Genomic DNA, 56,000 nt, shown 5'->3' on the forward strand with positions numbered 1-56,000 from the left:
GCCTCCGGAAAGCTCCGGCGCCGTTTCACGCCTTCCGACATCGTCACCTCCAGGCTCTTCAGCCTATCTGAGGTGTCCACTCAAACGGGGTAGGCCCAATGTGAATACCTGCTGCGGGCAGACCTGCCGACGCCGCGCGACCTCCGCCACGACCGTGCCAGGCTCCAGCGTCTCCGCCACGATCCGCGCCTTGTCGTCGTCCGACCATTTCCGTCGTCGGCCGGGTCCCGTGAGAACCTCTACCCGGCGATAGCTGCCGCCCTTCGCGTCGTCATTAACGTCGACCATAACGTCGGCTCGAAGCTCCCAACCCCAAGCCGACCAAGCATACTCACCGCCCGCGCCGGAAGGCGGGCCTCGTCGCCGCGCTTACAGTCAGACAAACCTTTGCAAATGAAAGGCAGAAGGCTGGCATGTCGGAGTTCCGATTGGGATCCCTCTCACGCAGGAATTCGGCATCGTTTCCAGAGTGGCAGAGACAATAGCGGTGGGATCCCGCTTGGGCGTCTGCCCACAGGAGGCTCGCCTGGGGCGCTTGCGCGGGACCTCGTCGACGGGGCTCGCACCGTCAGAAAGGACCGCTTTCCGCCCTTCCCTGACAATGCGGCCTCATCCCGAGACAGCCTCTAAGTTTTGGGAAGGGCTACAATCCTAATGCGCCTAACCAGGGCCTTGGCGAAGCCACCGAAGCGTACAGCCGGTGCGGTCATGTCGTCGCCGGGGTGCACGCACCCAGGAAAACAGGGCGACGCGCGCGAATGTTTACGCCTGGGGTACCGCTACTCAGAAGCCAACTTCTAAAGTATCGCTGGCAGCACAAAGTCGCCTCAACCCCTTGTGGAGCAACGAACCCCAGGCACGTTGTTTACAAACTTAGTTTACCACAACCTAGAACGGGATGTCGTCGTCGAGGTCGGACTTGGCCGGCGCCCGCCCCCCGCCGGAAGAGCGGCCGGCACCGCCGCCGCCAGCGCCGCGGTCCCAGCCGCCGCCGCCGCGCTCACTCGAAGCCGAGGACCGCCCGCCGCCATAGCCGCCCCCAGTCTCGGGAGGCTCCCCCATCTCCCCACCGCCCCCGCTGGCGCGGCCGCCGACCAGGGCAAGCTCACCGCGGAACTGCCGCAGCACGATCTCGGTGGAGTAGCGGTCCTGCCCCGACTGGTCCTGCCACTTCCGGGTCTCCAACTGGCCCTCGACATAGACCTCGCTACCCTTGCGCAGGTATTTCTCGGCGATCTCGCCCAGCTTTTCGTTGAAGATCGCCACCGAATGCCACTCGGTGCGCTCCTGCATGTTGCCTTCGCGGTCCTTGTAGCGTTCCGAGGTGGCGAGGCGCAGGTTCACCACCCGGCCGCCATTCTGGAAGTTCCGCACCTCCGGGTCGCGGCCCAGCCGCCCCAGCAGGATCACCTTGTTCACTCCGGCCATCGGTCGGAATCCCTCGTCTTCAGGCCGGGAAACTAGCCCGGCCCGGGGTTGCAGGCCAGCCATGCGGGCGCAACCGCACCACCCCTGGCGAAACCTCTTCCAAGCCCATCTATATGGGCCTAGAACCCCCGGAACACAATGCGAACGTGCGGACCTGCCGGCCCGTGCGCCGCCCCCTCGGATCTGATGACCCCAATGGGACCAGCATGAGCGGCATGATCCGCATCCGCGGCGCGCGGGAGCACAACCTCAAGAACCTCGACCTCGACATCCCGCGCGACACGCTCACCGTCGTCACCGGGCTCTCCGGTTCGGGCAAGTCCTCGCTCGCCTTCGACACGATCTATGCCGAGGGGCAGCGGCGCTACGTGGAATCGCTCAGCGCCTATGCGCGGCAGTTCCTGCAGCTGATGCAGAAGCCCGACGTCGATTCGATCGAGGGCCTGTCGCCCGCCATCTCCATCGAGCAGAAGACCACCAGCCACAATCCGCGCTCCACCGTCGGCACGGTGACGGAGATCCACGACTACATGCGCCTGCTCTGGGCGCGTGTCGGCGTGCCCTATTCGCCGGCGACCGGCCTGCCGATCGAGGCGCAGACGGTCAGCCAGATGGTGGACCGCATCATGGCCATGGTGGAGGGCACGCGGCTGCTGCTGCTCGCCCCGGTCGCCAAGGGGAAGAAGGGCGAGTTCAAGAAGGAGCTCGCCGAATACCAGCGGCGCGGCTTCGAGCGCGTGAAGGTGGACGGCACGCTCTACCAGATCGCCGAGGCGCCGAACCTCAGCAAGAAGCTCAAGCACGACATCGAAGTGGTGGTGGACCGCATCGTCGTGCGCGATGGCGCGCAGTCCCGCATCGCCGACAGCCTGGAGACCGCGCTCGGCCTGGCGGAAGGCGTCGCCTATGCCGAGAATGCGGACACGCAGGAACGCACGGTGTTCAGCCAGAAATTCGCCTGCCCGGTCTCCGGCTTCAGCATCGAGGAGATCGAGCCGCGGCTGTTCAGCTTCAACAGTCCGCAGGGCGCCTGCCCCGTCTGCGACGGCCTCGGCATCCAGGCCTTCTTCGACCCGATGCTGGTGGTCCCCGACGAGACGAAGAGCCTGAAGGACGGCGCCGTGCAGCCCTGGGCCGGCGCCTCCTCGCCCTACTACACCCAGACGCTGGAGAGCCTGGCACGGCACTACAAGCTGTCCATGACGCTGCCCTGGCAGGACCTGCCCAGGCCCTTCCGGCAGGTGGTGCTGAACGGCACCGGGTCCGAGGTGGTGACGCTGCGCTACAAGGATGGCTTGCGCGCCTATGACGTGAAGAAGCCGTTCGAGGGCGTGATCCCCAACCTCGAACGTCGCTTCCGCGAGACCGACAACCCGTGGACCCGCGAGGAGCTCACCCGCTACCAGGCCGAGCGCCCCTGCCCCGCCTGCAACGGCCATCGCCTGAAGCCGGAATCACTCAGCGTGAAGGTCGCCGGCTGCCATATCGGCGAGGTCAATGCGCTCTCCATCCGCAAGGCGCGCGACTGGTTCGGCGCCGTGATGCCCACGCTGACGCCGCAACGCGCCGAGATCGCGCGGCGCATCCTGCGCGAGATCGAGGAGCGGCTGCAGTTCCTCAATGATGTGGGGCTGGACTATCTCTCGCTCGGCCGCGCCTCCGCGACACTATCGGGTGGCGAATCGCAGCGGATCCGGTTGGCCTCGCAGATCGGCAGCGGGCTGACCGGCGTGCTCTACGTGCTGGACGAGCCCTCCATCGGCCTGCACCAGCGCGACAACGAACGGCTGCTGGCGACGCTGCGGCGGCTGCGCGACCTCGGCAACACGGTGCTGGTGGTCGAGCATGACGAGGACGCGATCCGCAGCGCCGACCACCTGGTGGATATCGGCCCCGCGGCCGGCAAGGCTGGCGGCCGCATCATCGCCCAGGGCACGCCGGCCGAGGTCGAGGCCAACCCCGCCAGCATCACCGGCCAGTACCTCTCCGGCGCGCGGCGCATCCCGATGCCGGAGACGCGCCGGAAGCTCGACCCGAAGCGCCTGGTGCGCATCGTCGGCGCGCGCGGCAACAACCTGAAGGACGTGAGCGCCGAGATCCCGCTCGGGACCTTCACCTGCATCGCCGGCGTCTCCGGCGGCGGCAAGTCCACGCTGGTGATCGAGACGCTGTTCAAGGCCGCCTCCCGCCGCCTGATGGGCAGCGGCGAGGTGCCGGCGCCGCATGACCGCATCGAGGGCCTCGAACACCTCGACAAGATCATCGACATCGACCAGTCGCCGATCGGCCGCACGCCGCGATCGAACCCCGCGACCTATACCGGCCTGTTCGCCCCGATCCGCGACTGGTTCTCGGAACTGCCCGAGGCGCGCGCGCGCGGCTACGCGCCGGGCCGCTTCAGCTTCAACGTCAAGGGCGGCCGCTGCGAGGCCTGCCAGGGCGACGGCGTGCTGAAGATCGAGATGCACTTCCTGCCCGACGTCTACGTCACCTGCGACACCTGCAAGGGCAAGCGCTACAACCGCGAGACGCTGGAGGTGAAGTTCCGCGGCAAGTCCATCGCCGACGTCCTCGACATGACGGTGGATGAAGGCGTGGAGTTCTTCTCCGCGGTGCCCGCCATTCGCGAGAAGCTGGTGGTCCTGCGCGATGTCGGCCTCGGCTACATCCATCTCGGCCAGCAGGCGACCACGCTTTCGGGCGGCGAGGCGCAGCGCATCAAGCTGTCCAAGGAGTTGTCGCGCCGCGCCACCGGCCGCACGCTCTACATCCTGGACGAGCCCACCACCGGCCTGCATTTCGAGGATGTGCGCAAGCTGCTGGAGGTGCTGCACCAGCTGGTGAAGGCCGGCAACACGGTGGTGGTGATCGAGCACAACCTCGAGGTCATCAAGACCGCCGACTGGATCCTCGACCTGGGCCCCGAGGGCGGCGAGGGCGGCGGGCGCATCGTCGCCGCCGGCACGCCGGAGGACGTGGCGACGGTGGCCGAGAGCCACACCGGCCGCTTCCTCGCGCCGATCCTCGCCCGCGACGGCGCGGTGGCGGCGCCGGAGCCGGTGCGGAAGCGCAAGCGAGCATAGACAGCCTCGGCCATCGGCGCCGGCGCGCCGATGCAAAATGCGCGGGCGGAGGGCAAGATCGCTTCCGGCGCCGCGCTGCGGCTCCGCCATGGCCGTCTTCATGGCGCAGCAGAACCGGCTGGCGCAGCGCCTCGGCGGTACGTGGGTGGTCTACGCGCCCTCCGTCGGGCTGGTGGTGTTCGACGCGGCAAGGCTGACGCAGCGGGGCTGGAACGGCAGCGCCCGGGCGGTCGTCACGCCGTGGGCGAAGGCGTCACGACCACCCTGCCCGTTCCCGGCGCCGCGCTTGGAGACTTCGCCCGCGCGAGCTTCTCGCCGGACCTGCAGAGGATCAAGCTGGCAGCGCGGGTGCCGGCGGCGGATCCCGTCAGCGTCCACTTCCAGAATGGCGCGGCGGGCGCCGTCGATCCGGTGAATTGGCGCTGTGGGTCCGGGTCGAGACGGCGGAGGGCGCGGCGAGATCGCGGCAGAACGGTCCCCTGAAGCACAGCATCGTGTGCGCTGCTGGTTGGTGCAGGCCGGACGCACCACGACGTGATGCCGGATTGTTGCGGTTACGTGGTCCCGTAAGCGAGATGAACGCTTATGATCGTCAGCTGCGCGAGGAGAGTCTCGCGGCGCAGCACGACGTGCAGAAGGTGATGCATGCTGCCTGACTTCGAGAGAGCCGTGGAGGCGTTCGCACAGGCCACGGTCCGCGAGCGATCCGCGCCGCGATCCGACGAGCGTGATCCGTCCACGAGCGTCGGCCGGTTCCTGCTCGATGTGCATGCGCGGATGCCAGACTACCTCCGCCTGCCGTTCCGGTTGCTGACGCTCGCCTTCGACGCATGGTCGCTGCCTCGCCACGGCAAGCCGTTCCATCGCCTGCCGCACGAGCTTCGGATCAAGCATGTGCAGGCCTGGAAGACATCGCGCCTCGAGCCACGAAGACGGCTGATCGAGTTCTACGAGACGCTTGCAGTCTTCAGCCTCTACTCGGACCTCTACGGACAGGATTATGGCTATGCTTCAGAGCAGCGGGACCTTGACGCAGGCGGCGGCGCTGGCGGCACCGCTCGCGCCTGAGATCCTCGTCATCGGCTCCGGCCCAGGCGGCTCCACGACGGCGACGATGCTCGCCGAGGCGGGCTGCGACGTGCTCCTCATCGAGGAGGGGCCGTACCTGCCGCTGGAATCTGCGCCGCACTTCTCCCGTGAGGAGATCGTTCAGAAATACCGCAACGCCGGTATCAACATCGCCTTCGGACGCGCGAAGATCGCCTTCGTCGAGGGCAATTGCGTCGGCGGCGGCAGCGAGATCAATCGCGGCCTCTATCACCGCACGCCGGAAGGCGTGCTGGAGCGGTGGCGGCGGGAATACCGGGTGGACGCGCTCGAGGAGGACCGTCTCCGCAGCCATTTCGAAGCCTGCGAGGCGATCGCGCGCGTGCAGTATCTTCCAGGCCCCGCGCCCGCCATCTCAAGCCGCCTGCAGCAGGGAGCAACCAGTCTGGGCTGGGCATCGATGGAGGTGCCGCGCCTCTTCGTCTATGGCCGTGACTGGAACGCCGGCAGCCCGGGTCGCAAGCAATCGATGACCGAGACCTTCGTGCCGCGCTTCCTCGCAGCCGGCGGGCGGCTGCTGGCCGATGCGCGCGCGATGAAGCTCGCCCGCCACGGCGGGCGGTGGCGCGCAAGCGTGGAACATCGGCCTTCGGATGGGCCGCGCCGCGTCATCGAGATCTCGGCCGCCACGGTATTCGTCGCCGCCGGCGCGACGGGAACGCCGGCACTGCTCCGCCGCTCCGGGATCAAGCGCAATGTCGGCGACCAGCTGCGCTTTCACCCGATGGTGAAAGCCGTCGCCAGGTTCCCGGATGAAGTCAATCTCCCCGGCGAGCTGGAGCCGGTGCACCAGGTGAAGCAGTTCGACCCGCGCTTCAGCATGGGCTGCTCGATGAGCAAGCGGCCGGCCCTCGCCCTCGCCATGGCACCGCATCCGGACCGCCTCGGCGAGGTGGATGCGGACTGGCGGCGGATGGCGATCTACTACGCCCAGAACACCGGCGGCATCGGTACGGTACGACCGATCCCCGGCTTCCGCGACCCGCTCGTGCGCGTGCGGCAGACACCGCAGGACCTGGCCGAGCTTGCGGAGGGGCTGAGGCGGCTCTGCGAGTGCCTGCTCGCCGCCGGGGCCGAGGCGGTCTATCCGAGCCTGCCTGGCTTCGCGCCGGTGCGTTCCATGGCCGACGTGGCGCGGATGCCGGACACTCTCCCGCCGGACCGCGCCAGTACGACGGCGCTGCACCTGTTCTCCTCCTGTCCGATGGGGGAGGACACGTCCCGCTGCGCGGCTGACAGCTTCGGGCGCGTGCATGGCGTGGACGGGCTGCACATCGCCGACTGCTCGCTGCTACCGACGCCGACGGTCGTGAACCCGCAGGGCTCGGTCATGGCGATTGCGCATCGCAATGTCATGCACTTCCTCGAACGAGCGGCGCGGCCCGGTGCGGCACGCGCCATCCCCGAACACGCCGCAGCCATCACGGCCTGACAGGACGCCAGCGACAATGCGACATCTGATCACGGGCGGCTCCGGCTTCGTCGGGAACCTGGTGGCACGCCGGCTACGCGAACGTGGCGAGGAGGTGCGCATCCTCGACATCTGGGAAGACCCATCGCGGCCGCGCGACATCGAGTACGTCAATTGCAGCGTCACCAACCGCGAAGCCGTGGCGAGCGCGATGCGCGGCGTGGACGTCGTGCATCACCATGCGGCGCTGGTGGCGCAGACGAATGCCGGCAAGGGCTACTGGGACGTGAACGTCGAAGGTTCGCGGATCGTGGCCGAGGAAGCGGCGAAGGTGGGCGTGCGCGCCTTCATCCATACCAGTACCACGGCCGTCTTCGGTATTCCGCCCGACGGCCCCATCACCAACGCGACGCCGACGCGCCCGGTGGAGCCCTATGGCAGGTCGAAGCTGGCCGGCGAGCATGTGGTGGACGAGATCTGCGCACGGCACGACATCCCGCTGATCACGATCCGCCCGCGCGCCACGCTCGGTGGCGGCCGGCTCGGCATCTTCCAGGTGCTCTTCGAGTGGATCCACGAGAACCGGAACGTCTATGTCATCGGCAGCGGCAACATCCGCTTCCAGTTCATCCATGCGATCGACCTGATGGATTTCTACATGCTCGCGCTCGATTCCGGGCGCGCCGGCACCTACAACGTCGGCACCGACGAGTTCGGGACCCTGCGCGGCGACCTCGAGGCGCTGGTGCGGTACGCCCGCAGCACCTCCAAGGTGAAGAGCCTGCCGGAAGGCCTGGCGATCAACGCACTCCGGATGCTGTACTGGATGCGCGTCTCGCCCCTCGTGCCCTGGCATTACCTGACCTACCACAAGGCCTGCTACTTCGACGTGCAACCCCTGCTCGCGATGGGCTGGAAGCCGCGCTACTCCAACATGGACATGCTGGAGGAGAGCTACGACTGGTTCTGCGAAAACGAGGAACGGACCAAGCGTCTCGGCACCTCGGCCTCGCCACACCGCGCGCCGCTGAAACAGGGCGTGCTCTGGGTGGTCAAGCGCCTCTCCTGACCGCAGGCGATCCCGCCGGCGTTCTCACCTGTGGGCCGGCGGCCAGTCGGCCGTTGCCGCCCTTCGCTGCGGATCCGGCTCGAGCCGCGCGGCCAGGCGTCGGCCGAGCGCGATCGTCGGACGCTCCACCAGCCGGTGCATCCAGGTTGCGATCAGCAGGGAAAGCGGGATCACGCCCGCCAGCACGAGTGCGGGCGGCACCGCGGGCGGCGCGAGGTGCAAGGCCCCCAGGATCAGCGGCACATGCACGAGATAGAGGCTGAACGAGATCTCGCCGAGCCAGACGAGGGCACGGCGTGAAAGCGCCGCCTGCGCGGCGGCGGAACTCATGACCAGCGCGATCAGCAGCGCGGCGCCGAAGCCATTGGCGAGGTCGCAGAGCGCGCCGGGCAACGGCACCAGCCAGCGGACGCGCAGGAGCAGGAAGCACAGCAGCCAGAGGCCGATGCGCCGGCCGCCTCCGAGCGCTGCGAGCCGCTGCACGATGGCAGCCCGGTGCCGGGCGAGGAGGATGCCGAGCAGGAAGTGCGGCAGGAAGACGAGGGCGGCGAGGGCGCCAGTCCCGACCAGCCGCGTCGTCACCACGCCGGCCGCGAATGCCGCCAAGCCGATGGCAGCCACGATCGGCAGCCGGAGGCCCGCAACCACCACCAGAAGCGGGAAGACGAGCGATGCGCGCAGCTCGTAGTCGAGGGTCCAGAGCACGTTGTTGAGCGGATAGTAGTCGTGGACCAGGACCAGATGCTGCAGCACCAGCGGCACCGTCACCGGCTCGGTCCAGGAGAGCGCGAACCACCTGCTGAGGTCCGGCCGGCTCTCCGTGGGAACATGCGGCAGCGCCAGGGCGACGAGCAGCACTACGACGCCGGAGGGGGCCAGCAGCCGGATGATCCGCTTCGTGGCGAAGGGCAGGTAGCGGGGCTTGCGGCCCGACACGAAGGGCAGCGCCAGGACGAGACCACTCAGGACGAAGAACAGCATGACGGGCTCGCGGCCCGACCACAGCAGGCCCAAGGGTGTCAGCGTCAGCAGCGCCGCGGACCAGCTGCGCGTCTCGGTGATCGGCAGGCCCCGGTCGAACAGCAGCGGCTCGAGCGAGGGGAAGACGAGCAGGCAGTGATGAATGACGACGCAGAGCGCGGCGATGCCGCGAAGGGAGTCCAGGGGTAGCAGACGCATGCGCAAGGTGTCCCGGTCTAGGCCGCACCATGCATGGCGTGGCCGGGGCGCTCTGGTCCCGCAGCGGCGAAGCCGCCCGGGACACCTTGCCTCACGGTGGGGTCATGCGTTGCCAGACCTCCGCCAGCCCTGCCGGCGACGAGCGGCCGGTCCGCTGGAACGCGTCCCCCAGATCGCGCAGGAAGGCGGCGAGATGCGGGTGACCGGCGCGTGCCTCGGCCGGGTCGAGGCCGCCGGTCCAGACCACGATGGTCTCGATCTCGCGGCCGGCCGCCTGCCGGAGGCTCGACTGGAACGCTTCCAAGCCCTCCGGCAGGTCGCCATCCTCGATCATCACCGAGAACTCGGTGAGGTCGGAGATCCGCGCACGCACGTCCCGGCGGAGCTGCACCCGGAACAGGCCCCAGATCGGCATCACCTGGTAGTTGGAGAGGTCCACCACATCCCGCCCGGCGATGCCGCGTCCGAGATGCGTCGCCGGGTCGAAGCGCAGCGGCATGCCACCGAGCATCAGCGCCGGCCCCTTCACGTCTAGGATCGCCGCGAGGTGCACCAACGCCACGACGCGGCCGGAGGGGATCTGCGCCTCGGCCCAGGAGAGCTCGGCAAGCAGGCGCCGTTCCAGCACCGCATGCCCGATGCTGCGCGAGGCGGTCAGCAGCAACCCGGCCGCGACGGCGGTGGCCAGCGCGGCGCGGCGCCAGCGCGGCGGCAGCGGGGTCGCGACGAACCACAGGAAAAGCAGGAGGTGGGCGAAGGGTGCCAGGCGCTGGGGGATCTGCGGCACCGCCGCGGTGTCGCGCGGCAGCACCATCACCGCGCCGGCAACGGCCACGGCGCCGAACAGCAGCCAATGGCGCTGATGCTGCGCCGCTTCCTCCGCGGGCTCGGCGGTTGGCCGGTCGCGCAGCAGCCAGGCCAGCGCTGCGAGGCCGAGCGTGGCGGTGGCGAGAGCGAGCGCGACGGGGTCGGCAATCGAGAACCAGACGACGTCGCCGCGCAGCGCAAGGGTCGCTGCCTGGATCAGCGGATCCCATCGGATCGCCCATGCCGAATGCTCCGGCGACTTCCCCGCAGCATAGGCGACCGCCGCCGCCGCGACCGGAAGCGATGCCAGGGCGAGGACCAGGAACTGTCGCGGCACGACGAAGCCGCCGCCCCGGAGCCAGCGCCAGCCCACCGCGCCGACCGCGCCGCCCGACACCGCCGCAAGCAGCGCCGGCGCGACCTGGATCTGCAGCGCGCAGCCGAGCAGGCCGAGCGCGGCGAAAGCCGCCGCGTCCCCCATCCCGCCGCCGCGCACCAGGCGCGCGGCGAAGACCAGCGCCAGGAAGGCGGGCGCCATCGCCAGCACCAGCGCGAAGGATCCCATCTGCAGCATCAGCGGCGCGCAGAGCAGCAAGCCGACCGCCGCATCCGCCACCCGGCCGCCGAGCAGGCGCGGCGCCGCGAGGATCACGCCGACCAGCAGCAGCGTGAGCAGGAGGGCCATCGTCCACTCGGCGCGGACCGGCGGCATCATCTCCATCAGCCGCGACAGCAGCCAGTAGGCGGCAGTGTTCGTCAGCCCGGGATCCGCTTCCTCGAGGAAGCGCGCGGCGGTCGGCGAGGTGCCTTCCCTCAATCCGGCCAGCAGGCTTGCCGTGTGCAGGTGGGCCGGGCCGTCCTGGCTCGGGAAGACGGAGGCGGAGAGGAAGGGCAGCGCGACGAAGCCGGCGACATGGGCTGCGAGCAGCCACCGCCCTCCCCGGCCCAGCGCTGCGCCGCGCCTCCTGCTGCTGAGCCCGGCGCCTGCGAGCCGCGAAGATGGCAGCTGCACGGTCACGCGCGGCTCTCCGCCGCAAGGGAGGCCTGCGCCTGGCCGCCGCCTTGGGCGCCCGACCAGTGCTCCACACGCCATCCACGGTTCACGGCAATCCGTGCGAGTTCGGGTGTCGGATCCACGGCCACGGGGATGGTTGCCGCCGCCAGCAGGGGCAGATCGCTCGCATGGTCGGAATAGGCGGTCAGGCGGCACGCCGCGTCCGGGAGGCGCGCAGCAAGCTCGGCGCGCACCGCATCCAGCTTGGCCTCGCCGCGCAGGTTCGGGCCAGCCAGAGTGCCGGCGACGCGGCCATCCGCGGTCCAGGCGATGCGGGTGGCGACGGCGGCATGGAAGCCGAGCAGGCGCGCGATGGGCTGCACGTAGAGGTCGAGGCTCGCGGAGGCGAGCAGGAGCGTGTCGCCCGCGCGGCGATGGCGCTCCAGGCGGGCGAGTGCGGCCGGCTTGATCTCGCGTTCCACCGCGCGCCGGGCGAACGCCGCGGCGAGGTCTTCCAGCGTCGTGCGGGGGCGGCCGCCGAGGATGGCGTCGAGGAAGGCGACCTTCAGGCGGTCGTTGCCGATGCCGCGTAGCATGAAGCGCGCACTCAGCACCGGTAGCGCCGCCGCCCGCAGCGGCCGCGCCGGCCCGAGGCGGCGCAGGGCCTGGGCGAGGAAGGCGAGGTAGAGGTCGCGACGCGTGAGCGTGCCGTCCAGATCGAAGACCGCGACGCCCGGCCCGGCCGTCTCGTCGGGCGGTGTCATTCAGCGGGCCAGCGAAATCAGGTAGGGCTGCATCAGGAAGTGCAGCGCCGGCAGGTCAACCACCGTCAGCACGGCGACGAGGCCGGCCAGCGCGCCGACGAAGAGCATGAAGCGGCGCTCCTGATGCAGCTTCTCCGGTGCCTGCGCGGCCGAATCGGCGCGCAGCGCGATTGCGAGATACCAGGTGAAGAGCAGCGCGAAGGCCGGCAGGCTGAGCAGGTATTCGATGCGGTACTTCAGCAGGAACACGCCGAGCAGGAAGGCGGCGAACAGCGCGTAGAAGAAGGAGGACAGCAGCAGCTTCTCCTCCGTGTAGAAGCGGAATGAGCGCCGGTACTGGGCGGCGGTCGTGGGATCGCCGATGCGGCGGTATTCGCTGTAGCGCTTCATCGCCATCAGGAAGGCGCCGCCCATCCAGTAGGCCAGGATGATGGAGGCCGGCGGCAGGGCATCGGGCAGGACGACGAACCAGCCCATGAGGAACCTGAGAGGGTTGTTGATGCTCTCGGACAGCACGTCGAAGTAGACGCGGTCCTTGGTGCGCACCGGCGGGACGTTGTAGGCGAGCCCCATCAGCAGCAGCGCCTGCGCGGTCAGCAGAAAGGCTGTCCCGAGCGCCTGCGCGACCAGCAGCCCTGCGGCGGCGAGTACCAGGTACTGCAGCGCGACGAGGCGGAATTCGAGCCGGCCGGCGGCGCCCGGCCGCGAACGCTTCAGCGGGTGGAAGCGATCGTATCGCGCGTCGAGGTATTCGTTGATCGTGTAGTTCGCGCTGGCGATGAGGCAGAGCGAGGCCAGTGCCGCGAGCACGTGCAGGCCGGTGAGGAGGGTCGGCGTGCCGTTGAGCGCGACGGCCAGTGCCGCGCCCGGAAGCATGAAGATGTTCTTGATCCAGTGGTCCGGCCGCGCGATTCGGACGTAGTCCGCGAAACGCGGCCCTGCCACTGCCAAATCCGCGTGATCATCAACGGCCACGATCTCATCCCCGATGCGGAGCATTGCCGGCCGAGATCGTGCCGGGGATGTTTGGACGCCGCGACCAACATGAGAGTGTGTGCGCTGAGATGGCCGTGAGGGAGATGGCCTGAGCGTCACTCTACGCCGCGACGTTGAGTTCGTTACGCGCTCATCGCGCCTGAAGGCATCTGCGGGCCAGCGGCGGCGCCGATGCGGGATCGCGCCCGTGCAGGCTGACGGCCGGCGTGGCTTCGCCCGGTCAGGGCGTTCCCTGCGCCCGTCCCGGGGCCCAGACCTTGTCGGGCGCCTGCCACAGCGCGCCATCGCGCAGCATCGCGGCCAGGCCCCCGGCCATCGCCTCGAAGATCGCCCTGCCCTTCCCCACCGTCGCCGCGCGCGGGTCGCCGCGCACCCCGGTGACGGGCGCGCGCTCGGCGAAGGACCAGAAGCGCGTCGCCGCCGCATCGCCCGCCGGGAAACCGCCGGGCGAGACGCTGTGCGCCAGCTGGTCCTGTCGCACTTGCGACGGATCGAGATGCAGCCAGAGGCTCGTCTCGCCCTCGCAGGCATGCTGGATGCCGGGCTGGGTCGTCAGCGCCGCGCGGATTGCCTCCGGCGCCAGCTTCGTGATGGTGGTGGTCACCACCGGGATGCCGAATTCGTGCGCCAGCTCGCGCGCCGAGATCGCCAGCGGCTCGATATTGCCGCCGTGGCTGTTCAGCAGGAACAGCTTGCGGAACCCGTCCGCCATGATCGAGCGCACGACGCAGCGCAGCACGGCGGCGAAGGTCGCGTAGTCCAGGCTGATGGTGCCGCCGAAGGGGAAGTGATGCTCGGAAAGCCCCATCCACATCGGCGGCAGCACCACCGCGGGAAGATCCCCCGCCAGCTCCGCCGCGCGCAGGGAGACCGCATGGCCGATGAAGCTGTCGGTCCACACCGGTAGGTGCGGGCCGTGCTGCTCCAGGCTCGCGACCGGCAGCACCACCACCGCGTCGCGCTCGGCCAGCCTCCGCAACTCCGGCGCGGTCAGTCGTTCCCAGCGGATTTCCATGGCGCCTCTCCCATCGGCTCGGGCAGGGAGCCTCCGGTCAGGGCCGCATCGCGTCAAGCCGAGACGCGCGGGGCTGGCCGCCGGGGCACCAGCGACGCTAGGCTGACGGGATGATCGGCTTCCGGCTGCTGCTCGGCATCGACCTGCTCGTGCTCGGCGTTTTCGGCTGGTTCTTCCTGCTCGGCGTGTCGGACGGGGCCGTCTCCGCCTTCAACATCGCCCAATGGGGAGCGATCCTCGTCGTGCTCGGGGGCGTGGTGCCGGGCGGGCGGGCGCTGCGCCGGTCCGGCCGTACCGGCATGGCGTCGCTGCTGCTGGCCGCGCCCGCGATCCTGGCCATGTCGCCGCCGCCGCCTTCCTGCTGTTGCTGCTGAGCAACCCGCGCTGGAACTGAACAGCCGCCGTTGCGGCCGACCAACCGGCCGTGGCGTTCTCTCGGCTCAACGAATCCGATGGAGGATGCGCCGCATGCCCGCCCCCGCTCGCCTCGCGCCCGGCCTTCTCTGCCTGCTCGCCCTGGCCATGCCCGCCGCCGCCGACGAGACGCGGGAGATCGGCCACGTCAACACCGCCTTCACCAATCTCGGCCTGACGCGCAGCCACCGGGTGGTGGTGGAGCGGTTCGACGATCCGGATGTGCGCAACGTCTCCTGCTGGATCAGCCAGGCGCGCGCGGGCGGGTTCTCGGGCATGCTGGGCGTGGCCGAGGACCCGGCGCGCTTTGCCATCACCTGCGCCGCGACCGGCCCGGTGGAGGTGCTGCCCGGTGCCCGCCGCGGCGATCGCGGAGACCAGGTGTTCGAGACCAGCACCAGCCTGTTCTTCAAGGAGACCCGCGTGCACCGCTTCCTGGACGAGGAACGCCAGGCGGTGGTCTATCTCGCCTGGTCCACGCGGCTGGTGGATGGCAGCCCCTATAATGCGGTGGCGGTGGTGCCGATCCGGTGAGCGCCGTTTAGCCCCGCTGCGGCATCGCGTCGCGGCCGGCGCTGCGGATCTCGGCCACCGTGCGCTCCCAGGCGGCGAGACGCTCGGGCCCGGTGGGATGGGTGCTGAGGAAGCTCGGCTGCTGCGCACCGCCGGCCGCCTGGGCCAGCCGCACCCAGATATCGCCCGCCTCCTCCAGGTCGTAGCCGGCGCGGTGGACCATGTAGGCGCCGAGGTAGTCCGCCTCCCGCTCCTCCTCCTTGGAATAGACCAGCCGTGCGGCGCCGCCACCGAGCTGCGCCCCGGTCTGCGCCAGCTGGTCGCCGCCGAGATAGGCGCCGACCAGCGCGCCCGCGATCGAGCCGAGCTGGGTGCGCGTGCCGGCGCGCCGGATGTGCTGCGCCAGGTGATGGGCGTATTCGTGCGCGACGACGGCGGCCAGCTCCGCTTCGTTCTGCACGGTGTTCACCATCCCCGAGGTGACGCCGACGACGTTGCCGTCGGTGGCGAAGGCGTTGACCTGATCGGTGGTCGCCAGCGCCACGCGGAAGTTGCAGCCGCTGTCGAGGTAGCGGCGGCAGAGCGGGTCGTTGGCATCGGCCACGCGCTGCGACACGCGGCGCAGCAGCTCGACCTGCTGCGCCTGGCTGAGGTTGCGCTGCTGCAGGCGCGGCGCCGCCTCGATCGCCTGCCGCGCCTCGGCGACCGCGGCGGACCCCGGTTCGGGCAGCGCATGCTGTGCGCCGCAGCCGCACAGCGGCGCGGCGAAGAGGCCGCTCAGGATCAGCACCTTGCGGCGCGCCAGCACGGGCTCGCAGGACAGGGACGAGGGCATGGGCGTAACCTCCGGCGGAACGAGTCCGCTTCAGGACGCCTGCAGGGCCGCTCCGGTTTCCGCGAGGTGCTGCGGCCCGCGGTCGCGGCCCTCCTCCACCGCATGGCACGCCACCGCGGTTTCCGGTGTCCCGCGCGCCGGCGTCAGCTCCGGTCGTTCCGCCTTGCAGCGGTCGTTCGCCAATGGGCAGCGCGGGTGGAAGGGGCAGCCGGAGGGCGGGCTGATCGGGCTCGGCACCTCGCCGCCGACGGGGATGCGCTGGCGCCCGGTCATCTCCAGGTCCGGAATCGCCTCCATCAGCGCGAGCGTGTAGGGGTGGCGCGGCGTGGTGAACAGCGTCTCCGCCGGCGCCAGCTCCACCAGCCGGCCGAGATACATCACGCCGACGCGGTCGCTGACCTGCCGCACCACCGCCAGGTTGTGGCTGATGAACAGGTAGGTGAGGCCGAGTTCCTTCTGCAGGTCCTTCATCAGGTTCAGGATCTGCGCCTGCACGGAGACATCGAGCGCGCTGGTGGGCTCGTCGCAGACGAGGAATTCCGGGTTGGAGGAGAGCGCGCGCGCGATGGAGATGCGCTGGCGCTGGCCGCCGGAGAATTCGTGCGGGAATTTCTGCCCGTCCAGCGGCGAGAGGCCGACATGGGTCAGCAGCTCGGCGACGCGCGCGGTGATTGCCGCCTTGTCCTTCGCCAGGCCGAAGGCACGGATCGGCTCGGCGATGATGTCGCTGACGCGCCAGCGCGGGTTCAGCGAGGCGTAGGGATCCTGGAAGATCATCTGCATGCGCCGGCGCTGGTCGGAATCCGCGCGTGCCTCGGCCAGGTCGCGGCCGTCGAAGATCACCTTGCCGCGCGTCGGGCCGTAGAGCCCGACCACCAGCCGCGCGACGGTGGACTTGCCGCAGCCGCTCTCGCCGACCAGCGAGAGCGTGGTGCCCCTCGGGATGGCGAAGCTGATGCCGTCCACCGCGCGCAGCATGCGCCGGCCCTCGCCTGCGAGCACGCGCTGGATCAGCGGGCGGGAGACGTCGAAGAAGCGCGCGACGTCCTGCGTCTCGAGCATCGGCGGTTGCGAGGCGGGAAGATCACGCATGGGCGCGCGCCACGGGCTGCGATGCCTCGTCGTAGAGCCAGCAGGAGGCGCGTGTCTCACCGGCCGGCAGCAGGTCCGGCCGCTCGACGCGGCAGCGATCGAAGACGCGCGGGCAGCGCGGGTTGTAGGCGCAGCCCTGCGGGATGGCGGACAGCCGCGGCATCGCTCCGTCGATCTGCTGCATCCGCTCCAGCCGGCGGCTGACCGGCGGGATCGAGCCCATCAGGCCGATCGTGTAGGGGTGGGAGGGATATTTCACGACGTTCCGCACCGCCCCGATCTCGGCGATGCGGCCGGCATACATCACCGCCACGCGATCCGCCGTCTCGGCGATCACGCCCATGTCGTGCGTGACGAGCATCATCGAGGTGCCCTTCTCCCGCGCCAGCGTCTTCAGCAGCGCGATCACCTGCGCCTGGATGGAGACGTCGAGCGCGGTGGTCGGCTCGTCGGCCACGATCAGCTTCGGCTCGGCGCAGAGGGCCAGCGCGATCACCACGCGCTGCCGCATGCCGCCGGAGAACTCGTGCGGGTAGCTGTCGATGCGCTGGGACGCGGCGGGGATGCCGACCAGCTCCAGCCACTCGATTGCCTTGGCGCGCGCCTGGGCGGGGTTGAGCGGCAGGTGGGTGGTCATCGTCTCCACCAGCTGGCGGCCGACGGTGTAGAGCGGGTTCAGCGTGGTCAGCGGGTCCTGGAAGATCGCGCCGATCTCCCGCCCGCGCACCGTGCGCATCTCCTTGTAGGGCAGGTTGTCGATCCGCCGTCCGGCGAGGCGGATCTCGCCCCCGGCGATGCGACCCGGCGGTTCGAGCAGGCCGATGATCGCCGCCCCCGTCATGGACTTGCCCGCACCGGATTCGCCGACCACGCCGAGCACCTCGCCCGGCGCGATGTCGAAGGAGACATCGTCGAGCGCCACCAGCACGCCGCGACGCGTCGGGAACTCCACGCGGAGGTTGCGCACCTCCAGGATGGGCACTTGGTTTGACATCAACGAAGCTTCGGGTTGAGGGCGTCGCGCAGCCAATCGCCCAGGAGGTTGACGGACAGCACCAGCACGATCAGCGCGATGCCGGGGAAGATGGTGATCCACCACTCGCCGGAGAACAGGAAGTCGTTGCCGATCCTGATCAGCGTGCCGAGCGAGGGCTGGGTCGGCGGCACGCCGACGCCGAGAAAGGAGAGTGTCGCCTCCGCTAGGATCGCGAAGCCCAGTTGCAAGGTCGCGATCACCAGCACCGGCCCGAGCACGTTGGGCAGCACATGGCTGACCATGATCCGCGCCTGCGAGAGCCCGATGACGCGCGCCGCCTGCACGTATTCCTTGTTGCGCTCCACCATGGTGGAGCCGCGCACCGTCCGCGCAAAGGAGGGCCAGTTGGAAATGCCGATCGCGAAGATCACGACATACAGCGCCACCTGGTCGTGCACGTCGCGCGGCAGCGCGGCGCGGGTGACGCCGTCGATCAGCAGCGCGATAAGGATGGTGGGGAAGGTCAGCTTGATGTCGGCGATGCGCATCAGCACCGCATCCACCATGCCGCCGAGATAGCCCGCCGCCAGCCCCGCCGTGACGCCGAGCGTCACCGAGAGCAGCACCGCGCAGAAGCCGACCAGCAGCGACACGCGCGCGCCGTACATGATCGCGGAGAGCACGTCGCGCCCCTGGTCGTCGGTGCCGAGCAGGTAGTTGGCGTCCCCCTCCGGCGACCAGGCCGGCGGCTTGAACGCGTCCATCAATTGCAGGCTGGCCAGGTCGAACGGGTTGTGCGGCGCGATCCAGGGGGCGAGCACCGCGCCGCCGATGCAGATCGCGGCGACGATCGCGGAGATCACCGTCACCGGGTTGCGCGTGAACGACCACCAGATGTCGCTGTCGAAGAAGTTGCGGACGGCCTGCATCTCAGTGGCCCCCCTTCCCGCCGCCGATGCGCAGGCGCGGATCCACGGCGTAGTAGAGCAGGTCCACGATCAGGTTGATGGCCACGAACAGTGCCGCGATCAGCAGCAGATAGGCCGCCATCACCGGGATGTCGGCGGCACCCACGCTCTGGATGAACAGCAGGCCCATCCCCGGCCACTGGAACACCGTCTCGGTCACGATGGCGAAGGCGATGATGGCGCCGAGCTGCAGCCCCGTGATGGTGATCACCGGCACCAGCGTGTTCTTCAGTGCATGGCCGAAATGCACGGCCCGGTTGGTGAGGCCGCGGGCGCGGGCGAACTTGATGTAGTCGGTGCGCAGCACCTCCAGCATCTCGGCGCGCACAAGGCGCATGATCAGCGTCAGCTGGAACAGGCCGAGCGTGATCGAAGGCAGGATCAGCGCGCGCAGCCCGTCCCAGGTGAGGAAGCCGGTGCTCCAGCCGCCGATCCTGACAGTCTCGCCGCGCCCGAAGGAAGGCAGCCAGCCCAGCCAGACGGAGAAGACGAGGATCAGCAGGATGCCGATCAGGAAGGTCGGCAGCGAGACGCCGATCAGGCTGAAGGTCAGGAAGAAGCGGCTCAGCCAGGAATTGCGGTAGAGGCCGGTGTAGACGCCCATCGGCACGCCCACCAGCAGCGCCAGCGCGGCGGCGGTCAGCGCCAGTTCCAGCGTCGCCGGCGCGCGTTCGATGATGAGCTCGATCACCGGGCGCGACAGGCGGTAGGAGAGGCCGAACTCGCCCTGCACGGCGTTCAGCACGAAGGTGCCGAACTGCACGATGAAGGGCTGGTCCAGGCCGAGGTCGCGGATCAGCGCGTCCCGCTGCGCCTGCGTGTAGTCCTGGCCGAGCATGATGGCGACCGGATCGCCAACATAGGCGAACATCGCGAAGGAGATCAGCGCGACCACCAGCATCACCGGGAGGGCCTGGAGGATGCGCGAAATGATGAAAGCGAACACAGCAGCTTCCTAAGGTGCGCCCCCACCCGGCAGCCGGGCGGGGGCGTTCGCTCGCAGGCTCAGTTCACGACCATCCAGCGGAAATACGGCTGGTTGTTCGCCGCATGCGGGATGGAGATGTTGTTGCGCATCGCCCAGGGGATCATCTGGTGGTGCAGCGGGATATGCGGGACGTCCTCGCGATAGATGCGCAGCGCCTCGCGGATCGCCGCCATCCGGCCCTCGCCCGATTCCGTCTTCATCCGCGTGACCAGCTCGTCCATGCGCGGGTTGGAGTAGCGCCCGTAGTTCCAGATGCCGTCGCCCTGCTGGCCGTTGCGGGTGGCGAGCAGCGACTGGAAGGAATACAGCGCATCCAGCGTCGGCACGCCCCACCCCAGCAGGTAGATGCTGGTGTCCTCGCGCTGGATCTGCGCGAAGAACGGCCCGAGCGGCTGCGCCTTCACCTGCGTGCGCACGCCGATGCGCGTCCACATCGCGGCGATGCCGGTGCAGATCTGCTCGTCGTTGATGTAGCGGTTGTTCGGGCAGTCCAGTGTGATGCCGAAGCCGTCCGGATAGCCCGCCTCCGCCAGCAGCGCCCGCGCGCGCGCCGGGTCGTAGGGCAGGCGCACATCCTCATCGGCGCTGTAGCCATTCACCTGCGGCGGGAAGAAGGTGCCGGTGACGATGCTCTGCCCGCGCATGGTGGTGCGGTTGATCGCCTGGATGTCGATGGCGTGGTACAGCGCGCGCCGCACCCGTACGTCCTTCAGCGGGTTGCGGTCGCGCACGTCGCTGTAGAGGAGCTGGTCGCGGTGCACGTCCATCGCGATGAAGATGGTCCGCACCTCCGGCCCCTCCAGCACGCGGATGTTGCCCGCCTGGCGCAGCCGGTTGAGATCCTGCAGCGGCGGATCGAGCACGAAATCCACCTCGCCGGAGAGCAGCGCCGCGATGCGCGTGGCGTCGGAGCCGATCGGGCGGAACACGATTTCCGTCACGTTGCCCGGTGTCTGGCCTGGCTCGTTCCAGCCGAACCAGGCCTCGTTGCGGCGCAGCACGGTGCGCACATCCGGCTCGCGCGAGGCCAGGCGGAAGGCGCCGGTGCCGTTGGTGGCGCGGACGGTGTGCATCTCCTCGCGCTGGCGGGTGTTCTGCGGACGCGTGGCGTTGTGCCGCTCCGACCAGGACTTGGACATCATGTAGAGCGAGGCGAACTTGTTCGGCAGGATCGGGTCCGGCCGCTTGGTGATCACGTCCACCGTGAACTCGTCCACCTTCACCGCGCGGTCCACGGAATCGACGAAGATGCCGTAATTCGAGGTCGGCTGCTGCGCGCGGGTGATGGAGAACACCACGTCGTCGGCGGTGAAGACCTCGCCCTCGTGGAAACGGACGCCCTGCCGCAGCGTGAAGCGCCAGCGGGTGGGCTCCACCTGCTCCCAGCTGAGCGCCAGACCGGGGCGCAGCGTCAGGTCCGCGTTGCGGTGGATCAGCGGATCGTAGATCTGCTGCAGCACCATGGTCACGGTGCCGAGGTTCTGGCTGTGCGGATCCATCGTGTTCGGATCGCCCGAGGCCGCCCAGCGCACCGTCCGCGCCTCGGCGCCGCGCCCGAGGCCCCGGGCCAGCTGGGCGGCCGCGGCCGCCATTCCCAATCGTCGCATCCCGTCGGAACTCCCCGGTTGATCGCGGAACGTCCGCCCGCGTGGCACCAAGAGCGTGCAATATCCCGCCCGATGCAGTCGGGAAAGCCTCAACTCACGTCGGGTGGCCCGGCATGCTGCCCGGCAGCCCGCCGCCCGCCCAGTCCTTGATCAGGGTGTAGCCCACGGCGAGCAGAACCGGCCCTAGGAACAGGCCGAGGAAGCCGAAGGCAAGCACGCCGCCGATCGCGCCGAGCAGCGTCAGCAGCAGCGGCAGGTCGGCGCCGCGGCTGATCAGCCACGGCCGGATGAAGTTGTCCACCGAGGAGATCCCGAGCGCGCCATAGAGCCCCATGAAGATGCCCCAGCCCCACTCGCCCTGCGCCAGCAGCCAGATGGTGGCCGGCACCCAGACCAGCGGCGCCCCCACCGGCAGGATCGAGATGACGCCAGCCACCACGCCGAGCAGCACCGGCTGCGGCACGCCGGCGATCCACAGGCCGAAGGTGGTCATCGCCCCCTGCACCACCGCGGTGCCGAGCAGCCCATAGACCACGCCGCGGGTGACACTGGCGGTGAGCTCGACCAGGTGGCGGGCCCGCTGGCCGGCCAGCTTCTCGGCCATCAGCTCCACGCTTCGCGCCAGCGCCGGCCCGTCGCGGTAGAAGAAGAAGGCGAGGAAGATCGCCAGCAGCAGTTCCGCAATGCCCGACAGCACCGCCAGCAGCACCGAGAGTGCGCCCTGCGCCAGGGTGCCGGCGTAGGGGCTGATCGCTTCGAACAGCCCGGCAAAGGTGGTGTCCCAGCCGATGAACCACTCCGCCAGGTAGCCGCCGATGAAAGGCAGGCTGCCGAGAAAGCCCAGCGCCCCGGGCACGCCCTCGGTGATCAGCCGTTCGACATTGGCGCGCAGCGCCTCCACATCCTCGCGGCTGGTGGGGGCGGCGAAGACCAGCGGCAGGCCGATCAGCAGGAACTCGGCCAGCACCATCAGCAGCGCCGCCCAGCCGGGCGAAAGTCCTGCCTGCTCGCGCAGGATGCGGAAGGCGGGCCAGGTCGTGTAGGCCAGGATCAGCGCCCAGAGCAGCGCCGAGATGAACGGCCGCAGCACCAGGAAGCAGGCGAAGCCGAGCCCCGCGAGGGCGAGCAGCCCGATGATGCGCGCGGGTCGGATCTGGTCCTGGTCCATGCCATCCGCTTAGCCGAACCGCGGCCGCGGCGCATCCTGCCGTCTTGCGGGACGGTGCGCTGCGGGGCATGACCGGGACGCCCAGGGAAGGCCAAGGGAAGGGAGTCCGCCATGCCGCGCTTCGCCGCCAACCTCTCGATGATGTTCAACGAGCTGCCCTTCCTCGAGCGCTTCGATGCCGCTGCGAAGGCCGGCTTCACGGCAGTGGAGTTCCTCTTCCCCTACGAGCACCCGGCCGCCGAGATCGCCGCCCGGCTGAAGGCGGCCGGCCTGCAGCAGGTCCTGTTCAACGCGCCCCCCGGCGACTGGGCCGGCGGCGAGCGCGGCACCGCCGCCCTGCCCGGCCGCAAGGCCGAGTTCCGCGAGGGGTTCAGCAAGGCGCTGGACTACGCCGCCGCGCTCGCCTGCCCGCGGATCCATGTGATGTCCGGCCTCGCACCTTCCGGCATGCCGCACGACACGCTGACGGCGACGCTGGCGGAGAACCTCGCCTGGGCCGCCGAGCAGGCCGCGCCGGCCGGCGTGAAGCCGGTGATCGAGCCGATCAACCACCGCGACATCCCCGGCTTCTTCGTCAACACCACCGACCAGGCCGCGGCGATCATCAATGCCGTCGGGCCGGAGAAGGTCGGCATGCAGTTCGACCTCTACCACTGCCAGATCACCGAGGGCGACCTGGTGAAGCGCGTGGAGAAGCACCTGCCGCTGATCGCCCACATGCAGGTCGCCGACAATCCCGGCCGCAGCGAGCCCGGCACCGGCGAGGTCAATTGGCCCTTCGTGTTCGCGCGGATCGATGCGCTCGGCTTCCGCGGCTGGATCGGCTGCGAATACCGGCCAGCGGGGGAGACGACGGCCGGGCTCGGGTGGTTCGCGCCCTGGAAGGGGTAGCCGATCACGCCGGCAATCTCCGGTTGACACGGCGCGACGCCGGCAGGCACGGTCCCGGTTCCGTGCCACGCGACGCGCGGCGCAGTCAAGGAGCGCCGTGCCATGGTCAACCTGATCCAACAGCTCAGCCAGGATCCGGAAAACACCGTCGCCAAGTACGATTTCTATTTCGATTTCCGCGGCGTCAAGAATGTCATCCAGAAGGCTGCCTCGCACGAGACCGGCGGCCTCTGCACCTTCACTTCAGCGCTGCCGACCAGCACGAATGTCTGCAGCGTCACTGTCGCCAATGGCGGCTCGGACTATTTCTTCCCCTGGGTGCCGAGAGGCGTCGGCGACGTCTCGGTGCCGGCCGCGGCGCCGGACGGCACCATCGTGGCAACGGGCCAGCTCAACGGCTGCACCTTCGAGGCGATCGAGGCCGGCGCCAACATGTGGTTCTACCACGATGGGGACAGCAAATACCTGCGCAAGACCGTGCAGCCGGTCGCCGGCACGCAGCGCTGCACCGTCGGCCCGGCGGGCTACAGCCCGCTCAATCTGGGCGACACGCTGATGAAGATCACCCAGAAGCACGCCGACGCCGCCAAGGACGTCACCAAGACGCGGGCCTATTGCTACCAGATGTTCGCCGTGCGCCATGCCGGCAAGTGGAAAGTGTTCAGCTGCGGCCTGCTGCTGTTCAACGGCACGCCGACGGAGGGCTTCAAGGACGGCCCCTCCAAGCTCGTCGCGACCTTCTAGACCGGATCGCGGAGGAGCTTGAACGCTCCGCCACCATGGGGCGGCCCCGCCCCCGCCCTCTTGGCAAACCGCCCCGGGCGTGCTGACGCACTCCGCCTGCGCGGAGTGTCGTCGCCGCGTGTCCGGAGGAGGAAGTGCACATGAAGATCGGCTTCATCGGCCTCGGCATCATGGGCCGCCCCATGGCCGGGCACCTCAAGGCAGCCGGCCACGAGGTGACGGTGGTGGAGCGCAAGTCGCTCACCGCCGAGGACCGCGCAAACTTCGCCGTGGTGCCGAACGCGAAGGCCGTCGCCCAGGCCGCCGAGATCACCATCCTGATGGTCCCCGACACGCCGGACGTCGAGGCCGTGCTGTTCGGCGCGGACGGAGTCGCGGCGGGGCTCGCCAAGGGCAAGCTGGTGATCGACATGTCCTCGATCAGCCCGACCGCCACCAAGGAGTTCGCGAAGAAGATCAATGCGCTCGGCTGCGACTACCTCGACGCGCCGGTCTCGGGCGGCGAGGTCGGTGCGAAGAACGCCGCGCTGACGATCATGGTCGGCGGCCCGCAGGCCGCCTTCGACCGTGCGCTGCCGGTGTTCGAGAAGATGGGCAAGAACATCACCCTGGTCGGCACCGAGAACGGCGCCGGCCAGACCTGCAAGGTCGCCAACCAGATCATCGTCGCGCTGACCATCGAGGCGGTGGCCGAGGCGCTGGTCTTCGCCTCGAAGGCCGGCGCGGATCCGGCCAAGGTGCGCCAGGCGCTGATGGGCGGGCTGGCCACCTCCCGCATCCTGGAACTGCATGGCGAGCGGATGATCAAGCGCACCTTCGCGCCGGGCTTCCGGATCGAGCTGCACCAGAAGGATCTCAACCTGGCGCTGCAGTCGGGCAAGGAGCTCGGCGTGCCGCTGCCCAACACCGCTTCCACCCAGCAGATCTTCGCGGCCTGCGCCGCGCTGGGCGGCAAGGGCTGGGATCATTCCGGTATGGTGAAGGCGCTGGAGGTGATGGCAGCCCACAAGGTCGCGCCCGACGCCTGATACGGCGCGGCGGCCCGGTCGGGCCGCCCGCTGCTGGACACCCGGCCGGCGTGCCGACGCCGCCTTCATCACATGTCAGAGAGCAGGGATCACACAACCTGCCGTTCATGTGCGGGCGCGCTGCGCGAAGCGTTGCGCGAATTACAACTTGAACGTGTTATCCCTCACATTTCCTCACCGTTTATTGCAATCGTTCGAGGTTGCCTTCTGCGTCACCGTTCCGCAAAATGGACAAACCAGACGGCCCGTGAGATACGTCTCTCCGGGTAGGGTTGTATCCGAATCAAGCGATCAACGGGGGATTGCATGCGCTTCGCCGATATAGGCCAGCAGTTGCGAGCCTACCGGCTCGAGAGTGGACTTCGAGCGGAGGAGATCGCCGCGCGGCTCGGCGTCTCGCGCGCAGCGCTCTATCGCTACGAAAAGGGCGAGGTGATCAAGCTGGACACGATCCGGCGTCTCGCCGAGCTGCTGAAGATCTCGCCGCTCTCGCTGCTGGGCATCGGCGTCGAGTATTTCAGCCGCCCGCCCGCCTTCCAGGAACGGCTGCGCCAGGTTGAGGAAGGCGCCGACCAGATCCTGCTGGTGGGCGGCGCAGTCTGCTACCCGACCACCACCGACGCCTTCGACGGCGCCCTGGCCGAGGCCTGGACCGAGGCCGCCGATTCCGCCGCCGACCGCGCCACGGCACGCGCCGCGACGGACCAGATGCTGGGGCTGCTGGCGGCGCGCAAGAAGCTGCACGCCTCGCGTCGGCCCACCATCATCGGCATCCTCGGCGAAGGCGCCCTCGCCCGCCTGCTGCGGGAGGGTGTGGCCCCCGGCGTAGCCGTACCGGAACGCACCCGGCAGCGCTGCCTGGCAGCCGCAAGGTCCGAAGCCGAGTCGATCGCCGCCATGATGGAGAGCGTGCCGATCGGGGTGCAGCTCGGCCTCGCCGCGACGGTGGAGCCGGCCGGCAACTTCATCGTGCTGCGCGGCCGCGACCGCGCGCATGTCGTCGCCTCGCCCTTCGCGCCCGACACGCCGCCGCAGGGCGGCATCGGCGTCGCTTCGATCACCGCGGCGGATGAGGCGGTCGCTGCCCATCAGCGCGTCGCGGAGACTGCCTGGCGTGATGCGCTGAAGGGCGCCGCCGCCGCCGCCCGTGTGCGGGAGATGATCAAGGCGGCGGGCTGAGGCCGCTTCCCCGCCGCGCGGCGCTCAGCGCTCCGGCGGGTTGAAGCGGCGCCGGCGCTGCTCCGGCGGCATCATCAACAGGCGCATCGGGCCGGGGCCGGTGTTGAACACCTCGGCCGGCACCGCCTCACCGGCGGCGCGGCGCTCATCGGCGACATCCATCAGCGCGAAGATCCGCCGCATCGCCTCGATCGCCGCGGCCAGGCCGAGCGCCACCACCAGGAACGCCACCAGCGAGAGGCCGCCGCGCACCGCATCGGCGCTGGCCGCGCCCGCCGAGGGCAGCAGCAGAGCGGCACCGAGCGCACTGGCGGCCAGCGCGGCCGAAACCGCGCTGCCGCGCCCGAACAGCAGCGCCGCGGCCAGGATCGCCAGCACCAGGAGGAAGGGCTGGCCTTCCGGCACCACCGGCAGGCCGAGCAGCGGCAGCGCAGCCATGCCGGCGACCATCCCGGTCGCGCAGCCATGCCGCGCTGTTGCGCCCATCGCCCGCGTCCGGGCCAGGGCGGAGCGGCGCCGGTGCCCGGAGCCCTGTGATGGGGAGAGGTGCGGTGTCGGTGGCCTGTCGGCATGCCTCATGTCCGCGCCAACGGAGTCGGCGCGAACGGGTTCGGACGCCCAGTGGAAGGGTCGCGCAAGTGCTCGTGCGCCGGATACCACCCGGCGCGCCCTGCTCCCTCCTTGTCAAGCAGACCTTACAGCGACGCCGGCCCGGATGCACTTCAACCCGCCTTGAGCGATGCGGCATGGCGGAACGCCGCTCCGCCCGCCGGCATCAGACGGAGCGGCTGACCTCGAAGACCTCATCGTCCTCCGCGCTGCGTTTCGCCGCGAAGCCCAGGCCGCGCACGAAGGCCAGCATCGGCGCGTTGTCGGCCAGGACCTGGCCGGCGATGGTCGTGATCCCACTCGCCCGCGCCCAGGCGAACAGCCGCTCCATCAGGTGCCGCCCGAGTCCCTGCCCCTTCATCGCCCCGTCCACGATCACGGCGAACTCGCCCGTCACGCCATCTGCCTCCCGGATCAGGCGGGAGACGCCGAGCAGATCCTCGCTGCCGTCGGGGCGCGTGCGGACCGCGACGAAGGCCATCTCCCGGTCGTAATCGAGCTGGGTCATCCGCGCGATCTGCTGCGCCGGCAACTCGCGGATCTGGCTGAAGAAGCGCCAGCGTATGTCTTCCGGCGTCAGCCGACGGAAGAAGGCGGCATGCGCCTCGGCATCCTCGGGGCGGATCGGGCGGATGGTCAGCGCCTCCCCCCCCTTGGCGCGCCAGCGCGTCACCCATTCCTCCGGATAGGGCGGGATCGCCAGCATCCCGCGCTCCCCGTGGGCGCGCAACGTGCAACTGGCATCCAGCGCCACCACGCCCTCGGGCTGCGCCAGCAACGGGTTGATGCCGAGGGTCGCAATCTCCGGCCAATCCACCGCGATCTGCGAGAGGCGCAGCAGCGCCGCCTCCACCGCCGCGCGTTCGGCCGGCGGATGGTCGCGATAGCCGGCCAGCAGCGGCGCCGCCCGGCTGCGTCCGACCAGCCCGGCGGCGAGCGAGCGGCTGAGCGGCGGCAGGTCCATCGCCTCGTCGCCCAGCAGGTCGGCCGCGGTGCCGCCGAGGCCGAAGCCGATGAACGGGCCGAACATCGCATCCTCGGCCAGGCGCAGCCGCAGTTCCAGCCCGCCGCGCGCCTCGCGCTGCACCAGGAAGCCCAGCAGCCGGGCCTCGGGCCGCAGGCGGCGCGCCGCCTCCTGCATCGCCGCCGCCGCCCGGCGCAGCGCGGCCGCATCGCGCAGGCCGAGGGCGACGCCGCCGATCTCGGTCTTACGCATGATGTCGGGGCTGCGGAGCTTCAGCACCACCGGCCAGCCCAGCGCCTCGGCCGCCGCCACCGCGTCCTCGGCATCCTGCGCCACGCGGCAGGCGGCCACCGGCATGCCGTAGGCGGCGAGGATGGTCAGCGCCTCGTCCTCGGTCAGCGCCAGCCGTCCCTCGGCGCGTGCAGCGGCGATCAGCCGGCCGACTCCGTCGCGGTCGGGCGAGAGGGCGAGCACGTCCCGCCCCGGCAGCTCGGCCGCCGCCAGGCGGTTGCGCCGGTCCTGCCAGAGATGCAGCGCGCCGCGCACCGCCGCCTCCGGCGTGTCGAACACCGCAAGCCCGCTGCCGGCGAGCGCCGCGCGCTGCGGCCCGGCCGTCGCCTGGCCGGGCCAGCAGACCAGGATCGGCGCGGCGCGCGTGGCCTTCGCGGCGGCGGTGAGCGCGGCGGCGATGGTCCCCGCCTTCTCGCCGGCGACCGGCGCATGCAGCGCCACCACCGTGTCCACCTCCGGCAGCGCCGCCAGCATGGAGGCAGCTTCGCCGAGGGTGGTGCCGGTGAGCGGGCCGAGGGCGATCGGGTTGCGCCCGCTCCAGCCCGGCGGCAGGCCGATGGCTAGGCTCGCCAGCGCCTCCGGCGGCAGCTCCGCCAGCCTTGCGCCGCCTTCCAGCACCGCATCGGCCGCGAGATGCGCGAGCCCGGTGGCGTTCGCGACGATGGCGATGCGGTCGCCCGGCCCGCCGCGCGGCGAGAGCTTCACCCGCGCCAGCGTCTCCGCCGCCGAGAGCAGGTCGTCGAGGCCGGAGACGCGCAGCACGCCGGCGCGGCGCAGCACCGCTCCCATCACCGCATCGGCCGTGCCGGTCGCGTCCGCCAGCCTGCCGCCGGCGCGGATCGCCACCACCGGGCGGGTTCGCGCCGCGGCGCGGGCGGCGGAGACGAACATGCGGCGGTTCTTGATCTGTCGCAGATCGAGCAGGATCGCGCCCGTCCCGGGATCCCGGGAAAGCCAGTCCAGCGCATGGGCGAAGCCGAGATCGGCATTGCCGCCGATGCCGATCACATGGCTGAAGCCGACGCTCTCGGCCTCGGCCCAGTCGAGCACGGCGCGGGCCAGGGCCGAGGACTGGCAGACCAGCGCCAGCTTGCCCTTCCGCGGTACGATATGCGCCAGCGAGGCGTTCAGCCCGATTGCCGGCACGCAGATGCCGAAGCTGCCCTGTCCGAGCGCCCGCACCCCGGTGCGCTGCGCGATACCGGCGAGGTCGGGCGCCGCCCCGGGCACCACCGCGGCGTGGCAGCCGCGCGCGGCGAGCCCGGCCATGGCCGGCTCCAGCGCCTCCGCCGGCAAGGCGAGCACGGCGAGGTCGGGCGCGGAGTCCAGTGCGGCGATGTCGGGCGCCGCCTCGAAGCCCTCATGCGCCATGCCGATGATCGAAAGCCGGCCCTTGAAGCCGCCCGCCGCCAGGTTGCGCGCCAGCAGCCCGGCGGTGGACGCAACGGGATCGGCGACCAGCACGACATGCTTCGGCCGGTAGAGCGCCTCCTCCCGCAGGGCGCCGCGGGGGCCGAGGGTGGGCAGGGGCTTGCTCATGGTGCGGCGCAGCATGTGCATGGCTGCGCGGTCGGCGCAACCGCGATCGCGCCGATGTGCCGCGAGGGCTTGCGGTGTGCCCGGCGTCGCCCTTCGATGGCGTGACAGGATAAGGAGCTCACCATGCCCGCCCGCGACGACCGCTGGGACCCCGAGATGCTCGCCTTCACCGAGATGATGGAGGCGCGCTCGGCCGCGCTGCCGCCCATCGTGCTCGCCCCGCCGCTCGACGAGGCGCGGAAGCTGAACGATGGCCCGCAGCTCCCGCTCGCCGAGGGCGGGCCGGCCATGGCCGAGAGCGGCGACCGCTGGCTGCCGATCCGGGGCCGGCGCCTGCTCTGCCGCCTCCATCGGCCGACCTCGGCGCCGGATCAGCCGGTGCTGGTCTATATCCATGGCGGCGGCTGGGTCTGGGGCAGCATCGACACGCATGACCGGCTGATGCGCGAATACGCCGCCGCTGGCCGCTGCGCGGTGGTCGGGCCGGACTATGCGCTGAGCCCGGAAGCGCCCTTTCCGCAGGCGCTGGAGGAATGCGCCGCCGTGGTGCGCTGGATTGCCCGGAACGGCGCCGAATGGGGCCTCGACCCGTCGCGGATCGTGGTCGGCGGCGACAGCGCCGGGGCCAACCTGGCAGTGGGCGTGGCGCTGCTGCTGCGCGTCACCGATCCGGACATCTCGCTGCATGGGATATTGTTGAATTACGGGGTGTTCGATGGCGATCTTTCCACGCCATCCTATCGAGAATTCGCCGATGGCTACGGCCTGACGCTGGCCAAGATGCGCTTCTACTGGGAATGCTACTGCCCCCGCCCGGCCGATCGGCTGAACCCGCTGGCCGCACCATTGCGCGCCGATCTCAAGGGCTTGCCTCCCGTTCTTCTGCACTTCGCCGAGCTGGATGTGCTGGCCAGCGAGAACCGCGCCATGGCTGCGCGGCTGAAGGAGGCGGGCGTCGAGGTGGAAAGCCGCCTGTTCCCCGGCACCGCCCATGGCTTCCTGCGGGCACTGAGCCATGTCGGTGTGGCGCGCGAGGCTGCCGCGGCGGGTGGCGCCTGGCTCAAGCGCCTGCTCGCCTGAGCGTTTCGCTTACGCCCTGTTCTTTTTTTGGACGTAGGCTTCCACCGGTGCCGACCTGATGCCCCGGGTCGGCGAGCCGGACGGGTGCCGCACTCCGCGCGCCCGTCCGCCACGACCGCTGGAGAGCATCCGATGGTTCTTCCTTTCGCCGCCCTTCCCACGCCGGACGGCAGCCAGCCGCATGGCGCAATCCGCATGGCGCTGGCGGCGGTGCGCAAGCACCTGGGCATGGAGGTCGCCTATGTCTCCGAGTTCGTGGATGGCCGCTCCGTCTTCCGCGAGGTGGACGCGCCCGGCCTGGAAGCGCTGATCAAGGCGGGCGATTCACGCTCGCTCGACGAGGTGTATTGCCGCCATATCCTGGCCGGCCACCTTCCGGAGCTAATCGCCGACACCGCCGATTACCCGCTGGCCGCGTCCATGCCGATCACCCGCGCGGTGCCGATCGGCGCGCATGTCAGCGTGCCGCTACGCCTGCCCGACGGCCGCGCCTACGGCATGTTCTGCTGCCTGAGCCCGCACGCGAACCGGTCCCTGAACCAGCGCGACCTGCAGGTGATGCGCGCCTTCGCCGAGATGGCGGCGCACCAGATCGGCCGGGAAGTGGAAGCGGAAGAGGCAGCCAGCCAGGCGCGCGCGGAGATCGCGCGGGTGATCGAGCAGGACCTCTTCACCATCGCCTACCAGCCGATCTTCAGCTTCGCGCCCTTCCGGGTGATGGGCTTCGAGGCACTGTCCCGCTTCTCGCCGCAGCCCTACCGGTCGCCGGACCTCTGGTTCGACCAGGCGGCGCGGGCCGGTTGCGGGGTGGACCTCGAGCTGGCGGCGATCCGCAAGGCCGTCGGGGCGTTCGGCGCCCTGCCTGACGGCGTCTTCCTCTCGGTGAACGCCGCGCCCGGGACGATCGCCAGCGGCGAGCTCGGCCAGGCGCTGCGCGGCGTCCCGATGGACCGGCTGGTGATCGAGGTCACGGAGCATGCGGCGGTGCAGGATTATGGCCGCCTGGGCGCCGAGTTGGCCGCGATCCGGCGGCTCGGCGCGCGGATCGCGGTGGATGACGCCGGCACCGGCTATGCGGGCCTGCAGCACATCCTCCAGCTGCAGCCCGACATCATCAAGTTCGACCGGGCCATCACCCGCGCGCTGGACCAGGATCTGGCCCGCCGCGCGATGGTGTCGGCGCTCCGCCATTTCGCGCGGGACACCGGGTGCCAGATCGTCGCCGAGGGGGTCGAGACGCAGCCGGAGCTGAGCGCGCTCATGGCACTTGGCGTGAACAAGGGCCAGGGCTACCTGATCGGCCGCCCGATGGACCTCGCCGGCGCCCAGGCGCTGCTTGTGCCGAAGCGGATCGCCGCATAGTGCCCAACGCCATGCTGGCCTTCCGCCGCTTTCGCGGCCACGGCTACCGCTTCGATCCCGCCCTCGGCCGTTTCGCGGTGGCAGGCTGATATCTGCCTCGTGAAACGCTGAAGCGTTTCACCCTGATCCGCCGGCGCTTCACGCCTCCGGCTTGACGCCCGCCGCAGCTCGGAACCCGTAGGGCGCGATTAATGCCTAACCCGCCCGCAGCGCCCGCTTCGCCACCTCGGCCAGGAAGCCGCTGGCCACCGGCAGGATGGCGTCGTTGAAGTCGTAGCGCGCGTTGTGCAGCTCGCGCCCCCCCTCGGCCGGGCCATTGCCGATCCAGACGAAGGCGCCGGGGATCTCCGCCACGAAGCAGGAGAAATCCTCGCCGGTCATCGCCGGCGGCACGTCGCGCCGCAACGGCCCGATCGCCGCCGCCGCCTCCGCCGCCAGCTCGCGCTCGGCCGGATGGTTGGCGGTCACCTCGACGCCGGGGCCCCAGTTCACCGCTGCCGCCACCCCGAAGGTGGCGGCGATGCCGGCGGCGACGCGGCGCACGCCCTCCTCGATCGCCCTGCCGGCCGCGGCATCGAGCCAGCGCGCGGTTCCCTTCAGCGTGACGAGGTGCGGGATCTGGTTCTGCGCCTCGCCGCCCTGCACCACCGTGATGCTCACCACCCCGCCGGCCAGCGGATCGAGGTTGCGCGCCACCACCGATTGCAGCGCCACGATGCAGTGCCCGGCAGCGACCATCGGGTCGCGCGAGAGATGCGGCAGGGCGGCGTGCGAGGCATGGCCCTCGAACGCCACCTCGAAGCGGCAGCCGGCGGCCATCACCGCGCGCTCGTGCACCGCGATGGTGCCGGCGGGCAGGCCGGGCCAGTTGTGCCAGCCGAAGATGCGCTCCATCGGGAAGCGGGCGAACAGCCCCTCCGCCACCATGCGCTTCGCGCCGCCGCCGCCTTCTTCGGCAGGCTGGAAGACCAGGTGGACGGTGCCGGACCAGCTGGCGTCGTCCAGCAGCAGCTTCGCCGCGCCGAGCAGCGCCGCGGTGTGCCCATCATGGCCGCAGGCATGCATCACGCCGGGCACGGTGGAGCGCCAGGGCACGTCGTCGTTCTGCTCGGCGATCGGCAGCGCGTCCATGTCGCCGCGCAGGCCGACGCTGCGGTTGCCACCGCGCCGCAAGGTCGCAACGACGCCATGGCCGCCCACGCCTTCCGCGATCTCCGAAACGCCCATCTCACGCAACCGTGCGGCGACAAAGGCGGCAGTCTCCCCTTCATGAAGGGTGAGACCGGGATGCGCGTGGAGATGTCGGCGCCAGCCGGTCAGGGTCGCAGCGAGGGTGGGATCCATGGCAGTGTGGTAGCCCGTCCACGCCGGGCGCTCCACCCCCCGGCCGCCATCACGGCGCGTCCGCCGATGTCCGAGAGGCCGTGAGATTCCCTAGCCGCCTTCCCCTGCTGCTGCTGCTGTCGCTGCTGATCGCCGCTCCGGCGGCCACGCAGCAGCCGACGCTGCGCTACCAGGCCAGCTTCGTGCCGACCGGCGAGCAGGCGCTCGATTCGGCGCTGGCCGAGGCGTCGCAGTTGCGCGCGCTCGCCGAGGACGCGCCGGTCGATGCCTATGGTCTGGTCGCCCGCGCCGAGGCCGAGCCTGCCCGGCTGGAGGAGGTGCTGCACGCCGAAGGCTATTGGGCGCCGCGAATCGAGATCCGCATCGCCGGCGAGCCCGCCGCCACCCCCGGCCTCGCCGCCCGGCTGGAAGCCGCCTCGCCGGAGCAGGTGCCGGTCGAGGTGCGGGTGGAGCCGGGTCCGCGCTACACCTATCGGCGCCTTGCGCTGCGCGCCGCCACGCCGGAGGGCCGCGCCCCGGTCGCCGCGCTGGAACTGCCGGCGGAGCTGGCGCCGGGCGAGCCGGCCCGCACCGACCCGGTGCTCGACGCCGAGGCCGCGCTGCTCGATGCGCTGCGGCGCGCCGGCCACCCGCTGGCCGCGATCGCCGACCGCGAGGTGGTCGTGGACCACGACGCGCAGGCGATGGATGTCGCCTGGACCCTCGCCCCCGGCCCGCGGGCCGCCTTCGCCATGCCCGGGATCGCCGGCGAGACCGAGGTTAGCCGCCGCCTGATCTCGCGCGTCGCCGGCCGCCTGACCGGCGAGCCCTATTCGCCGCAGCGTCTGGAGCGCACCCGGCGCGACCTGCTCGCGCTCGGCGCCTTCGATACGGTGCGCGTCCGCGCGGCCGAGCGGCTGGACGCCGCCGGACGGCTGCCGGTGACCTTCTCGGTCGCCGACCGTCCACGCAACGCCGCCGGCGTGACGCTCGCCTACGAGACCAACTACGGCCCCTCCGGCCGGGTCTATTACGAGCGGCGCAACCTGTTCGGGAATGCCGAGCTGCTGCGGATCGAGGCGGGGGTGTCGCGGATCGGCACCAGCGGCGGGACGGCGGATGTGAACTACCGCCTCGGCGCCAGCCTCCGCCGGCCGGGCCTGCTCGGTGGCCGCACCAGCCTCGTGCTGGAGGCGGCGGCGCTGCGGGAGCGACTGGAGGCCTATGACCGCGATGCGATCGTGACCTCCGCGATCCTGGAACGCCCGATCGGCGAGCGCTGGCTGCTGCGCGGCGGGCCGATCTTCGAGACCGGCCGCATCGGCCGCGACGGCAATCTGGAGCCCTTCACGCTGCTCGGGCTGGTGACCGGCGTGCGCTACGATTCCACCGCATCGCTGCTCGACCCGCGCAGCGGCGTGCGGGTGGACCTCTCCGTCACCCCCTATGCGGACCTGGCCGAGGGGGGCGGCTTCGTCCGTGCGCTCGGTACCGCGCGGACCTATTTCGATTTCACCGGCGATGGCGGCACGGTGCTGGCGCTGCGCGCGACGCTCGGCAGCCTGGTCGGCGCCTCCCGCGAGGTGCCGCTCGACAAGCGCTTCTATGCCGGCGGCGGCGGCTCGGTGCGCGGCTACGACTTCCAGGGCATCGGGCCGCGTGACGCGCTCGGCCGCCCGCTCGGCGGGTCGAGCCTGGTGGAAGGGTCGGTGGAGCTGCGCCAGCGGGTCAGCGGCAATTTCGGGATGGTGGCCTTCCTCGACGCCGGCTCGGTCGGCGCCTCGGAGACGCCGGATTTCTCGGACCTGCGCCTCGGCGCCGGGCTCGGCGTGCGCTACGCCACGGCGATCGGGCCGCTCCGGCTGGATGTGGGCCTGCCGCTGAACCGGCAGGCCGGCGATACGGGATACGGGATCTATGTCGGCCTCGGCCAGGCGTTCTGACCGGCCGGGCCGCATGATGCGGCTGGCCCTGCTCGGCTTCGCGCTGCTGCTCGCCGCGCTGCCGGCCGGTGCGCAGGAGACGCGCAGCCGCTCGGCGCTGACCCGGCTGGTCGAATCGCTGGTGCCGGGCCTGACGGTGGATGGCCTGCGCGGCCCGCTGGCCAGCCGCCCCGGCTTCGACCGCCTGACCATCGCCGACGACCAGGGCATCTGGCTGGAGATCGAGGGCGCCAGCATCGACTGGGCCGCGACCGCCCTGGTCCGCCGCCGGCTGCATATCGAGGAGCTGACGGCGACGCGCGTCACGGTGCGCCGCCTGCCGGCCGCCGCGCCGCCGCCGCCCGGACAGACGGCGCCGGCCGAGCCCGGGCGGCTCATTCCCGAACTCCCCACCCTGCCCGTCGCGCTGCGCATCGACCGGCTGCAACTGGACCGCATTGAGCTGCAGCAGCCGGTCCTCGGCGAGCCGGTGGCGCTCACTGCCAGCGGCAGCGCGCGGCTGGACCCGGAGGGGCTGAACCTCGCCCTGGACGCGGCGCTGATCGAGGGCGGCACGGTGGTGTCGCTGCAGGCGGCGCTGCGCCCGGGCAGCGGCCAGCTTTCGGCCGCCGCGACGCTGCGCGGCGAGGCCGGCGGCCCGCTCTCCCGCCTGGCGGGCCTCGGCGAGCGGCCGCTCGCGCTCGACCTGTCGCTGGACGGGCCGCCGGAGGGCGCGCGCTTCACCCTGGCGGCGAGCGCCGGCGACGGGATCGGCGCCGACCTCGCCGGCACCATCGCCGCACCCGACACCGCAAGGCTGGCGCTGACCATGCAGGGCCAGGTGACGGGCGCGGGGCTGGTCGAGGACCGGCTCGCCCCCCTCGCCGGCCCGATCGAGATCGCGCTCGACACCGCGCGCCAGCCCGACGGGCGGTTCGATCTGCGGCGCCTGCGGCTCGCCGGCGCCGCCGGCACCATCCAGGCCAGCGGCCTGCTCGACCCCGAGGGCGCCGGCAACGAGCTGGCCCTGCAGGCGAGCCTCGCCGGCTCCGATGTGCTGGCGCCGCTGCTGCCGGATGGCACCGTCGGCTGGGAAACGGTGGAGGCCGAGGCAACCGTCACCGGGGCGCTGAACGCCCCGCGGATCGCCGCCACGGTGGCACCTGCCGGCTTCAGCTCGGAGGTCGCGCCGGTCGCAGCGCTGCTCGGGCCGACCCCGCGCCTCGTGCTGCGCGCCGCCGCGCCGGACCGGATCGAGGCGCTGACCCTCACCGGCCAGGCGATCCGGGCCGAGGCCAGCGGGCAGGCCGGCGAGACGCTCGACCTCGCCTTCCGCACCGACATCGCGGCCTCGCAGGAGGCGGTGCCCGGCCTGGCCGGCGCGTTGAGCCTGCAGGGCACCGCCACCGGCCCCGCCGCCGACCCGACCCTGACGCTCCAGGCGAGCTCCGACCGGCTGGAAGCCGCCGGCCGCGTGCTGGAGGCGCTGGACCTTTCCGCCCGCATCGCCACCCCGGTGAGCAGCCCGCAGGTGACCGCCGACGCCACCGGCCGGCTGGAGCAGCTGCCGCTGTCGCTCGCGCTGCGCGGCGCGCCCGGCGAGGGCGGCTGGCTGGTTCTGGAGCAGGCCGAGGCCGGCTTCGGCCCGGCGCGGCTTTCCGCCGCCGGCCGGCTGCATCCGACGGAGATGCTGGCCGATGGCGAAGCGCGGCTGGAGGCGCCGGACCTCGCCCCCTTCGCCGCCCTGCTCGGCCAGCCCATCGCCGGCGCGATCCGGATAGCGGCGCGGGGCGCGCCGGTGGAGGGACGCCAGACCGTCGTCGCCCGGATCGAGGTACCGCGCCTCGAAGCCGCCGGCGTGACCGCGCGCGCGGTGACCGCCAGCGCCGAGGGCAGCCTCGCCGCGCTCGACATCGCCCTCGCCGGCCAGGTGAACCAGGTCGAGGCCGAGGCGCGCGGCCGGCTCGGCGAGGGCGAGGCCGGCGCCCGCGTGCTGGACCTCGCGGCCCTTCGCGCCCAGGCCTTCGACGAGACGATCCGCCTTGCCGCCCCCACCCGCATCACGCTGGGCCCCGATGGCGGCGTGGAGCTGGCGGCCGCAACCATCGCCCTGCCCCGCAGCGGCACGCTGCGCGCCGAGGGGCGCTGGGGGCCGGAGCGCGCCGACATTCGCGCCACCCTCGCGGCGCTGGACCTCGCCGCCTTCGCCGCCTTCGCGCCCGGGGTGGAGCCGGCCGGCACCGTCTCCGGCGAGGCGCGCGTCACCGGGCCGGTCGCCGCGCCCGAACTGGTCGCGACGCTGCGCGGCAGCCGGCTTGCCAGCGGCGCCGCGCCGGGCCTGCCGCCGGGCGAGCTGCGGCTGGATCTGCGCCGCGCGGCCGAGGGGCTGGTGACAGCCGAGGCCCAGGCGAGCCTCGGCCCGCAGAACCGCCTGACCGCCGCCGCGCGCTTCCCGCAGGGGCCGGGCGCCGCCGCGCCCTTCGAGGGGCGGCTGGACGGCACGCTCGATATCGGCGCGCTGAGCGCGCCCGTCCTCGCCGCCGGCGCCGACCGGGTCACCGGGCGGATGACACTCGCGCTGCGCGCCACCGGCACGCCGGAGGCGCCGGTGCTGGGCGGCGAGGCGCGGGTCGCGCGCGGCTCCTACCGCAATGCCCCGCTCGGCATCGCCATCACCGACATCGCCGGTCTGCTGCGCCCCGACGGGCCGCTGCTGCGCGCCGACCTCACCGGCCGCACCCCGGGCGAAGGCCGCCTCGCGCTGGCCGGCACCATCGCGCCCTTCGAGCAATATCTGCCGCTGGACCTGGTGCTGACCGCGAACGGGGCGACGCCGGTCGCCTCGGACCTGCTGCGCGCGACGCTGGATGCGGAACTGCGCCTCGCCGGGCTGCTCGGCCAGGGCGCCACGCTCTCCGGCCCCATACGTGTGCGCCGCGCCGAGATCCGCGTGCCGGAGCGGCTGGGCGGCGGGGTGCGCAGCCTCGGCAACGTCACCGAGATCGGCACGCCGCCCGGCCGCGCGCCGCGGCGCCGGCCGCCCCCGCGCGCGGCGGGCAATGGCGAGGAAGTGCCGGGCCCGCCCATCGCGCTCGCCATCACCGTGGAGGCGCCGCGCAACGTCTTCGTGCGTGGTCGCGGCCTCGACGCCGAGCTCGGCGGGCAGCTCGCCATCGGCGGGCGGCTCGCCGACCCGGAGATCACTGGCGCGCTCGACCTGATCCGCGGCGATCTGCAGGTGGTCGGGCGGCGGCTGGCCTTCGACCGCGGGCGGCTGACCTGGACCGGCGCGCTGCTGCCCGACCTGGCGCTGCGCGCGAGCAGCCAGGCCGGCGGCACCACCGTCGCGGTCGAGGTCACCGGCCCGCCGACCCAGCCAGAGCTGGTCTTCACCTCCACCCCCGAGCTGCCACAGGACGAGGTGCTGGCGCGGCTGCTGTTCGACCGGCCGCTGCGCGATCTTTCGCCGCTGGAGATCGCCCAGATCGGCGCCGCGGCAGCGGGCGCGACCGGCGCGCTGGGCGGCGGCGAGGGGTTTCTGGGCCGCCTGCGCCAGGGCCTCGGGCTCGACCGCCTCGCCGTGGGCGGCGGGATGGAGCGCGCCGGTAGCGAGACCAACGCCGAGCAGCGCTCCAATACGACGGTGGAGGCCGGGCGCTATGTGGCTGACGGCGTCTATGTCGGCGTGCGCCAGGGCACCGAGCCGGGATCGAGCCGCGTCGGCGTGCGGGTGGACCTCACGCGGCGCCTCAAGCTGGAAGCGGAGACCGGCGACCGCGAGGCCGGCAACCGGGTGGGGCTCAGCTATGAGTGGGAATGGGGGCGGTAGTCACTTCAGCGCCCGCCAGACAAATTGCAGCGGTGCGCTGCGGCGCAGCCAGTCGTTCGGATCCACCCCCATCGCCTGCAACCCCGGCGTGATGGCCCGTGCGAAGGCCAGCGCCCGGTCGCGGTCGAAGATGCGCGGGGCGACCTCCACCGGGCGGAGCCCCGCCGCCTCGATCGCCTGCTGCATCGCCCCGCGCGTGAACCAGCGGAGGTGGGTGCGGTCGAACAGGCCCATCTCCTCATAACGCCACTTGCCCGCCAGCAGCCGCGCAGCGAAGGACCAGTGTTCGAGGTTCGGCACGCAGACCAGCAGCGTGCCGCCCGGCGCCAGCAGCGCCGCATCGCGCTTCAGCACGCCCCAGGGGTCGCGCAGATGCTCCAGCACGTCGCCATAGACCAGGACGTCGAGCGTGCCGGGCTCGACCGGCACCACATCCCGCTCGATGTCTAGGCGATGCACCGCGTCGTAATGCCGCTCGGCATGGGCGGCGAGCGCCGGGTCCGGCTCGACGCCGATCAGCCGCGCCGCGCTGCCCGCCTGGCGCAGCGCACGCCCCAGCCCACCGGCGCCGCAGCCGATGTCGAGCAGGCTGCGCGCCGCCGCCGGCACGCGCGACAGTAGGTCCGGGTTAGCGGCGGCGCCGTAGGTGGTGGCGGGGTCTGGCTCGGTCAGTCGGGGATCGCCTCTGCCGCCGCTTCCAGCGCGGCGACCACATGGTTCTGCCCGCGCGTCAGCGTCGCCAGTGCAAAGCCGAGCGCGGCCGCCGGGTAGCGGTCCAGCTCCGCGGCCACGGCCAGATGCGTCAGCGGCGAGGCCGGCAGGCCGATGTCCCGCCGGTAGCGCGTGCCACGGGTGTAATCGAGCGGCACCAGATGCCGCAGCACCGCGAGCCGTGTCGCGGTGGCGACATCCGCGGCCGGCGAGGACGCCTCGAAGGCGGCGAGCTTCGCGGCCAGCGCCTGCATCGCATCGCGCGCCGGCGTGAGGTCGAAGCGGTCGCCGGCGGCCTTGGCGTAGCGGTCGAGATGACCGCGCAGCTCCGCCACCAGCGCACCGGGATCGAGCGGGATCGCCGGGCGCGTCGCCAGCCGGAAGGCCGCCAGCGCGTAGAGCCTGATATCGGTCAGCAGCACCTGCGGGTCGGCGACGTCGAGCTGGTCGCGGTCGGTGTGCCAGGCGGTGTTGCCGCCGTTGCCCATCACGAAATACCAGCCGCGCCGCTCCACCTCCTCCTTCGGGATGCGGGAGGAGGCGGAGAAGCAGCCGCTGATGCCAAGGTTGTTGAAGGAATAGTCGGAGGATTGCGAAGGCCGCTTGCCGCCCGCCTGCTTGCCCGTGACGTCCTTCACAGCCTCCGTCACGAAGGCGCGGTTCTCGGCCATCCAGGGAATGGTGGGATAGTCGGTGGCGTCGCGGCAGCCGGGGCTGTCGCAGTTGAGATGGGTGACGCAGCCGCGCGCCAGGTCGCGCGCGAAGGCATCGGCATACCAGGTGCTGCCGGCGAACTTGCCTGTCGAATGCCCCGGCCACCAGCAGATGCGCACGCCGCGCCGCAGCGCCCCGCGATGCGCGTGCAGCATGCGGGCGACCTCCAGCATGCAGGCGTCGCCGGTGGCGTTGTCGCCGACGCCGACATCCCAGGAATCGTAGTGGCCGTGCAGCAGCACGAAGCGGTCCGGCTCCTCGGTGGCGGGGATGCGCACCTCCGGCAGCACCTGGTCGAACCAGCCTTCCTCGACCACCGTGGTGAGCGTGGCGGAGGCGCCGCGCGCGGCGGCTTCGATCAGCGCATCGCCATCCGGCCGGCTGACGGCACAGCCGGGGATCGGCGTGCGCCAGGGCAGGTCATCCAGATCGGGCGTGCCCCAGATGGCGCTGCCGCTGCCCCAATGCATGTCGGGCCCCGGGTTCACCGCGATCACGCCGGCCGCGCCGAGCGCCGCGAAACCGAGGATCCGCTCGGCGAGGATCATGCCGCGGAACAGCACGATCTTGCCGCGCACATCCGGCACTCCGGGCGCCGGGTCGTAGCCGGCGCCGAACAGCGCCGCAGTGTTCGGCGTCCAGCCCGGCGGCGGCACCACCGGGCTCTGCACGAAGACCAACGGCGCCGTCAGCCCGCCCGGCGCCGTCGCAGCGAGCTGCGCCGGCCGCGCCGCGAAGCGCCGCCCCTCCAGCGCCACATGCGCCGTCTTCGGCACCGCCAGGTACAATCGCGGCCGGTGCAGCGTGACGGGCAGGCCGAGGGCCGCCAGCCGCCCCCCGATCTCCTCGCCGGCGGCCGCGGCCTCGTGCGGGTCCTGCCGGCGCATGGCGGCGAAGCGCTTCACCAGCGACCAGGCATCCTCGATGCGCGCGCCTTCCAGCAGCGCGGCTTCCGTTTCGGTCAGCATCGCGGTCAGTCCAGCGTCACGCCGACCTGCCGCACCACCTCGGACCAGCGGTCGATCTCGGAGAGGACGAAGCGCTGCGTCACATCCGGCGGCTCGCCGCCGGGATCCACGCCGATCGTGGCGAAGCGCGCCTTCACCGGTTCCGACTGCAGCGCACGGCGCAGCTGCACATACATCGCCTGCACGATCTCGTCTGGCACGCGGCCGGGGCCGGCCAGCCCGAACCAGTTGATGGTGGCGACGTCCACGCCCTGTTCCTTCAGCGTCGGCACATCCGGGAAGGCGGCGCTGCGGCGGTCCGTCGAGACCGCGATCGCGCGCACCACGCCGTTGCGGATATGCGGCGCGGCGGAGGGCAGGCTGTCCCACATACCCTCGATGCGGCCGCCGATCACGTCGTTCGCCGCCGCCTGCGCGCCGCGATAGGGCACATGGGTGATCTGCACGCCGGCGGTGCGGTTCACCAGCTCGCCCGTCAGGTGGTGCAGCGTGCCGTTGCCGCCGGAGCCGAAATTCATCTCGCCCGGCTTCGCCTTCGCGGCCGCGAGGTACTCCGCCAGGTTCCGGAAGGGCTGGTCCTTTCCGACGATCAGCACCAGCGGCAGCGTCGCCAGCAGCGTCACGTGCTTGAAGTCGGTGCGGGTGTCGTAGGGCAGGTCGCGCCGCAACTGCCGGAAGATCGCCTGCGGGCCGACATTGGTGGTGATCCAGGTGTGCCCGTCCGGCGCCGATTTGGCGACGAAGTCGGAGCCGACCACGCCGCCCGCGCCCGGGCGGTTCTCCACCACGAAGGGCTGGCCGGTCTGTTCCTGCAGTTGCGCGGCGACGGTGCGCGTCAGGATGTCCGAGGCCCCGGCCGGCGGTGCCGAGGAAACCATGCGTACCGGCCGGCTCGGCCAGGCTGGCTGGGCCAGGGCCGGCAGCGGCAGCAGGGCGGCTGCGGCGAGCAGTTGGCGGCGGTGCATGGCCGGTCTCCTTGCGGCGGGAAGACGAGTTGCGCACGGCAGGGGCTGCCGGATCAAGCGCGGTTGAGGCCGGTTGAACCCGCCCGCCGCGCCGCCGACATCACCCGCACAACCTATGGAGGAAGAACGACCATGGACGGACGCGACATGCAACGCCGCGTCGGCGGCGGCCGCCGCCGGGCGCAGGAGCGGCAGAGCATCGAGGCGCTGCGCCGCAACCAGGCGGCGCCGCAGGGCGGCTCGGCGGCGGATTGCCTGAAGGCCGGGCGCGACCCGGAGAAGAAGCTGGAGGAGCTGCGCCGCAGCCTCGGCTCGCCGCACAAGGCGCCGGAAGCCTTCATGCGCTGAGCCCGGCGGAGGCGGGCGGCGCGCCGGAGCACTGTTGACGCGCCCGGCGCGCCTGCCCATTCCCCCGCCATGGCTCCGCCCCCTCTCCTGCATCTGCGCGACATCCGCCTCCGCCTCGGCTCCGGCTGGCTGCTGGACGGGGCGGAGCTGATGGTCGGTGCCGGCGAGAGGCTGGCGTTGGTCGGCCGCAACGGCTCCGGAAAGTCCACCCTGCTGAAGATCGCCGCCGGCATGATCGAGCCCGACGGCGGCACCCGCTTCCTGCAGCCCGGCGCAACGCTGCGCTACCTGCCGCAGGAACCCGACCTCGCCGGCTTCGCCACCACCGGCGCCTTCGTCGAGGCCGGGCTCGCGCCGGGCGACGACCCGCACCGCGCGCGCCTGCTGCTGGAGGGCCTCGGCCTGACCGGCGAGGAGGAACCCGCACGGCTGTCGGGCGGCGAGACGCGGCGGGCGGCGCTGGCCCGCGTGCTGGCGCCACGGCCGGACATCCTGCTGCTCGACGAGCCGACCAACCACCTCGACCTGCCGGCGATCGAATGGCTGGAGAGCGAGCTTGCCGCGATGCGCGGCGCGCTGGTTCTCGTCAGCCACGACCGCCGCTTCCTGGAACGTCTCTCCCGCGCCATGGTCTGGCTCGACCGCGGCACCACGCGCCGGCTGGAACAGGGCTTCGCCGGCTTCGAGGCCTGGCGCGACCAGGTGCTGGAGGAGGAGGAGACCGAGGCGCACAAGCTCGCCCGGAAGATCGTGCGGGAGGAGCATTGGCTGCGCTACGGCGTCACCGCCCGGCGCAAGCGCAACGTCAAGCGCCTCGCCGGCCTGCAGGAGCTGCGCAAGCGCCGCAAGGAACGCGTCTCGGCGCCGGGCACGGTGCGGATGGCGGCCAGCGAGGCCGACGGGTCCGGCACGCTGGTGGCCGCGGCCGATCAAATCTCCAAGGCCTACGGCGAGGCGCCGCCGGTGGTGCGCGACTTCTCCACCCGCATCCTGCGCGGCGACCGTGTCGGCATCGTCGGCCCGAACGGCGCGGGCAAGACGACGCTGCTGAAGCTGCTGACCGGCGCACTGCCGCCCGATGCGGGCGAGGTGAAGCTCGGCACCAATCTGGAGATGGTCACGCTCGACCAGATGCGCGCCGGCCTCGACCCGGAGACGACGCTCGCCGAGGCGCTCACCGGCGGGCGCGGCGACACCGTGCGCGTCGGCGGCGAGACGAAGCATGTCGTCGGCTACATGAAGGACTTCCTGTTCACGGCGGAACAGGCGCGCACGTCGGTCGGCCATCTCTCGGGCGGCGAGCGCGGGCGGCTGATGCTGGCGCGCGCGCTGGCCTCGCCCTCGAACCTGCTGGTGCTGGACGAGCCGACCAACGACCTCGACCTGGAAACCCTCGACCTTCTGCAGGAATTGCTGGGCGAGTACCCCGGAACGGTGATCGTGGTCAGCCACGACCGCGACTTCCTCGACCGCGTCGCGACCAACGTGATCGTCTCGGAGGGCGACGGGCGCTGGCAGGATTACGCGGGCGGCTATTCCGACATGGTGGCGCAGCGCGGCCGCGGCGTGCAGGCCAAGGCCGCGCCCGCTGCCGTCACGCCGGCGCCCGAGCGCACCACGCCGGAAAAGCCGCGCGCCGAGGCGCGGGCAAGGATGTCCTTCAAGGACAAGCACGCGCTGGAGACGCTGCCCGCGCGCATCGCCCAGCTCGAGCGCGAGATCGCCGCCCTGCAGGCGCAGCTTGCCGATCCCGCGCTGTACGTCCGCGACGCCGCCGGCTTCACCGCCCGCTCCAACCTGCTCGCCCGCAAGCAGGCGGAGCGCGAGGCGGCGGAGGAGGAATGGCTGCGGCTCGAATTGCTGCGCGAGGAGCTGGAGGCCGGCTGATCCGGCCTTGGCTTGTCCCGAGGCGGCACGCGGCCCATGCTCGGCGGCAAAGACATGACCCCGCCCGGCGCCCCCCGCGAGCAGCGCATCCTGCTCGGCATCGGCTTCATGATCCTGGGGGCGACGATCCTGCCGGCGATGAACGGCATCGTGCAGTGGCTGACACCACGCTACCCGCCGGAGCAGGTGGTCTGGGCGCGCATCACCGGGCAGTTGCTGGTCATGGTGGCGCTGATGCTGCCGCGCGCCGGCTTGCGCGTGCTGGCGACCAGGCGGCCCGGGCTGCAATTCGCCCGCTCGGTCTGCCAGGTGGTCTCGACCAGCCTCTATTTCGTTGCGCTGGTGACGCTGCCGCTGGCCAAGGCGGCAGTGATCGGCTTCATCGGCCCGTTCATCGTGGCGCTGCTCGCCTGGCCGATGCTGGGCGAGCGGCTTCGGCTGGCGCGCATGCTGGCGGTGGCGGCCGCCTTCGTCGGCGTGCTGGTGGTGATCCGCCCGGGCGGCGCCGCCTTCCAGCCGGCCTCGCTGATGATCCTCGGCAGCGCCTCGCTGATGGCGCTCTACCATGTGCTGACCAGGATGGTCTCGACGCACGACCGGGCCGAAACCTCCGTGCTGTGGAGCGCGCTGCTCGGCGGCGTGGTGCTGACGCTGCTGGTGCCGCTGTTCTGGGTGACGCCCAGCAGCGTGGCGGATGCGCTGGCCTTCCTGGCGCTGGGGGCCTTCGGCGCGGGCGGGCATTACTGCGTCGCACGCGCTTTCGGCCTCGGGCCGGCGGCGGTGATCGCGCCGTTCCAATATTGGCAGATTGTCACCGCCGTGGCGATCGGTGTCGTATTCAGCGGCGTCTGGCCAGAGCCTGCTACCTGGGTGGGCGCGGCCATCGTTGTCGCGGCTGGCGTCTTCCTCGCCATCCACGAAGGCAGGCGATGACGGCGGCGTGATGTCGTGGCATGTAGGAAGAATAGTTTCACGTGGAGAACCAGATGACGATCGGCGTCGGCGGTTCGGATTTCGGGACGGAACTCGCGGCGATCCGCAACCGGCGCGATGCGGTGCCGCCGATCGGCGTGGCGGAGCATGCGGAGCGGGTGGAGCGCGCCCAGGCGCGCATGCGGGAGCTCGGTCTCTCCGCGCTGTGGCTCGACGGCACCACCAACCTCGCCTGGCTCACCGGCCTGAAGCACGGGCAGAGCGAGCGGGCGGTGGGCGCGCTGCTGCCGGCGAACGGCCCCCTCGCCTATCTCGCCCCTGCCTTCGAGGTGGAGCGCATCCGCACCATGCTGACGCTTCCCGGCGAGGTGCACGGCTGGGAGGAGGACGAGGATCCCTACGCGCTGTTTGCCGAGATGCTGCGCGAAGCGGATGTCTCCGGCGGCACCGTCGCGCTGGACGACATGGCGCGGGTCTTCCTCGCCGAGGGGATGCGCGGCAAGCTGCCGAACCACCGCTACGTCGCCTCCGGCCCCGTCACCTCCTTCCTGCGGGAGCGCAAGACCGAGCAGGAGGTGGCGATCCTCCGCCAGGCCATGGGCATGACGCTGGAGATCCACGCCGCCGCCGCGCGCGCGCTGCAACCCGGCGTGACGACCAGCGACGTGGCAGATTTCCTCGCCGCCGCGCATCGCCGCGCCGGCTTCGACGCGGGGCCCGCCTTCTCCATCGTGCTGTTCGGCGAGCCCACCGCCTATCCGCATGGCGTGCCCTATCCGCAGACGCTGGCCGAGGGCGACATGGTGCTGATCGATGTCGGCGCGCCGCTGCACGGCTATGTCTCCGACATCACGCGCAGCTACGTCTTCGGCACGCCGACGCCGCGCCAACGGGAGATCTGGGAGCTGACGAAGCGCGCCCAGGCGGCGGGCTTCGCGGCGGCGCGGCCCGGCGCGGCCTGCGGCGGCATCGACGACGCCTGCCGCGGCGTGGTGGTCGGCGCCGGCTTCGGCCCCGGCTACAAGGTGCCGGGCCTGCCGCATCGCACCGGGCACGGCATCGGCATGGACGTGCACGAGGCGCCCTATTTCGTGAAGGGCAACGCCCAGCCCCTCGCGCCCGGCAATACCGGCAGCATCGAGCCCACCATCGCGATCTACGGCGAGTTCGGCATCCGGCTGGAAGACCATATCGTGGTCACCGAAAGCGGCGCCGCATGGCTCACGCAACCTGCGCAATCCGTTGACGATCCCTTCGGGCTGGAGCGAGCGGCATGATCACCCTCTACGGCGTCCACCGCTCGCGCGCGCTGCGCAACATATGGGCGCTGGAGGAAATGGGGCTCGCCTACCGGCTGGTGCCGGTGATCCCGGCCTTTCGCGTGCCGGATCCGGCTGCGCCGGGCGCGCCGCTCAACACGCGCTCACCCGAATTCCTGAAGCTGAACCCCGCCGGCAGCATCCCGGTGCTGGACGATGACGGGGTGGTGCTGTCGGAATCGCTCGCCATCAACCTGTGGCTCAGCCGGCGCTGCGGCGCGCCGATCGGCACCAACGACCTGGCGGAATCGGCGCGCTTCGCGCAGTGGACACTCTACGCCGCGACCGAGATCGAGCCGCACAGCCACGCCATCCTGATGCACCGCGTGCAGTTGCCGCCGGACCAGCGCGACGAGGCAAAGGTGGCGGCGGCCATTGCCGCGCTGCGCCGGCCGCTCGCCGTGCTGGATGCGGCGCTGGCGGGCGACGGCCATCCTGTGGGCGGCCGTTTCACCGTGGCCGACATCGCGCTGGCCGAGACGCTGCGCTATGCGCTGCCGGCGCCCGAGCTGTTCGAGGCCGCACCGCATGTGAAGGCGTGGCTCGCCGCCTGCCATGCGCGCCCGGCCTGGAAGCTCATCACCGCGCGCCGCGAAGCGGAACCGGCGATCTGAACGGAGGCGTCACCGATATGCTGACCATCTATGGCGTGCTGCGCTCGCGCGCCTCGCGCAACGTCTGGCTCGCGCATGAACTCGGCATCCCGTTCCGGCATGTGCCGGTGATGCAGGCCTATCGGCTGGCCGACCCGGACGCGCCGGATGCGCCGCTGCATACCCGCTCCGCCGCCTTCCTGCGCATCAACCCGAACGGCCACATCCCCTCGATGGAGGATGACGGGCTGGTTCTGCACGAATCGCTCGCCATCAACCTCTACCTCGCGAAGAAGCATGGCGGGGCGCTGGCGCCGGCGAACCTCGCCGAGGACGCGCTGATGACGATGTGGTCGCTCTGGGCCGCGACGGAGGCGGAGCCGCACACCATCCAGGTGCTCTATCACCGCGTCGGCTACCCGCCCGAGCAGCGCGATGCGGCGAAGGCGGATGCGGCCGTGGCGGCGCTGCGCGGCCCCTTCGCGGCGCTCGATGCGGCGCTGGCGGAGAGCGGTTTCCTGGTCGGCGGGCGCTTCACCGTGGCCGACCTCAACGTCGCCGAGGTGATCCGCTACGCGCAGCCCGCGCCAGAGCTGTTCGACGCTGCGCCGCATGTGAAGGCCTGGCTCGCCGCCTGCCATGCGCGCCCGGCCTTCCAGCGCATGATGGAGGAGCGCGCGAAGGAGCCGGCGTAGCCGCCGCTACCCCTTCGCGATCACCTGCATCAGCCCCGGCGCGGCCAGCGCGGCGAACAGCTTCGCCGCCGGCAGATGCGCCTCGGTGTAGTGGGCCTGCGCATCGAGCAGGTTCAGCGTGCCGAGCGTGGCGCCGTTCCAGCGCACCGGGATGTTCAGCGCGCTCTCGCAGCCCAGGCTGCGGATCAGCTCGTGGTCGTAGAAGGCGGCCTGCACATCGGCGTAGTCCTTGCCGATCCACGGCTCGCCGCCGAACACCACCTGCTTGAACCACCAGCTCTCGGTGATCGGCTTGCGGCCGCCGATCGGATAGGCCTGCGGCTGGTTGCTGTAGTAGCGCTGGCTTTCCCCGGCACCCGGATGGATCACCAGGATGGTGAACAGCCTGTGGCCGATGGTTGCGGCCAGCGCTGCCTCCAGCGCGCGGAACAGCGTCTCCGGCTGGCCGGTCTGTGCGCCGGCGGCGGCCACGGCGGCGAGCTGCGGGGTGAGGTCGGTCATCGTGAGGCCCCAGGGGATGATCGTGTGCGCGTGCGTTCGGGAATGAGGCCCTGCGGCCGGAAGCGCAGCAGCAGGATCAGCGAGAGTGCGATGATGGATTCGCGCAGCGCCGCCTTCTGCACCGGCGTGACGCCCGGCACCTCGGCAGCAAGGAAGCGCGTACCTTCAAGCAGCAGCAAGACCAGAAGCGCGCCGACCACCGCGCCGCGCATCGCGCCGACGCCGCCCGCCGTCAGCGCCAGCACGACATAGATTGTCAGCAGCGGCGCGAAGCCATCCGGCGCGATATAGGCGTTGTAGTGGGCATAGAGCGCGCCGGAGAAGCCGACCACCGCGGCGCCGAGCGCGAAGGCGCGCACCTTGAACCACAGCACCGGCTTGCCGGCGACCGCGGCGACGTCCTCATCCTCGCGGATCGCGCGCAGCACGCGGCCGAAGGGCGAGTGGGAGAGCCGCGCGCAGAGCAGGAAGGCGACGCCCACCGCCACCCAGACCAGCGCCAGGAAGATCAGGTTGAAGGTCTGCGGCGAGACATCGCCGCGCCAGGGGCCGGGGATTCCGCTGATGCCGTCGGTGCCGTTGGTCAGCCAGATCTCGTTGGAGGCGACCAGCCGGATCACCTCGGCGAAGCCGAGCGTCACGATCGCCAGGTAGTCGCCGCGCAGCCGCGCGACGATCAGCGCCATCATCGCCCCCGCCGCCGCCGCCACCACCGCGCCCGCGGCCCAGCCGAGCGGCATCGGCCAGAACAGCTTCGTCGTCAGCAGCGCCGAGCCATAGGCGCCGAGCGCGAAGAACCCGACCAGGCCGAGATTGACCATCCCGGCCAGGCCCCAGATCACGTTCAGCCCGAGCGCCATCAGCGCGTAGAAGCCGGCAAAGACCAGCATGGCGACGATGTAGGCGTCCATCAGGCGGCCCTGCCGAGCAGGCCCTGCGGGCGGATCGAGAGCACGACCAGGATCGCCAGGAACGCCGTGACGGTGCGGTAGGCAGGCTCCAGCAGCACGCCGGCCATCTCCTCGCCGATGCCGACCACCAGCGCGCCGAGCGCGGCGCCGGGGATCGAGCCGAGCCCACCCACCACGGCGGCGGCGAAGACCGAGAGCACCACGCGGAAGCCGGTCAGCGGGTCTATCGAGGTGTCGAGGCCGAGCAGCATGCCGCCGAAGCCCGCGAGCCCGGCGCCGATGAACACCGCCACGCGCGCGATGCGGTCGGGGTCCACGCCCTTGATGTCGGCCAGCTGCGGATTGTCCGCCACCGCGCGCATCGCGCGGCCGAGCCGGGTGAAGGCGAGCACCGCGAAGAGCGCGCCGGCGGCGGCGATGGCGTAGAGCGTGTTCTGCAATTGCTGCGGGCCGACGCGGATACCGTCGAAGCGCCAGTCGCGCATGATCGGCAGGTCGTAGCCGCGCAGATCGTTGCCGAAGAAGAAGCGCACCACATTCTCGATCAGCAGCGTCAGCGCGACCGAGGCGATGGCCACCGTCAGCGCGCCGGAAGGCCGCAGCGGCTTCAGCGCCGTCTCCTCCGCCAGCAGGCCGAGCGCGCCGGCGGCGAGGAAGGCGACGAGCAGCGCCAGCCCCGCCGGCAGGCCCCATTGGGTGTTGGCGATCCAGCCGGCGAAGGCGCCCACCGTCGCATAGCCCGCGATCGCGAAATTGGGATAGCGCAGCACGGCGAAGATGGTGGTGAAGCCGATGGCGGGCAGCATCAGCATGCTGCCCGTCATCAAGCCGTTGACGAGGATCTGCGCGAGGTCGCGCCAGTCCTGGATCAAGGTCTTGCCCCCGGGCGCCAGGCGCCGCCTCCGGCGACTTGGCTCGTCATGCCGCGGGCATGTGTTCCGCATGACGCACTTGCGGCGGTCGCCATTCGGCGGCTTGGCCGGCTGAGCCGGCCGCCAGCACAAGCCAGGCAGCGTGCGCTCACACGATCTCCAGCAGCTTGAAGCTTCCGCCCTCGGCCTGCTCGAAGCGGAACTTGGTGCCGCGGATGTCGCCCTTGTCGTCGAACTCGACGGGACCGGAGGAGCCCTCGTAGTTGACCTGCCTCCCGGCGGCGATCGCGCGCAGCCCCTCGGTGACGCTGCTCACCTTCTCGCCTTCGCCCTGGCTGATCTTCCGCACGTTGTCGCGGATCGCCGTGCCGGATGCGTCCCCGGCCAGCGCGGCGGCGAGGATCGCGAGCGTCGCGTGGTCGTTGGTCTGTGCGGAGTAGGGATCCACATCGGTGTTGCCGAAGCGGTCCTTCAGGCGGCGGAACGCTGCGCTGTCCACGTCGGGGCTCGGCTGGAAGGTGATCAGGCCGTTGGTCACGTCATTCGGCAGCGATTGGAAGATGGAGGGCGGCGCGGCATAGGCAAAGGTGAACTTCCGCCCGTCGAAGCCGGCGCGGTAGAGCTCGCGCAGCAGGATCGTCACGTCCGGCAGGTAGCCGTTCAGCATCACCGTGTCGGAGCGCGAGCGCATCAGCTGGTCGATCTCCGAGCGGAAGTTGGTCTTGTCGCGCTCATAGACGATGAAGCCCGTCACCTGGCCGCCGGCGGCGCGGAACTTCTCCGCCAGCACGTCCTGGCTCGACTGCGCGAAGGGCGACTGCGCGGCGAGGTGGAAGATGCGCCGCGCGCCCTTGGCCAGCAGCCAGTCGCTGCCGGTCTGGATCTGCAGGCGGCTGTTGGGCTGGGTGCGGAAGATGTAGCCCTGGTGCGGCAGCTGCGTGATGGAATCGGCGCCCGAGACGGTGAAGAGCGGCCGGCGGTTCTCCCAGCAGAGCGGCGCGACGGCGGTGGTGACCGAACTCGCCCAGGTGCCCATGATCGCCGAGACGCGGTCCACGTCGATCAGCTTGCGCGCGCCGCGCACGCCGGCATCGGGGTTGGTCTGGTCGTCCTCGGCGACCACGCGGATCTGCCGGCCGCGGATGCCGCCCGCTGCGTTCGCCTCCTCGACCACGCCCTGGATGGCGCGCAGCATGGCAGGGCCATAGGGACCGCCGGCACCGGAGAGCGGCGGCAGCGCGCCGAAGGTCACCGGCTCGCCCTGCGCAAAGGCGCGACCGCCGATGGCGAAGGTCGTGACGGCGCCGGCAGCGCCGAGAAGGGCGGCGCGGCGGCCGATGGTGAAGCTGGTCATGATGGGTTTCTCCCGTCTCCCTGGTTTCATTCTAGTCCTGCCTAGCCGCCGAGGAACAGGCGGCGCACCTCCGGGTCCGCGGCCAGCGTGGCCGCCGGGCCGGTGCGCGCGACGCGGCCATCCACCAGCACGATCCCCTCCTCGGCGATGGACAGCGCCTCCAGCGCGTTCTGCTCCACCATCAGGATCGCGGTGCCCTCGGCATGGATGGCGGCGATGCTGTCGAACAGGAATTCCGCGGCCTTCGGGCTGAGGCCCGCCGAGGGCTCGTCCAGCAGCAGCAGCTTCGGCTCCACCATCAGCGCCATCGCCATCGCCAGGATCTGCCGCTGTCCGCCGGAGAGCGTGCGCGCGGCGCGGCGGCGCTTCTCGGCGAGGATGGGGAAGCGCGCGAACAGCGCCTCGACGCGGGCGCTCACCTTCGCACGCGGTTCGAGGTAGCCGCCCATCTCCAGATTCTCGCGCACGGTGAGCGAGGCGAAGATGTTCGCCTCCTGCGGCACGAAGGCGACGCCGCGGCCGGCGATGGCGCGCGGCGGCAGGCCGGTCAGCGCCGCGCCGTCGAGCCGCACGGTGCCGGATTTCGGCTTCAAGAGGCCGGCGATCGCCTTCAGCAGCGTGGACTTGCCCGCCCCGTTCGGGCCGACGATCGCCGCCATGCGCGAGGTCGCAAGCCCGACGGTGATGCCCTTCAGGATCTCGTCCGCCGCGCCATAGCCGCCGACCAGGCCTTCCACTTCCAGCAGCGCGGTCATGCGTGCGCCTTCACGCGGCGGCCCATATAGGCTTCCTGGACGCGGGCATCGTTGGCGATGGCCTCGAAGGCACCCTCGGCGAGCAGCCTGCCTTCCGCCATCACGATCACCGGATCGCACAGCGAGGCGACGAAATCCATGTGGTGTTCCACCACCAGCACGGTCATGCCCTCGTCGCGCAGATGCGCGATGTGCTGCGCGATCTCGGCGGCGAGCGTCGGGTTCACGCCGGCCACCGGCTCGTCGAGCATCAGCAGCTTCGGCTCGGCCATCAGCGCGCGCCCAATCTCCAGCAGCTTCTTCTGCCCGCCGGAGAGCGCCGCGGCCTGGTTGTCCAGCACGCGCGCCAGGTTGAGCCGCCCGGCAACGGCCTCGGCGCGGGCGCGCAGCGCCTCCTCGCGCCGGCGCATCGCGGCGCCGGCCAGCAGCGCGCCCGCCAACCGCTCGCCGGGCTGCGCCTGGCCGTAGAGCAGCAGGTTTTCCAGCACGGTCAGGCGCGGAATGCCGCGGGCGATCTGGAAGCTGCGCACCAGCCCGGACCGCGTCACGCGGTCCGGGCGCGCGCCGGTGATGTCGGCGCCGTCGAAGGTGACGGAGCCCGCATCGGGCCGGATGACACCCGAGATGCATTGGAAGGCGGTGGACTTGCCGGCGCCGTTCGGGCCGATCAGTGCCGTGACCGTGCCGCGCCGGACCGCGAGGTCCAGCCCGTCCAGCGCCACCACCCCGCCGAAGCGCCGGACGAGGCCGCGCACCTCGAGGATCGGGGCGGTCATGGCAGGAACGCTACACGCGGCACCGGGGCTGCGGAAGGGCTGCCCCCCTTGCGCAGCCGGCGCGAGCCCTCTTATTGCAACGGCCGGACGCCAGCCGAGAGGAAACTCCCCAATCATGCAGACCCGTTCGCTGCTCGCCGCCATCGCCACGCTCGCCCTGGGTGCCGTGCCCTTCGCCCAGGCCCAGGCCCAGGACGCCGCCGCCGGCCAGCGCGTGTTCAACCAGTGCCGCGCCTGCCACACCGTCAATGAAGGCGGCCGCAATGGCGTGGGCCCCAACCTGCATGGCGTGGTCGGGCGACCGGCCGGCTCGATCGAGAACTTCCGCTACTCAGCCAGCATGCGCGAGGTGGCCCAGGGCGGCCTGACCTGGACGCCGGAGAACCTCGACCGCTACCTGACGAACCCGAAGGACCTGGTGCCGCGCGGCTCGATGGCCTTCGCCGGGTTGCGCAACGAGCAGCAGCGCAAGGACGTGATCGCCTACCTCCAGACGCAGCAATAGCGCCCTCGGGGGCGGCAGCTCCGCCCCCTACCCTGCCCAGGCGCGGAACAGCGGCGCGCGCAGCGCGAGCTCCTCCTCCAGCGCCTCGCGGAAGGCAGCAAGTTCCGCCTCGCCGGCCAGCAGCGACAGCGCGATCACGCTGCGCCGCGCGACATGGAAGCCGCGCTCCAGCAGGGCGAGGAAGAGCAGCTCCTTCAGCGCCTGGTCGGCGGCAGCCCCTCCGCCGCGTTGCGCAGCGGCGCGAGCGCGACATGGAACCCCATAATGCTGCCTTGGCCGGTGACGTGCAGCGGCACGCCGTGCCGAGCGGCAATTGCGTTCAGTTCGGCGCGTGGCGCGTCGCCGCGGGCATCGTGCGCGATCGCCGCCGCCGGCGTGCAGACCTCGCCGAGCGCGCCGATGCCGGCCGACATGGTCAGCGTGTTGTTGTTGAAGGTGCCGGCATGGGGCATGGCATCGGCACGCCGGGGATCGAACGTCGCCATCAGCGCCGCCCGCCCGCCGAAGGCGTCGAAGGACATGCCGCCGCCGACGTACTTCCCGAGCGTCGTCAGGTGCGGCGTCACGCCGGTGGCGCCCTGCAATCCGCCGGGCGCGAGGCGAGGATCGTCCGCCTGCCGGTGGCGATGGTGGCGCAAGCCAGCGCCATCCGATTCGCCGCGGTGCCGGAATTCGTGAAGCGCACGCGCTCGACGGACGGGAAGCGGCTGCAGACCAGGTGGGCGAACTGCGCCTCGGAGGCGTAGTGGGCGGTGAGGTTCACGCCATCCAGCGCCCGCAGCACCGCCGCGCGGATCGCCGGATGCGAGTGCCCAAACAGGCCGCGGTGTATTCGCCGGCGAGGTTCACATAGCTCAGCCCGTCGGCGTCCTCGATGCGGCAACCCTCGCCGCGCAGCGGCATGAAGAGAACGGCCGGAGCTCGATTTGGCGCGCCAAGCTGTTCGGGCGGCGGCGCGCACAGGTCTCGCGCGCCTCGGCGAGAGCGTCGCCCAGCATGGCGTTGCGCGCATCGGCGGAGTTCCGCCTGCGGCGGGCGGGCCGGCCGCGGCCTCAGCTGCCGAGGTAGAATACCTCCAGTCCGCCGGGCGGGAAGGCCGCCGCGGGGCCAAGCGCGCAGCGGCCGTCGAGGAACAACAGCCGGTCCGGCCCGATCGCATAGTCCACGCCGGCCGGCGGCTCGGCATCCGGCGCGACCAGCGAGGCCTGCAGATGCGACCCTTCGACCACCGGAATGCGCGCACGGTTGCGCGACCACAACGCGAACATCGCCCCGGGTCCGGCAGCGGCTTCGTGCTGCTCCGCCAGGCGGCGCCAGTCACGCGGCGCGGCCAGCGCCTCGCGGCGCAGCTCGGCCTCCTCCATCCGCTGCATCATCAGCATGCCGCGTGCGGTCTCGGCCACGTCGAGCAGCTGCTGCTCGGTGCGCTCCGGCCGCTCCTGCGGCACCCGATCCGCGCGCTCCTGCGGAACGACCAGCGACCGCTCATAGACGCCGAGCTGGCGGAAGAAGCGGAGGAAGTCGTAGTCGGACTGGCTGAGCCAGCCACGCGCGCGCATCCATTGCAGCGACGTCAGGCTCGGCCCCTGACGCGTGGCGCGCGCCGGCGCGGCGCCGGCACCCGGCGCCCCGATGCGCGAGCGGCGCTGCACCAGCATCACGTCACTGCCCTCGAGCTTCACCGTCACGCGCGGCGCATCGGCCGGGTTGGGATAGCTGAGGTCGAAGTTGAATCCGGCCTGGCCGTCGCCCAGGCCTGCATCCTTCAGGTCCTGCCGGAAACCCTCGATCTTGCCGGCACCGACACAGGCATCATCGAGGAAGGCGAGCACGGTGCGGCCGACGAGTTTCACATCAGGCGACCAGAGCCAGCCATAGACCCGGTTCCGGGTGACATTCTCGATGGCGCCACGGATCATCCAGACAATACTCCCCCGCATGGCGCGCGGCCCAATCAACGCCGGCGCGCGAGCATCCCCTGGCCCCTCTTTACGCGCGGGTTGTGCATCGCCACAAGC

At 71.4% G+C, this 56,000-nt stretch carries 50 protein-coding genes; 21 read left to right on the plus strand and 29 right to left on the minus strand.

Annotated features, from left to right (window positions below; genetic code table 11):
* Positions 1–63: 63 nt before the first annotated feature.
* Both ACESM1_RS22645 and ssb read right to left on the minus strand, forming a co-directional pair.
* Positions 64–288, minus strand: coding sequence for a transposase (locus tag ACESM1_RS22645; protein WP_372623482.1), 225 nt, complete (start codon positions 286–288; stop codon positions 64–66).
* Between the two features lie 600 nt (positions 289–888).
* Positions 889–1,428 (minus strand): single-stranded DNA-binding protein, encoded by a 540-nt coding sequence (ssb, locus tag ACESM1_RS22650; protein ID WP_372623483.1) that lies wholly within the window; start codon positions 1,426–1,428, stop codon positions 889–891.
* A 206-nt stretch (positions 1,429–1,634) separates the two neighbouring features.
* Between ssb and uvrA the strand changes: the two genes are divergently transcribed.
* From uvrA to ACESM1_RS22670, 4 genes are all read left to right on the plus strand, one after another.
* Positions 1,635–4,511 carry an excinuclease ABC subunit UvrA gene (gene uvrA / locus ACESM1_RS22655; protein WP_372623484.1) on the plus strand — a complete coding sequence of 959 codons (2,877 nt, stop codon included), beginning with the start codon at positions 1,635–1,637 and terminating at the stop codon, positions 4,509–4,511.
* Positions 4,512–5,156: 645 nt separating this feature from the next.
* Positions 5,157–5,579 carry a hypothetical protein gene (locus ACESM1_RS22660; RefSeq protein ID WP_372623485.1) on the plus strand — a complete coding sequence of 141 codons (423 nt, stop codon included), beginning with the start codon at positions 5,157–5,159 and terminating at the stop codon, positions 5,577–5,579.
* A complete protein-coding gene (locus ACESM1_RS22665) occupies positions 5,539–7,050 on the plus strand; it encodes a GMC family oxidoreductase N-terminal domain-containing protein (RefSeq protein ID WP_372623486.1) in 1,512 nt (503 codons plus the stop codon). Before ACESM1_RS22660 ends, ACESM1_RS22665 begins: the two co-directional genes overlap by 41 nt.
* A 16-nt stretch (positions 7,051–7,066) precedes the next feature.
* Positions 7,067–8,098 carry an NAD-dependent epimerase/dehydratase family protein gene (locus tag ACESM1_RS22670; RefSeq protein ID WP_372623487.1) on the plus strand — a complete coding sequence of 344 codons (1,032 nt, stop codon included), beginning with the start codon at positions 7,067–7,069 and terminating at the stop codon, positions 8,096–8,098.
* 24 nt (positions 8,099–8,122) lie between these two features.
* Here ACESM1_RS22670 and ACESM1_RS22675 read toward each other — a convergent pair whose 3' ends face one another.
* The 5 genes from ACESM1_RS22675 to ACESM1_RS22695 all read right to left on the minus strand — a co-directional run bounded on the left by ACESM1_RS22675 (position 8,123) and on the right by ACESM1_RS22695 (position 13,853).
* Positions 8,123–9,277, minus strand: a complete 1,155-nt coding sequence (locus ACESM1_RS22675) for an acyltransferase family protein (protein WP_372623488.1) — start codon at positions 9,275–9,277, stop codon at positions 8,123–8,125.
* A gap of 91 nt (positions 9,278–9,368) precedes the next feature.
* Positions 9,369–11,102 (minus strand): hypothetical protein, encoded by a 1,734-nt coding sequence (locus ACESM1_RS22680; RefSeq protein ID WP_372623489.1) that lies wholly within the window; start codon positions 11,100–11,102, stop codon positions 9,369–9,371.
* A complete protein-coding gene (locus ACESM1_RS22685; protein ID WP_372623490.1) occupies positions 11,099–11,842 on the minus strand; it encodes an HAD family hydrolase in 744 nt (247 codons plus the stop codon). The genes ACESM1_RS22680 and ACESM1_RS22685 overlap by 4 nt, the downstream gene beginning before the upstream one ends.
* Positions 11,843–12,787, minus strand: a complete 945-nt coding sequence (locus tag ACESM1_RS22690) for a UbiA family prenyltransferase (RefSeq protein WP_372623491.1) — start codon at positions 12,785–12,787, stop codon at positions 11,843–11,845.
* A gap of 271 nt (positions 12,788–13,058) precedes the next feature.
* Positions 13,059–13,853 (minus strand): creatininase family protein, encoded by a 795-nt coding sequence (locus ACESM1_RS22695; protein WP_372623492.1) that lies wholly within the window; start codon positions 13,851–13,853, stop codon positions 13,059–13,061.
* 110 nt (positions 13,854–13,963) lie between these two features.
* Here ACESM1_RS22695 and ACESM1_RS22700 point away from each other — a divergent pair, with 110 nt between their 5' ends.
* Entirely contained in the window at positions 13,964–14,227 is a 264-nt protein-coding gene (locus ACESM1_RS22700) for a hypothetical protein (RefSeq protein ID WP_372623493.1), read from the plus strand.
* A gap of 94 nt (positions 14,228–14,321) precedes the next feature.
* Positions 14,322–14,801, plus strand: a complete 480-nt coding sequence (locus tag ACESM1_RS22705; protein ID WP_372623494.1) for a CreA family protein — start codon at positions 14,322–14,324, stop codon at positions 14,799–14,801.
* Positions 14,802–14,808: 7 nt separating this feature from the next.
* On the opposite strand, the gene ACESM1_RS22710 is transcribed toward ACESM1_RS22705, so the two are convergent.
* The 7 genes from ACESM1_RS22710 to ACESM1_RS22740 all read right to left on the minus strand — a co-directional run bounded on the left by ACESM1_RS22710 (position 14,809) and on the right by ACESM1_RS22740 (position 22,414).
* On the minus strand, positions 14,809–15,615 hold the full coding sequence (locus tag ACESM1_RS22710) for a M48 family metallopeptidase (protein ID WP_372623495.1): 807 nt from the start codon (positions 15,613–15,615) through the stop codon (positions 14,809–14,811).
* A gap of 30 nt (positions 15,616–15,645) precedes the next feature.
* Complete coding sequence (locus ACESM1_RS22715) at positions 15,646–16,707, minus strand: ABC transporter ATP-binding protein (protein ID WP_372623496.1); 1,062 nt, start codon at positions 16,705–16,707, stop codon at positions 15,646–15,648.
* The gene (locus ACESM1_RS22720; RefSeq protein WP_372623497.1) at positions 16,700–17,701 is read right to left on the minus strand and encodes an ABC transporter ATP-binding protein; all 1,002 of its coding nucleotides are present in this window, start codon (positions 17,699–17,701) and stop codon (positions 16,700–16,702) included. Before ACESM1_RS22720 ends, ACESM1_RS22715 begins: the two co-directional genes overlap by 8 nt.
* A complete protein-coding gene (locus ACESM1_RS22725; RefSeq protein WP_372623498.1) occupies positions 17,701–18,612 on the minus strand; it encodes an ABC transporter permease in 912 nt (303 codons plus the stop codon). The genes ACESM1_RS22720 and ACESM1_RS22725 overlap by 1 nt, the downstream gene beginning before the upstream one ends.
* Position 18,613: 1 nt before the next feature.
* The gene (locus ACESM1_RS22730; RefSeq protein ID WP_372623499.1) at positions 18,614–19,597 is read right to left on the minus strand and encodes an ABC transporter permease; all 984 of its coding nucleotides are present in this window, start codon (positions 19,595–19,597) and stop codon (positions 18,614–18,616) included.
* A 59-nt stretch (positions 19,598–19,656) separates the two neighbouring features.
* On the minus strand, positions 19,657–21,231 hold the full coding sequence (locus ACESM1_RS22735) for an ABC transporter substrate-binding protein (protein ID WP_372623500.1): 1,575 nt from the start codon (positions 21,229–21,231) through the stop codon (positions 19,657–19,659).
* Positions 21,232–21,340: 109 nt separating this feature from the next.
* Entirely contained in the window at positions 21,341–22,414 is a 1,074-nt protein-coding gene (locus tag ACESM1_RS22740; protein ID WP_372623501.1) for an AI-2E family transporter, read from the minus strand.
* Positions 22,415–22,525: 111 nt separating this feature from the next.
* On the opposite strand from ACESM1_RS22740, the gene otnI reads away from it, so the two are divergent.
* The 4 genes from otnI to ACESM1_RS22760 all read left to right on the plus strand — a co-directional run bounded on the left by otnI (position 22,526) and on the right by ACESM1_RS22760 (position 26,256).
* Complete coding sequence (gene otnI / locus ACESM1_RS22745; protein WP_372623502.1) at positions 22,526–23,305, plus strand: 2-oxo-tetronate isomerase; 780 nt, start codon at positions 22,526–22,528, stop codon at positions 23,303–23,305.
* A gap of 102 nt (positions 23,306–23,407) precedes the next feature.
* Positions 23,408–24,049 (plus strand): hypothetical protein, encoded by a 642-nt coding sequence (locus ACESM1_RS22750; protein WP_372623503.1) that lies wholly within the window; start codon positions 23,408–23,410, stop codon positions 24,047–24,049.
* A gap of 140 nt (positions 24,050–24,189) precedes the next feature.
* On the plus strand, positions 24,190–25,077 hold the full coding sequence (locus ACESM1_RS22755; protein ID WP_372623504.1) for a 2-hydroxy-3-oxopropionate reductase: 888 nt from the start codon (positions 24,190–24,192) through the stop codon (positions 25,075–25,077).
* A 306-nt stretch (positions 25,078–25,383) separates the two neighbouring features.
* Positions 25,384–26,256 (plus strand): helix-turn-helix domain-containing protein, encoded by an 873-nt coding sequence (locus ACESM1_RS22760; RefSeq protein ID WP_372623505.1) that lies wholly within the window; start codon positions 25,384–25,386, stop codon positions 26,254–26,256.
* 24 nt (positions 26,257–26,280) lie between these two features.
* Here ACESM1_RS22760 and ACESM1_RS22765 read toward each other — a convergent pair whose 3' ends face one another.
* Positions 26,281–26,742 (minus strand): hypothetical protein, encoded by a 462-nt coding sequence (locus ACESM1_RS22765; protein ID WP_372623506.1) that lies wholly within the window; start codon positions 26,740–26,742, stop codon positions 26,281–26,283.
* A gap of 289 nt (positions 26,743–27,031) precedes the next feature.
* Positions 27,032–29,659: a GNAT family N-acetyltransferase gene (locus tag ACESM1_RS22770; RefSeq protein WP_372623507.1), complete on the minus strand. Its 2,628-nt coding sequence runs from the start codon at positions 29,657–29,659 to the stop codon at positions 27,032–27,034.
* 123 nt (positions 29,660–29,782) lie between these two features.
* Here ACESM1_RS22770 and ACESM1_RS22775 point away from each other — a divergent pair, with 123 nt between their 5' ends.
* Positions 29,783–30,739, plus strand: a complete 957-nt coding sequence (locus ACESM1_RS22775; RefSeq protein ID WP_372623508.1) for an alpha/beta hydrolase — start codon at positions 29,783–29,785, stop codon at positions 30,737–30,739.
* Positions 30,740–30,871: 132 nt separating this feature from the next.
* Positions 30,872–32,101, plus strand: coding sequence for an EAL domain-containing protein (locus ACESM1_RS22780; RefSeq protein ID WP_372623509.1), 1,230 nt, complete (start codon positions 30,872–30,874; stop codon positions 32,099–32,101).
* A gap of 195 nt (positions 32,102–32,296) precedes the next feature.
* Here the strand turns inward: ACESM1_RS22780 and ACESM1_RS22785 are convergent, their stop codons facing one another.
* Complete coding sequence (locus tag ACESM1_RS22785) at positions 32,297–33,445, minus strand: amidohydrolase (protein WP_372623510.1); 1,149 nt, start codon at positions 33,443–33,445, stop codon at positions 32,297–32,299.
* Between the two features lie 80 nt (positions 33,446–33,525).
* On the opposite strand from ACESM1_RS22785, the gene ACESM1_RS22790 reads away from it, so the two are divergent.
* Together ACESM1_RS22790 and ACESM1_RS22795 are read left to right on the plus strand one after the other, a co-directional pair.
* The gene (locus ACESM1_RS22790) at positions 33,526–35,367 is read left to right on the plus strand and encodes an autotransporter assembly complex protein TamA (RefSeq protein ID WP_372623511.1); all 1,842 of its coding nucleotides are present in this window, start codon (positions 33,526–33,528) and stop codon (positions 35,365–35,367) included.
* Positions 35,368–35,380: 13 nt separating this feature from the next.
* Positions 35,381–39,175 carry a translocation/assembly module TamB domain-containing protein gene (locus tag ACESM1_RS22795; protein ID WP_372623512.1) on the plus strand — a complete coding sequence of 1,265 codons (3,795 nt, stop codon included), beginning with the start codon at positions 35,381–35,383 and terminating at the stop codon, positions 39,173–39,175.
* Here the strand turns inward: ACESM1_RS22795 and ACESM1_RS22800 are convergent, their stop codons facing one another.
* The 3 genes from ACESM1_RS22800 to ACESM1_RS22810 are packed head-to-tail and all read right to left on the minus strand — an operon-like array spanning position 39,176 to position 42,533.
* Complete coding sequence (locus ACESM1_RS22800) at positions 39,176–39,847, minus strand: class I SAM-dependent methyltransferase (RefSeq protein ID WP_372623534.1); 672 nt, start codon at positions 39,845–39,847, stop codon at positions 39,176–39,178.
* A complete protein-coding gene (locus ACESM1_RS22805) occupies positions 39,844–41,568 on the minus strand; it encodes a M28 family peptidase (RefSeq protein ID WP_372623513.1) in 1,725 nt (574 codons plus the stop codon). The genes ACESM1_RS22800 and ACESM1_RS22805 overlap by 4 nt, the downstream gene beginning before the upstream one ends.
* A 5-nt stretch (positions 41,569–41,573) precedes the next feature.
* Positions 41,574–42,533, minus strand: coding sequence for a Bug family tripartite tricarboxylate transporter substrate binding protein (locus ACESM1_RS22810; RefSeq protein ID WP_372623514.1), 960 nt, complete (start codon positions 42,531–42,533; stop codon positions 41,574–41,576).
* 132 nt (positions 42,534–42,665) lie between these two features.
* Here ACESM1_RS22810 and ACESM1_RS22815 point away from each other — a divergent pair, with 132 nt between their 5' ends.
* From ACESM1_RS22815 to ACESM1_RS22840, 6 genes are all read left to right on the plus strand, one after another.
* Positions 42,666–42,881 (plus strand): hypothetical protein, encoded by a 216-nt coding sequence (locus ACESM1_RS22815; protein ID WP_372623515.1) that lies wholly within the window; start codon positions 42,666–42,668, stop codon positions 42,879–42,881.
* A 69-nt stretch (positions 42,882–42,950) separates the two neighbouring features.
* Positions 42,951–44,768, plus strand: a complete 1,818-nt coding sequence (locus ACESM1_RS22820) for an ABC-F family ATP-binding cassette domain-containing protein (protein WP_372623516.1) — start codon at positions 42,951–42,953, stop codon at positions 44,766–44,768.
* 54 nt (positions 44,769–44,822) lie between these two features.
* The gene (locus ACESM1_RS22825) at positions 44,823–45,701 is read left to right on the plus strand and encodes a DMT family transporter (protein WP_372623517.1); all 879 of its coding nucleotides are present in this window, start codon (positions 44,823–44,825) and stop codon (positions 45,699–45,701) included.
* 53 nt (positions 45,702–45,754) lie between these two features.
* Positions 45,755–46,978: a M24 family metallopeptidase gene (locus tag ACESM1_RS22830; RefSeq protein WP_372623518.1), complete on the plus strand. Its 1,224-nt coding sequence runs from the start codon at positions 45,755–45,757 to the stop codon at positions 46,976–46,978.
* The gene (locus ACESM1_RS22835) at positions 46,975–47,634 is read left to right on the plus strand and encodes a glutathione S-transferase family protein (RefSeq protein WP_372623519.1); all 660 of its coding nucleotides are present in this window, start codon (positions 46,975–46,977) and stop codon (positions 47,632–47,634) included. Before ACESM1_RS22830 ends, ACESM1_RS22835 begins: the two co-directional genes overlap by 4 nt.
* A 17-nt stretch (positions 47,635–47,651) precedes the next feature.
* Complete coding sequence (locus ACESM1_RS22840) at positions 47,652–48,308, plus strand: glutathione S-transferase family protein (RefSeq protein WP_372623520.1); 657 nt, start codon at positions 47,652–47,654, stop codon at positions 48,306–48,308.
* Between the two features lie 6 nt (positions 48,309–48,314).
* On the opposite strand, the gene ACESM1_RS22845 is transcribed toward ACESM1_RS22840, so the two are convergent.
* The 6 genes from ACESM1_RS22845 to ACESM1_RS22870 all read right to left on the minus strand — a co-directional run bounded on the left by ACESM1_RS22845 (position 48,315) and on the right by ACESM1_RS22870 (position 53,477).
* The gene (locus ACESM1_RS22845) at positions 48,315–48,809 is read right to left on the minus strand and encodes a GAF domain-containing protein (protein ID WP_372623521.1); all 495 of its coding nucleotides are present in this window, start codon (positions 48,807–48,809) and stop codon (positions 48,315–48,317) included.
* A complete protein-coding gene (locus ACESM1_RS22850) occupies positions 48,806–49,720 on the minus strand; it encodes a branched-chain amino acid ABC transporter permease (protein ID WP_372623522.1) in 915 nt (304 codons plus the stop codon). Before ACESM1_RS22850 ends, ACESM1_RS22845 begins: the two co-directional genes overlap by 4 nt.
* A complete protein-coding gene (locus ACESM1_RS22855; RefSeq protein WP_372623523.1) occupies positions 49,720–50,592 on the minus strand; it encodes a branched-chain amino acid ABC transporter permease in 873 nt (290 codons plus the stop codon). Before ACESM1_RS22855 ends, ACESM1_RS22850 begins: the two co-directional genes overlap by 1 nt.
* A 148-nt stretch (positions 50,593–50,740) precedes the next feature.
* A complete protein-coding gene (locus ACESM1_RS22860; RefSeq protein WP_372623524.1) occupies positions 50,741–51,946 on the minus strand; it encodes an ABC transporter substrate-binding protein in 1,206 nt (401 codons plus the stop codon).
* Between the two features lie 41 nt (positions 51,947–51,987).
* Positions 51,988–52,701, minus strand: coding sequence for an ABC transporter ATP-binding protein (locus ACESM1_RS22865; RefSeq protein ID WP_372623525.1), 714 nt, complete (start codon positions 52,699–52,701; stop codon positions 51,988–51,990).
* Positions 52,698–53,477, minus strand: coding sequence for an ABC transporter ATP-binding protein (locus ACESM1_RS22870; protein WP_372623526.1), 780 nt, complete (start codon positions 53,475–53,477; stop codon positions 52,698–52,700). The genes ACESM1_RS22865 and ACESM1_RS22870 overlap by 4 nt, the downstream gene beginning before the upstream one ends.
* Positions 53,478–53,592: 115 nt before the next feature.
* Between ACESM1_RS22870 and ACESM1_RS22875 the strand changes: the two genes are divergently transcribed.
* Complete coding sequence (locus tag ACESM1_RS22875) at positions 53,593–53,982, plus strand: c-type cytochrome (RefSeq protein ID WP_372623527.1); 390 nt, start codon at positions 53,593–53,595, stop codon at positions 53,980–53,982.
* 194 nt (positions 53,983–54,176) lie between these two features.
* Here the strand turns inward: ACESM1_RS22875 and ACESM1_RS22880 are convergent, their stop codons facing one another.
* The 3 genes from ACESM1_RS22880 to ACESM1_RS22890 form a co-directional block, all read right to left on the minus strand.
* A complete protein-coding gene (locus tag ACESM1_RS22880) occupies positions 54,177–54,548 on the minus strand; it encodes an aminotransferase class III-fold pyridoxal phosphate-dependent enzyme (RefSeq protein WP_372623528.1) in 372 nt (123 codons plus the stop codon).
* Positions 54,545–54,766 carry a hypothetical protein gene (locus ACESM1_RS22885; RefSeq protein ID WP_372623529.1) on the minus strand — a complete coding sequence of 74 codons (222 nt, stop codon included), beginning with the start codon at positions 54,764–54,766 and terminating at the stop codon, positions 54,545–54,547. Before ACESM1_RS22885 ends, ACESM1_RS22880 begins: the two co-directional genes overlap by 4 nt.
* Positions 54,767–55,034: 268 nt before the next feature.
* Complete coding sequence (locus ACESM1_RS22890; protein ID WP_372623530.1) at positions 55,035–55,901, minus strand: hypothetical protein; 867 nt, start codon at positions 55,899–55,901, stop codon at positions 55,035–55,037.
* Positions 55,902–56,000: the final 99 nt, after the last annotated feature.

Origin of the sequence: Falsiroseomonas sp., assembly GCF_041690465.1 — a bacterium.
GTDB lineage: Bacteria > Pseudomonadota > Alphaproteobacteria > Acetobacterales > Acetobacteraceae > Falsiroseomonas.

What these genes read in the sequence shown, in the direction of transcription:
- ACESM1_RS22645 (WP_372623482.1), bottom strand. Translation starts at nt 288, where the DNA reads ATGGTCGACGTTAATGACGACGCGAAGGGCGGCAGCTATCGCCGGGTA.
- ssb (WP_372623483.1), bottom strand. Translation starts at nt 1,428, where the DNA reads ATGGCCGGAGTGAACAAGGTGATCCTGCTGGGGCGGCTGGGCCGCGAC.
- uvrA (WP_372623484.1), top strand. Translation starts at nt 1,635, where the DNA reads ATGAGCGGCATGATCCGCATCCGCGGCGCGCGGGAGCACAACCTCAAG.
- ACESM1_RS22660 (WP_372623485.1), top strand. Translation starts at nt 5,157, where the DNA reads ATGCTGCCTGACTTCGAGAGAGCCGTGGAGGCGTTCGCACAGGCCACG.
- ACESM1_RS22670 (WP_372623487.1), top strand. Translation starts at nt 7,067, where the DNA reads ATGCGACATCTGATCACGGGCGGCTCCGGCTTCGTCGGGAACCTGGTG.
- ACESM1_RS22675 (WP_372623488.1), bottom strand. Translation starts at nt 9,277, where the DNA reads ATGCGTCTGCTACCCCTGGACTCCCTTCGCGGCATCGCCGCGCTCTGC.
- ACESM1_RS22685 (WP_372623490.1), bottom strand. Translation starts at nt 11,842, where the DNA reads ATGACACCGCCCGACGAGACGGCCGGGCCGGGCGTCGCGGTCTTCGAT.
- ACESM1_RS22695 (WP_372623492.1), bottom strand. Translation starts at nt 13,853, where the DNA reads ATGGAAATCCGCTGGGAACGACTGACCGCGCCGGAGTTGCGGAGGCTG.
- ACESM1_RS22700 (WP_372623493.1), top strand. Translation starts at nt 13,964, where the DNA reads ATGATCGGCTTCCGGCTGCTGCTCGGCATCGACCTGCTCGTGCTCGGC.
- ACESM1_RS22705 (WP_372623494.1), top strand. Translation starts at nt 14,322, where the DNA reads ATGCCCGCCCCCGCTCGCCTCGCGCCCGGCCTTCTCTGCCTGCTCGCC.
- ACESM1_RS22710 (WP_372623495.1), bottom strand. Translation starts at nt 15,615, where the DNA reads ATGCCCTCGTCCCTGTCCTGCGAGCCCGTGCTGGCGCGCCGCAAGGTG.
- ACESM1_RS22715 (WP_372623496.1), bottom strand. Translation starts at nt 16,707, where the DNA reads ATGCGTGATCTTCCCGCCTCGCAACCGCCGATGCTCGAGACGCAGGAC.
- ACESM1_RS22720 (WP_372623497.1), bottom strand. Translation starts at nt 17,701, where the DNA reads ATGTCAAACCAAGTGCCCATCCTGGAGGTGCGCAACCTCCGCGTGGAG.
- ACESM1_RS22725 (WP_372623498.1), bottom strand. Translation starts at nt 18,612, where the DNA reads ATGCAGGCCGTCCGCAACTTCTTCGACAGCGACATCTGGTGGTCGTTC.
- ACESM1_RS22735 (WP_372623500.1), bottom strand. Translation starts at nt 21,231, where the DNA reads ATGGCGGCCGCGGCCGCCCAGCTGGCCCGGGGCCTCGGGCGCGGCGCC.
- ACESM1_RS22740 (WP_372623501.1), bottom strand. Translation starts at nt 22,414, where the DNA reads ATGGACCAGGACCAGATCCGACCCGCGCGCATCATCGGGCTGCTCGCC.
- otnI (WP_372623502.1), top strand. Translation starts at nt 22,526, where the DNA reads ATGCCGCGCTTCGCCGCCAACCTCTCGATGATGTTCAACGAGCTGCCC.
- ACESM1_RS22750 (WP_372623503.1), top strand. Translation starts at nt 23,408, where the DNA reads ATGGTCAACCTGATCCAACAGCTCAGCCAGGATCCGGAAAACACCGTC.
- ACESM1_RS22755 (WP_372623504.1), top strand. Translation starts at nt 24,190, where the DNA reads ATGAAGATCGGCTTCATCGGCCTCGGCATCATGGGCCGCCCCATGGCC.
- ACESM1_RS22760 (WP_372623505.1), top strand. Translation starts at nt 25,384, where the DNA reads ATGCGCTTCGCCGATATAGGCCAGCAGTTGCGAGCCTACCGGCTCGAG.
- ACESM1_RS22765 (WP_372623506.1), bottom strand. Translation starts at nt 26,742, where the DNA reads ATGGGCGCAACAGCGCGGCATGGCTGCGCGACCGGGATGGTCGCCGGC.
- ACESM1_RS22770 (WP_372623507.1), bottom strand. Translation starts at nt 29,659, where the DNA reads ATGAGCAAGCCCCTGCCCACCCTCGGCCCCCGCGGCGCCCTGCGGGAG.
- ACESM1_RS22775 (WP_372623508.1), top strand. Translation starts at nt 29,783, where the DNA reads ATGCCCGCCCGCGACGACCGCTGGGACCCCGAGATGCTCGCCTTCACC.
- ACESM1_RS22780 (WP_372623509.1), top strand. Translation starts at nt 30,872, where the DNA reads ATGGTTCTTCCTTTCGCCGCCCTTCCCACGCCGGACGGCAGCCAGCCG.
- ACESM1_RS22785 (WP_372623510.1), bottom strand. Translation starts at nt 33,445, where the DNA reads ATGGATCCCACCCTCGCTGCGACCCTGACCGGCTGGCGCCGACATCTC.
- ACESM1_RS22795 (WP_372623512.1), top strand. Translation starts at nt 35,381, where the DNA reads ATGATGCGGCTGGCCCTGCTCGGCTTCGCGCTGCTGCTCGCCGCGCTG.
- ACESM1_RS22805 (WP_372623513.1), bottom strand. Translation starts at nt 41,568, where the DNA reads ATGCTGACCGAAACGGAAGCCGCGCTGCTGGAAGGCGCGCGCATCGAG.
- ACESM1_RS22810 (WP_372623514.1), bottom strand. Translation starts at nt 42,533, where the DNA reads ATGCACCGCCGCCAACTGCTCGCCGCAGCCGCCCTGCTGCCGCTGCCG.
- ACESM1_RS22815 (WP_372623515.1), top strand. Translation starts at nt 42,666, where the DNA reads ATGGACGGACGCGACATGCAACGCCGCGTCGGCGGCGGCCGCCGCCGG.
- ACESM1_RS22820 (WP_372623516.1), top strand. Translation starts at nt 42,951, where the DNA reads ATGGCTCCGCCCCCTCTCCTGCATCTGCGCGACATCCGCCTCCGCCTC.
- ACESM1_RS22825 (WP_372623517.1), top strand. Translation starts at nt 44,823, where the DNA reads ATGACCCCGCCCGGCGCCCCCCGCGAGCAGCGCATCCTGCTCGGCATC.
- ACESM1_RS22830 (WP_372623518.1), top strand. Translation starts at nt 45,755, where the DNA reads ATGACGATCGGCGTCGGCGGTTCGGATTTCGGGACGGAACTCGCGGCG.
- ACESM1_RS22835 (WP_372623519.1), top strand. Translation starts at nt 46,975, where the DNA reads ATGATCACCCTCTACGGCGTCCACCGCTCGCGCGCGCTGCGCAACATA.
- ACESM1_RS22840 (WP_372623520.1), top strand. Translation starts at nt 47,652, where the DNA reads ATGCTGACCATCTATGGCGTGCTGCGCTCGCGCGCCTCGCGCAACGTC.
- ACESM1_RS22845 (WP_372623521.1), bottom strand. Translation starts at nt 48,809, where the DNA reads ATGACCGACCTCACCCCGCAGCTCGCCGCCGTGGCCGCCGCCGGCGCA.
- ACESM1_RS22850 (WP_372623522.1), bottom strand. Translation starts at nt 49,720, where the DNA reads ATGGACGCCTACATCGTCGCCATGCTGGTCTTTGCCGGCTTCTACGCG.
- ACESM1_RS22860 (WP_372623524.1), bottom strand. Translation starts at nt 51,946, where the DNA reads ATGACCAGCTTCACCATCGGCCGCCGCGCCGCCCTTCTCGGCGCTGCC.
- ACESM1_RS22865 (WP_372623525.1), bottom strand. Translation starts at nt 52,701, where the DNA reads ATGACCGCGCTGCTGGAAGTGGAAGGCCTGGTCGGCGGCTATGGCGCG.
- ACESM1_RS22870 (WP_372623526.1), bottom strand. Translation starts at nt 53,477, where the DNA reads ATGACCGCCCCGATCCTCGAGGTGCGCGGCCTCGTCCGGCGCTTCGGC.
- ACESM1_RS22875 (WP_372623527.1), top strand. Translation starts at nt 53,593, where the DNA reads ATGCAGACCCGTTCGCTGCTCGCCGCCATCGCCACGCTCGCCCTGGGT.
- ACESM1_RS22890 (WP_372623530.1), bottom strand. Translation starts at nt 55,901, where the DNA reads ATGATCCGTGGCGCCATCGAGAATGTCACCCGGAACCGGGTCTATGGC.